At 73.6% G+C, this 55,503-nt stretch carries 51 protein-coding genes (1 of these 51 cut by a window edge); 26 read left to right on the top strand and 25 right to left on the bottom strand.

What is annotated here, in order from left to right; translation table 11 throughout:
* Positions 1 to 694 carry the 3' portion of a GDP-L-fucose synthase family protein gene (locus tag ACH4SL_RS33625; protein ID WP_398453008.1) on the top strand. Its footprint begins 356 nt before the window's first position, so the window shows 694 of its 1,050 coding nt (coding positions 357–1,050); the start codon falls outside the window, past its left edge; its stop codon occupies positions 692 to 694.
* On the opposite strand, the gene ACH4SL_RS33620 is transcribed toward ACH4SL_RS33625, so the two are convergent.
* Positions 691 to 2,070 carry a sugar transferase gene (locus tag ACH4SL_RS33620; RefSeq protein WP_398453006.1) on the bottom strand — a complete coding sequence of 460 codons (1,380 nt, stop codon included), beginning with the start codon at positions 2,068 to 2,070 and terminating at the stop codon, positions 691 to 693. The genes ACH4SL_RS33625 and ACH4SL_RS33620 overlap by 4 nt on opposite strands.
* A gap of 484 nt (positions 2,071 to 2,554) precedes the next feature.
* Between ACH4SL_RS33620 and ACH4SL_RS33615 the strand changes: the two genes are divergently transcribed.
* Positions 2,555 to 3,547: a small ribosomal subunit Rsm22 family protein gene (locus ACH4SL_RS33615; protein WP_398453003.1), complete on the top strand. Its 993-nt coding sequence runs from the start codon at positions 2,555 to 2,557 to the stop codon at positions 3,545 to 3,547.
* Positions 3,548 to 3,658: 111 nt separating this feature from the next.
* On the opposite strand, the gene corA is transcribed toward ACH4SL_RS33615, so the two are convergent.
* Genes corA through ACH4SL_RS33600 form a run of 3 tightly spaced genes read right to left on the bottom strand, consistent with a single transcriptional unit; the run spans position 3,659 to position 6,590 of the window.
* Positions 3,659 to 4,774 carry a magnesium/cobalt transporter CorA gene (gene corA / locus ACH4SL_RS33610; protein ID WP_398453000.1) on the bottom strand — a complete coding sequence of 372 codons (1,116 nt, stop codon included), beginning with the start codon at positions 4,772 to 4,774 and terminating at the stop codon, positions 3,659 to 3,661.
* Complete coding sequence (locus tag ACH4SL_RS33605; protein ID WP_398452997.1) at positions 4,771 to 6,327, bottom strand: phytoene desaturase family protein; 1,557 nt, start codon at positions 6,325 to 6,327, stop codon at positions 4,771 to 4,773. Before ACH4SL_RS33605 ends, corA begins: the two co-directional genes overlap by 4 nt.
* A gap of 50 nt (positions 6,328 to 6,377) precedes the next feature.
* Positions 6,378 to 6,590, bottom strand: a complete 213-nt coding sequence (locus tag ACH4SL_RS33600) for a hypothetical protein (protein WP_398453184.1) — start codon at positions 6,588 to 6,590, stop codon at positions 6,378 to 6,380.
* 88 nt (positions 6,591 to 6,678) lie between these two features.
* On the opposite strand from ACH4SL_RS33600, the gene map reads away from it, so the two are divergent.
* Positions 6,679 to 7,548 carry a type I methionyl aminopeptidase gene (gene map / locus ACH4SL_RS33595; protein WP_398452995.1) on the top strand — a complete coding sequence of 290 codons (870 nt, stop codon included), beginning with the start codon at positions 6,679 to 6,681 and terminating at the stop codon, positions 7,546 to 7,548.
* Positions 7,549 to 7,645: 97 nt separating this feature from the next.
* Entirely contained in the window at positions 7,646 to 8,614 is a 969-nt protein-coding gene (locus tag ACH4SL_RS33590) for a hypothetical protein (RefSeq protein ID WP_398452993.1), read from the top strand.
* A 40-nt stretch (positions 8,615 to 8,654) separates the two neighbouring features.
* Here the strand turns inward: ACH4SL_RS33590 and ACH4SL_RS33585 are convergent, their stop codons facing one another.
* A complete protein-coding gene (locus ACH4SL_RS33585) occupies positions 8,655 to 9,362 on the bottom strand; it encodes a bifunctional DNA primase/polymerase (RefSeq protein ID WP_398452990.1) in 708 nt (235 codons plus the stop codon).
* Positions 9,363 to 9,595: 233 nt separating this feature from the next.
* Here ACH4SL_RS33585 and ACH4SL_RS33580 point away from each other — a divergent pair, with 233 nt between their 5' ends.
* Complete coding sequence (locus ACH4SL_RS33580; RefSeq protein WP_398452987.1) at positions 9,596 to 10,282, top strand: heme oxygenase (biliverdin-producing); 687 nt, start codon at positions 9,596 to 9,598, stop codon at positions 10,280 to 10,282.
* A gap of 188 nt (positions 10,283 to 10,470) precedes the next feature.
* On the opposite strand, the gene ACH4SL_RS33575 is transcribed toward ACH4SL_RS33580, so the two are convergent.
* Positions 10,471 to 11,916: an HtaA domain-containing protein gene (locus ACH4SL_RS33575; RefSeq protein ID WP_398452985.1), complete on the bottom strand. Its 1,446-nt coding sequence runs from the start codon at positions 11,914 to 11,916 to the stop codon at positions 10,471 to 10,473.
* Positions 11,917 to 12,032: 116 nt separating this feature from the next.
* Complete coding sequence (locus tag ACH4SL_RS33570) at positions 12,033 to 13,502, bottom strand: HtaA domain-containing protein (RefSeq protein WP_398452982.1); 1,470 nt, start codon at positions 13,500 to 13,502, stop codon at positions 12,033 to 12,035.
* A 295-nt stretch (positions 13,503 to 13,797) separates the two neighbouring features.
* Here ACH4SL_RS33570 and ACH4SL_RS33565 point away from each other — a divergent pair, with 295 nt between their 5' ends.
* The 6 genes from ACH4SL_RS33565 (at position 13,798) to ACH4SL_RS33540 (ending at position 19,566) form a co-directional block, all read left to right on the top strand.
* Positions 13,798 to 14,769 carry a hemin ABC transporter substrate-binding protein gene (locus ACH4SL_RS33565; protein ID WP_398453182.1) on the top strand — a complete coding sequence of 324 codons (972 nt, stop codon included), beginning with the start codon at positions 13,798 to 13,800 and terminating at the stop codon, positions 14,767 to 14,769.
* Positions 14,770 to 14,912: 143 nt separating this feature from the next.
* A complete protein-coding gene (locus ACH4SL_RS33560; protein ID WP_398452979.1) occupies positions 14,913 to 16,049 on the top strand; it encodes a FecCD family ABC transporter permease in 1,137 nt (378 codons plus the stop codon).
* Positions 16,046 to 16,882, top strand: coding sequence for a heme ABC transporter ATP-binding protein (locus ACH4SL_RS33555; RefSeq protein WP_398452977.1), 837 nt, complete (start codon positions 16,046 to 16,048; stop codon positions 16,880 to 16,882). The genes ACH4SL_RS33560 and ACH4SL_RS33555 overlap by 4 nt, the downstream gene beginning before the upstream one ends.
* 285 nt (positions 16,883 to 17,167) lie before the next feature.
* The gene (gene ddaH / locus ACH4SL_RS33550; RefSeq protein ID WP_398452974.1) at positions 17,168 to 18,001 is read left to right on the top strand and encodes a dimethylargininase; all 834 of its coding nucleotides are present in this window, start codon (positions 17,168 to 17,170) and stop codon (positions 17,999 to 18,001) included.
* Between the two features lie 147 nt (positions 18,002 to 18,148).
* Positions 18,149 to 18,874 (top strand): NADPH-dependent F420 reductase, encoded by a 726-nt coding sequence (npdG, locus tag ACH4SL_RS33545; protein ID WP_398452972.1) that lies wholly within the window; start codon positions 18,149 to 18,151, stop codon positions 18,872 to 18,874.
* 185 nt (positions 18,875 to 19,059) lie between these two features.
* Entirely contained in the window at positions 19,060 to 19,566 is a 507-nt protein-coding gene (locus tag ACH4SL_RS33540) for a hypothetical protein (protein WP_398452970.1), read from the top strand.
* Between the two features lie 20 nt (positions 19,567 to 19,586).
* Here the strand turns inward: ACH4SL_RS33540 and ACH4SL_RS33535 are convergent, their stop codons facing one another.
* Together ACH4SL_RS33535 and ACH4SL_RS33530 are read right to left on the bottom strand one after the other, a co-directional pair.
* On the bottom strand, positions 19,587 to 20,126 hold the full coding sequence (locus ACH4SL_RS33535) for a MarR family winged helix-turn-helix transcriptional regulator (protein ID WP_398452968.1): 540 nt from the start codon (positions 20,124 to 20,126) through the stop codon (positions 19,587 to 19,589).
* A complete protein-coding gene (locus tag ACH4SL_RS33530) occupies positions 20,123 to 21,796 on the bottom strand; it encodes an FUSC family protein (RefSeq protein WP_398452966.1) in 1,674 nt (557 codons plus the stop codon). Before ACH4SL_RS33530 ends, ACH4SL_RS33535 begins: the two co-directional genes overlap by 4 nt.
* Before the next feature lie 121 nt (positions 21,797 to 21,917).
* Here ACH4SL_RS33530 and ACH4SL_RS33525 point away from each other — a divergent pair, with 121 nt between their 5' ends.
* On the top strand, positions 21,918 to 22,106 hold the full coding sequence (locus ACH4SL_RS33525; protein ID WP_398452963.1) for a hypothetical protein: 189 nt from the start codon (positions 21,918 to 21,920) through the stop codon (positions 22,104 to 22,106).
* 12 nt (positions 22,107 to 22,118) lie between these two features.
* Here the strand turns inward: ACH4SL_RS33525 and ACH4SL_RS33520 are convergent, their stop codons facing one another.
* On the bottom strand, positions 22,119 to 22,904 hold the full coding sequence (locus tag ACH4SL_RS33520) for a site-2 protease family protein (RefSeq protein WP_398452960.1): 786 nt from the start codon (positions 22,902 to 22,904) through the stop codon (positions 22,119 to 22,121).
* A gap of 353 nt (positions 22,905 to 23,257) precedes the next feature.
* Here ACH4SL_RS33520 and ACH4SL_RS33515 point away from each other — a divergent pair, with 353 nt between their 5' ends.
* Positions 23,258 to 26,671: a BTAD domain-containing putative transcriptional regulator gene (locus tag ACH4SL_RS33515; RefSeq protein WP_398452957.1), complete on the top strand. Its 3,414-nt coding sequence runs from the start codon at positions 23,258 to 23,260 to the stop codon at positions 26,669 to 26,671.
* Between the two features lie 21 nt (positions 26,672 to 26,692).
* Here the strand turns inward: ACH4SL_RS33515 and ACH4SL_RS33510 are convergent, their stop codons facing one another.
* The 6 genes from ACH4SL_RS33510 to ACH4SL_RS33485 form a co-directional block, all read right to left on the bottom strand.
* Complete coding sequence (locus ACH4SL_RS33510) at positions 26,693 to 27,529, bottom strand: ABC transporter permease (protein ID WP_398452954.1); 837 nt, start codon at positions 27,527 to 27,529, stop codon at positions 26,693 to 26,695.
* Entirely contained in the window at positions 27,526 to 28,584 is a 1,059-nt protein-coding gene (locus ACH4SL_RS33505) for an ATP-binding cassette domain-containing protein (RefSeq protein ID WP_398452951.1), read from the bottom strand. Before ACH4SL_RS33505 ends, ACH4SL_RS33510 begins: the two co-directional genes overlap by 4 nt.
* 142 nt (positions 28,585 to 28,726) lie before the next feature.
* Positions 28,727 to 29,422 (bottom strand): zf-HC2 domain-containing protein, encoded by a 696-nt coding sequence (locus ACH4SL_RS33500; protein WP_398452948.1) that lies wholly within the window; start codon positions 29,420 to 29,422, stop codon positions 28,727 to 28,729.
* Entirely contained in the window at positions 29,419 to 29,970 is a 552-nt protein-coding gene (locus ACH4SL_RS33495; RefSeq protein WP_398452945.1) for a sigma-70 family RNA polymerase sigma factor, read from the bottom strand. Before ACH4SL_RS33495 ends, ACH4SL_RS33500 begins: the two co-directional genes overlap by 4 nt.
* Before the next feature lie 255 nt (positions 29,971 to 30,225).
* Complete coding sequence (gene panB, locus ACH4SL_RS33490) at positions 30,226 to 31,098, bottom strand: 3-methyl-2-oxobutanoate hydroxymethyltransferase (RefSeq protein ID WP_398452942.1); 873 nt, start codon at positions 31,096 to 31,098, stop codon at positions 30,226 to 30,228.
* A gap of 150 nt (positions 31,099 to 31,248) precedes the next feature.
* Entirely contained in the window at positions 31,249 to 31,881 is a 633-nt protein-coding gene (locus ACH4SL_RS33485; RefSeq protein WP_398452940.1) for a TetR family transcriptional regulator, read from the bottom strand.
* 82 nt (positions 31,882 to 31,963) lie between these two features.
* On the opposite strand from ACH4SL_RS33485, the gene ACH4SL_RS33480 reads away from it, so the two are divergent.
* Positions 31,964 to 32,899 (top strand): oxidoreductase, encoded by a 936-nt coding sequence (locus ACH4SL_RS33480; RefSeq protein WP_398452937.1) that lies wholly within the window; start codon positions 31,964 to 31,966, stop codon positions 32,897 to 32,899.
* A gap of 128 nt (positions 32,900 to 33,027) precedes the next feature.
* On the opposite strand, the gene ACH4SL_RS33475 is transcribed toward ACH4SL_RS33480, so the two are convergent.
* Positions 33,028 to 33,765, bottom strand: coding sequence for a TetR/AcrR family transcriptional regulator (locus tag ACH4SL_RS33475; RefSeq protein ID WP_398452935.1), 738 nt, complete (start codon positions 33,763 to 33,765; stop codon positions 33,028 to 33,030).
* Positions 33,762 to 35,360 (bottom strand): MFS transporter, encoded by a 1,599-nt coding sequence (locus tag ACH4SL_RS33470; protein ID WP_398452932.1) that lies wholly within the window; start codon positions 35,358 to 35,360, stop codon positions 33,762 to 33,764. The genes ACH4SL_RS33475 and ACH4SL_RS33470 overlap by 4 nt, the downstream gene beginning before the upstream one ends.
* 218 nt (positions 35,361 to 35,578) lie before the next feature.
* Here ACH4SL_RS33470 and ACH4SL_RS33465 point away from each other — a divergent pair, with 218 nt between their 5' ends.
* Both ACH4SL_RS33465 and ACH4SL_RS33460 read left to right on the top strand, forming a co-directional pair.
* On the top strand, positions 35,579 to 36,364 hold the full coding sequence (locus ACH4SL_RS33465; RefSeq protein ID WP_398452930.1) for a hypothetical protein: 786 nt from the start codon (positions 35,579 to 35,581) through the stop codon (positions 36,362 to 36,364).
* A gap of 568 nt (positions 36,365 to 36,932) precedes the next feature.
* Positions 36,933 to 37,475, top strand: a complete 543-nt coding sequence (locus tag ACH4SL_RS33460) for a hypothetical protein (protein WP_398452928.1) — start codon at positions 36,933 to 36,935, stop codon at positions 37,473 to 37,475.
* On the opposite strand, the gene ACH4SL_RS33455 is transcribed toward ACH4SL_RS33460, so the two are convergent.
* Both ACH4SL_RS33455 and ACH4SL_RS33450 read right to left on the bottom strand, forming a co-directional pair.
* On the bottom strand, positions 37,442 to 38,116 hold the full coding sequence (locus ACH4SL_RS33455) for an SAM-dependent methyltransferase (RefSeq protein WP_398452925.1): 675 nt from the start codon (positions 38,114 to 38,116) through the stop codon (positions 37,442 to 37,444). The two genes, ACH4SL_RS33460 and ACH4SL_RS33455, sit on opposite strands and share 34 nt — an antisense overlap.
* Positions 38,117 to 38,177: 61 nt before the next feature.
* Positions 38,178 to 38,903, bottom strand: a complete 726-nt coding sequence (locus ACH4SL_RS33450) for an ATP-binding protein (protein ID WP_398452923.1) — start codon at positions 38,901 to 38,903, stop codon at positions 38,178 to 38,180.
* Between the two features lie 189 nt (positions 38,904 to 39,092).
* Between ACH4SL_RS33450 and ACH4SL_RS33445 the strand changes: the two genes are divergently transcribed.
* The 6 genes from ACH4SL_RS33445 (at position 39,093) to ACH4SL_RS33420 (ending at position 45,902) form a co-directional block, all read left to right on the top strand.
* Positions 39,093 to 40,010 carry a helix-turn-helix domain-containing protein gene (locus ACH4SL_RS33445; RefSeq protein WP_398452921.1) on the top strand — a complete coding sequence of 306 codons (918 nt, stop codon included), beginning with the start codon at positions 39,093 to 39,095 and terminating at the stop codon, positions 40,008 to 40,010.
* 15 nt (positions 40,011 to 40,025) lie between these two features.
* Positions 40,026 to 40,235 (top strand): DUF397 domain-containing protein, encoded by a 210-nt coding sequence (locus tag ACH4SL_RS33440; protein ID WP_398452919.1) that lies wholly within the window; start codon positions 40,026 to 40,028, stop codon positions 40,233 to 40,235.
* 117 nt (positions 40,236 to 40,352) lie between these two features.
* Positions 40,353 to 41,561: a methyltransferase, FxLD system gene (gene fxlM, locus ACH4SL_RS33435; RefSeq protein WP_398452917.1), complete on the top strand. Its 1,209-nt coding sequence runs from the start codon at positions 40,353 to 40,355 to the stop codon at positions 41,559 to 41,561.
* A 60-nt stretch (positions 41,562 to 41,621) separates the two neighbouring features.
* Positions 41,622 to 41,777, top strand: coding sequence for a hypothetical protein (locus ACH4SL_RS33430; RefSeq protein WP_398452915.1), 156 nt, complete (start codon positions 41,622 to 41,624; stop codon positions 41,775 to 41,777).
* Between the two features lie 79 nt (positions 41,778 to 41,856).
* Positions 41,857 to 44,670, top strand: coding sequence for a lantibiotic dehydratase (locus ACH4SL_RS33425; RefSeq protein WP_398452913.1), 2,814 nt, complete (start codon positions 41,857 to 41,859; stop codon positions 44,668 to 44,670).
* Positions 44,667 to 45,902, top strand: coding sequence for a lanthionine synthetase LanC family protein (locus tag ACH4SL_RS33420; protein WP_398452911.1), 1,236 nt, complete (start codon positions 44,667 to 44,669; stop codon positions 45,900 to 45,902). The genes ACH4SL_RS33425 and ACH4SL_RS33420 overlap by 4 nt, the downstream gene beginning before the upstream one ends.
* Positions 45,903 to 45,985: 83 nt before the next feature.
* On the opposite strand, the gene ACH4SL_RS33415 is transcribed toward ACH4SL_RS33420, so the two are convergent.
* Both ACH4SL_RS33415 and ACH4SL_RS33410 read right to left on the bottom strand, forming a co-directional pair.
* The gene (locus ACH4SL_RS33415) at positions 45,986 to 46,534 is read right to left on the bottom strand and encodes a GNAT family N-acetyltransferase (protein WP_398452908.1); all 549 of its coding nucleotides are present in this window, start codon (positions 46,532 to 46,534) and stop codon (positions 45,986 to 45,988) included.
* 27 nt (positions 46,535 to 46,561) lie between these two features.
* Complete coding sequence (locus tag ACH4SL_RS33410) at positions 46,562 to 47,452, bottom strand: LysR substrate-binding domain-containing protein (protein ID WP_398452904.1); 891 nt, start codon at positions 47,450 to 47,452, stop codon at positions 46,562 to 46,564.
* A 178-nt stretch (positions 47,453 to 47,630) separates the two neighbouring features.
* Between ACH4SL_RS33410 and ACH4SL_RS33405 the strand changes: the two genes are divergently transcribed.
* The gene (locus ACH4SL_RS33405) at positions 47,631 to 48,404 is read left to right on the top strand and encodes an SDR family oxidoreductase (RefSeq protein WP_398452902.1); all 774 of its coding nucleotides are present in this window, start codon (positions 47,631 to 47,633) and stop codon (positions 48,402 to 48,404) included.
* Between the two features lie 34 nt (positions 48,405 to 48,438).
* On the opposite strand, the gene ACH4SL_RS33400 is transcribed toward ACH4SL_RS33405, so the two are convergent.
* A complete protein-coding gene (locus ACH4SL_RS33400; protein WP_398452900.1) occupies positions 48,439 to 49,506 on the bottom strand; it encodes an endonuclease/exonuclease/phosphatase family protein in 1,068 nt (355 codons plus the stop codon).
* Positions 49,507 to 49,577: 71 nt separating this feature from the next.
* Here ACH4SL_RS33400 and ACH4SL_RS33395 point away from each other — a divergent pair, with 71 nt between their 5' ends.
* The gene (locus ACH4SL_RS33395) at positions 49,578 to 51,227 is read left to right on the top strand and encodes a hypothetical protein (protein ID WP_398452898.1); all 1,650 of its coding nucleotides are present in this window, start codon (positions 49,578 to 49,580) and stop codon (positions 51,225 to 51,227) included.
* A gap of 17 nt (positions 51,228 to 51,244) precedes the next feature.
* Here the strand turns inward: ACH4SL_RS33395 and ACH4SL_RS33390 are convergent, their stop codons facing one another.
* On the bottom strand, positions 51,245 to 51,751 hold the full coding sequence (locus ACH4SL_RS33390; protein ID WP_398452895.1) for a carboxymuconolactone decarboxylase family protein: 507 nt from the start codon (positions 51,749 to 51,751) through the stop codon (positions 51,245 to 51,247).
* Between the two features lie 14 nt (positions 51,752 to 51,765).
* Here ACH4SL_RS33390 and ACH4SL_RS33385 point away from each other — a divergent pair, with 14 nt between their 5' ends.
* Positions 51,766 to 52,293, top strand: coding sequence for a MarR family winged helix-turn-helix transcriptional regulator (locus tag ACH4SL_RS33385; RefSeq protein ID WP_398452892.1), 528 nt, complete (start codon positions 51,766 to 51,768; stop codon positions 52,291 to 52,293).
* A 279-nt stretch (positions 52,294 to 52,572) separates the two neighbouring features.
* The gene (locus tag ACH4SL_RS33380; RefSeq protein ID WP_398453180.1) at positions 52,573 to 53,511 is read left to right on the top strand and encodes an endonuclease/exonuclease/phosphatase family protein; all 939 of its coding nucleotides are present in this window, start codon (positions 52,573 to 52,575) and stop codon (positions 53,509 to 53,511) included.
* A 24-nt stretch (positions 53,512 to 53,535) separates the two neighbouring features.
* Here the strand turns inward: ACH4SL_RS33380 and ACH4SL_RS33375 are convergent, their stop codons facing one another.
* A complete protein-coding gene (locus ACH4SL_RS33375; protein WP_398452890.1) occupies positions 53,536 to 55,290 on the bottom strand; it encodes an NAD+ synthase in 1,755 nt (584 codons plus the stop codon).
* Positions 55,291 to 55,503 lie beyond the last annotated feature (213 nt).

The raw sequence follows: 55,503 nt of genomic DNA, 5'->3' as shown, positions 1-55,503 counted from the left end.
CGGAGTGCCCCGGCTGCTCTTCCTCGGCTCCTCCTGCATCTACCCGCGCCTGGCCCCGCAGCCCATCCGCGAGGACGCGCTGCTGACCGGCCCGCTGGAGCCCACCAACGAGGCCTACGCGCTCGCGAAGATCGCCGGCATCGTCCAGGTGCAGTCCTACCGGCGGCAGTACGGCGCCGCGTACGTCTCCGCGATGCCGACCAACCTCTACGGGCCCGGCGACAACTTCGACCTGGAGACCTCGCACGTCCTGCCCGCGCTGATCCGCCGCTTCCACGAGGCCGCCCGCGACGGCGCCCCCGAGGTGACGCTGTGGGGCAGCGGCACCCCGCGCCGCGAATTCCTGCACGTCGACGACCTCGCCGCGGCCTGCACCCTGCTGCTGCGCACGTACGACGCCGACGAACCGGTCAACGTCGGCTGCGGGGAGGACCTGCCCATCCGCGAACTCGCCGAGACCGTACGGGACGTCGTCGGCTACCGCGGCCGGATCGGCTGGGACACCGCCAGGCCGGACGGCACCCCGCGCAAACTCCTCGACGTCTCCCGGCTGTTCGCCCTCGGCTGGCGCCCGGGGATCGCGCTGCGCGAGGGCGTCGCGGCCGTCTACGCGCAGTGGCGGGCCGAGGCAGCCGCGCAGGCCCCCGGGTCTGTGCCGGACCCGGGGGCCGGAGGCGTGGCGGCCGCCCACTAGTACGCCCCGCGTCCGTCGACCACGGCCCGCAGCGTGCGGGTCATGACCTCCAGGTCGCCCGCCAGCGACCAGTTGTCGACGTACCGCAGGTCCAGCGCGAGCGACTCGTCCCACGACAGGTCCGAGCGCCCGCTGACCTGCCACAGCCCGGTGATGCCCGGCTTGACCGCGAGCCGCCGCAGCGCCACCTCGTCGTAGCGCGCCACCTCGTCCGGCAGCGGCGGGCGCGGCCCGACGAGGGACATCTCACCGCGTAACACGTTGAGCAGCTGCGGCAGTTCGTCCAGCGAGCAGCGCCGCAGGAAGCGGCCCACGGCCGTGACCCGCGGGTCGTGCCGCATCTTGAACATCAGCCCGTCGTGCTCGTTGGCACCACTGCGCTCCAGTTCCGCCCGGCGGTCCTCGGCGTCGACCACCATCGTGCGGAACTTCCACATCGTGAACCGCGCCCGGTGCTGCCCGCAGCGCACCTGCCGGTAGAAGGCCGGGCCCCGCGACGTCACCTTGACCAGCGCCGCCAGCACGCAGAACAGCGGCGCCAGCACCAGCAGCCCGAGCGCGGCGCCCGCGCGGTCCAGCGCCGACTTCAGCCGCACCTGCGCCCCGTGCCGTACCGGCGGCGCGATGTGCAGCAGCACCAGGCCCGCCGGGTCGTCCAGCCGCACCCGGCGCACCTGCACGTCCACCAGGCCCGGCGCCAGCGCCACCGGCAGCCCCGCGTCGTGGAGGGACCACGACAGGCGGCGTAATCGCTCCGCCGACAGCCGCGGCCCCGGCGCCGTCAGCACCAGCTGCGCCCGGGTCTCGCGCGCCGCCCGCAGGACCGCCTGCGCGTCCTGCCCCGGCTCGGCGGGCTCCAGCACGCCGAGCCGCCCCGCGACGGGCGCGCCGCACGCCAGCCGCCTGCTGCCCACCGGCACCACGCCGACGACGGCGTACGCGTGCCCGGTGCGGGCCGCCAGATGCGCCACCGCGTGGTCCACCGCGCCCGGCTCGCCCACGACCAGCACCGGGCGCACCGCGCGCGCCCCGCTCCGTACGGCGACCAGCCGCTGGTAGGTCACCCGGCGGCACAGCGCCGTGAGCACCGGCGCCCACACGAGCCCGGCGAGCGCCGCCGTGGGCCCGGTCGCGGCGCCGCACACCGCCCGCAGCACCGTCAGCACCCCGAGCAGCAGCAGCCAGTCCACGACCACCTGCGGCCCGTCCCGGGTCTCGCCGAACGTGTCCGGCGCGTACCGCCGCCGCAGCGCCCGCACCACGGGCCACGCGAGCGCCGCCGCGAGGCCCCACACGGTCGCGTGCGGCGCGCCCGAGGCGTGCAGCGCCAGGGCCGTGGGTAATCCGGCGCCGACCGCATCCACGGCGAGGTTCACCGCGTACCACCCGGCCTTGCCGCCGCTTCCGCGCTGCGCTCCCTGCCAGGCCGCGGCAGCCGCCGTACGCCCGGCGGACGCCGCGGCGCGCGCGGCACCCGCACCGCTGCCCGGCCGCCGCGCGTACGACGGCGGCGCCGGCGCGCCGAACGCGCCCGGGAGCGCCGGCTGCGCTCCCCATACGGGCGGACTGTCCGTCCGCCCCGTTCTTCGCTCACTTGCAACGGGCATGACTGGTATGGCCGACTGTGACTCGACACGCCGCATGTACCCCCCAGGCACCTCGCGACTCGACGTCTTCCACTTCCCCTTGTGGTGTCCCGCCGTGCTCCCAGGAACGCTAGGCCAAGCGGCGGCCCTTCCGCTGTGGTTTACGCATATTCGAGCCGATGTTTTGGGCGAGTTAACACGCCTATGGCGTCCCGGTGGCCACGCAGTGTAAGGGGCGCGTGACAAGGGTGAACGCCCCTTACAGTTGGGGCTTGTGCCTACCGTGCCCCTCCCCGACGACCTGCGCGCCGCGCTCGCCGACCGGTTGCGGTCCACCGCCCCGACCAGCGCGTCCGCCCAGGTCGAGCGGCTGATGGACAGCTACCGCGGCCCGACGCCCACCGCCGCGCCCGTCCTGCGCGACGCGGCGGACGTCGCCGCATATGCCGCCTACCGGATGCCGGCCACCTACGCCGCCGTCCGCACCGCTCTCGACGCGTTCCGCTTGCAGTCCGCCGACTGGGCCCCGCGCACCCATCTCGACCTCGGCGGCGGCACCGGGGCAGCGACCTGGGCGGTGGCCGACGCCTGGCCCGACGCCGGCCACACCACCACTGTCCTGGACTGGTCCCAGCCCGCCCTCGACCTCGGCGCCGACCTCGCGAGCGCCGCCCGCACCCCCGCCGTCCGCACCGCCGCCTGGCAGCGCCGCCCCCTCGGCGCCGCGTCCGGCCTCCCGGCCGCCGACCTCGTGACCGTCTCCTACGTCCTCGGCGAACTCACCCCCGCGGACCGCGCGTCCCTCGTCGACGCAGCGCTCACCGCGGCGCAGGGCGCGGTCGTCGTCGTCGAACCCGGCACCCCCGAGGGGTACGCCCGCGTCCTCGCCGCCCGCGACCGCCTCGTCGCCGCGGGTCTGCACGTCCTCGCCCCCTGCCCGCACGACGGCCCCTGCCCGGTCACCGGCACGGACTGGTGCCACTTCGCGGCGCGCGTGCAGCGCACCGCGCTGCACCGCCAGGTCAAGGGCGCGACCCTGCCCTACGAGGACGAGAAGTTCAGCTACGTCGCCGCCGCGCGCTTCCCGGCGCGGCCCGCGGGCGCGCGGGTGGTGCGCCACCCGCAGATCCGCAAGGGCCTGGTCATGCTGGACCTCTGCGTCACCCCTCCGGGGCTGGAGAAGGAGACGGTGAGCAAGCGCCACGGCGCCCTCTACCGCGCGGCGCGCGACACGGAATGGGGCGACGCCTGGCCGCCTCCGGCGTAGGGCCCGCTGCGGAGGGGTGGTCGCTGCCGTCGCCGGACCGTCCGCCGATGGGTGGTTGCCCGCGCAGTTCCCCGCGCCCGTTCGGGGCGGAGCCGCCGCGTATCCGCCGGGTCACAGCCAGCCGATGCGGCGGAAGGCGCGGAAGACGATCGCGGACAGGGTGACCGTCACGCCGAGCATCAGCGGGTAGCCGAAGGTCCAGCGCAGCTCGGGCATGTGGTCGAAGTTCATGCCGTAGAAGCCCGCGATCATCGTGGGGATCGCGAGGATGGCGGCGCCGGCGGAGATGCGGCGCATGTCGACGTTCTGCTGGACGGCGAGCTGGCTGAGGTTGGCGGCCAGCAGGCCGTCGACGAGTTCGCTGTTGGCGACGAGGCGCTCGCGGACGTGGGAGAGGTGGTCGGAGACGTCGCGGAAGTAGCGGCGCAGCTCGGTGCTGAGGAGGCCGTCCGCGCCCTCGGTGAGGCGTTCCAGCGGGCGGGCCAGCGGGAAGACGGCGTGCTTGAACTCGATCATCTCGCGCTTGAGCTGGTAGATGCGCTCGGCGTCGTCGACGCGGGTGGAGGAGAAGACGTCCGTCTCCAGGGCCTCGACGTCCAGCTCGACCGCGTCCGCGACGTCGAGGTAGTCGTCGGTGACCTGGTCGGTGATGGCGTGCAGGACGGCCGCGGGGCCGTGCGCGAGCATGTCGGGGCGGGCCTCCAGGGCGTGGCGGACGCGGGAGAGGCCGGGGGCGCTGCCGTGGCGGACGACGACCACGAAGTCCGGGCCGAGGAAGATCATCACCTCGCCGGTGTCGACGACCTCGCTGGTGGCGGTGAGCTTCTCGTGCTCGACGAAGACGATGGTCTTGAGGACGAGGAAGAGCGTGTCGCCGTACCGCTCCAGCTTGGGCCGCTGGTGGGCCTGCACCGCGTCCTCGACGGCCAGCGGGTGCAGCCCGAAGACCTCCGCGATCTCCGCGATGTGCTCGGCCTCCGGCTCGTGCAGGCCTATCCAGGCGAAGCCGCCGCGCTTGCGGGCCTCGTCCAGCGCCTGCTGGGGCGGCAGCGAGGCCGCGCGGCAGCCGTCCTCGTACACCGCGCAGTCCACCACGACGTCCGCGGTGCAGCGGCGCTGCTCGGGGACGTCGTCGGCGTTCTCCAGGGTGTGCCAGCGCCCGCCGTGCCGCCACTGCCGGCCCGTCCTGTGCCGGGCCGGTGCCGCCTCGGACCTGTGCTGCTTCATCGTGCCTTCTCCATGACCGCCATCGCCGCGTTGTGCCCGGGGACTCCGCTGACCCCGCCGCCGCGGACCGCGCCCGCGCCGCAAAGGTAGAGGTTGGCATACCCGGTGCCCACGCCCCATCGCCCGGTGGCGTCCGTCACGTCGCCGCCCGCCTCGCCGTCGGCGTACGGCCAGGACAGGTCGCGGTGGAAGATGTGCCCGCCGGGCAGGCCCACCTCGCGCTCCAGGTCCACCGGCGACTTCGCCTCGATGCAGGGGCGGCCCTCCGGGTCGTGCGCTAGGCAGTCCGCGAGCGGCTCGGCCAGGACGGCGTCGAGCTGCGCGAGGGTGGCCCGCAGCAGCTCCGCCTTCACGCCCGCCGGGTCCTCGGCGAAGAGCCGCGCGGGGGTGTGCAGGCCGAAGAGCGTCAGGGTGTGCATGCCCTGCCCGGCGATTTCCGGGGCGAGGATCGACGGGTCGGTCAGGCTGTGGCAGTAGATCTCGGACGGCGGCGCGTCCGGCACCCGCCCGCCGGCCGCCTGCTCGTACGCGCTCTGCAGCGCGCGGTAGCCCTCGGCGACGTGGAAGGTGCCGGCGAAGGCGTCCCGCGGGTCCACCGCGGTGTCCCGCAGCCGCGGCAGCCGCCGCAGCAGCATGTTGACCTTGAGCTGGGCCCCCTCCGGGGCGGGCGCGGGCGGCTCCTCGCCGAGCAGCGCGGCCAAGGTGTGCGGGGCGGCGTTGACCAGCACGTCACGGGCCTGGACGGTGCCGCCGTCCGCGAAGGTCACCTCCGCCCGCACCCCGTCCGTCTCGATACGGGTGACCTCCGTGCCGGTGCGGAATTGCGCGCCCGCGGCCCGCGCCGCCGCCGCGAGGGCGTCGGTGAAGGCGCCCATGCCGCCGACCGGCACGTCCCAGTCACCCGTGCCGCCGCCGATGACGTGGTAAAGGAAGCAGCGGTTCTGCTTCAGCGACGGGTCGTGCGCGTGGCTGAACGTCCCGATCAGGGCGTCGGTCAGCACCACGCCCCGCACCGTGTCGTCGGCGAACGCCGCCTCCACCGTCTCGCCGAGCGGCCGCTCGAACAGCGCGCCCCACGCCGCGCGGTCCCCGACCCGCCGCTCCAGCTCCGCCCGCGTCGGCAGCGGCTGCGTCAGCGTCGGGAAGACCGCCTCCGCGACGCGCCGCGTCATCCCGTAGAAGGCCTCCCACGCGCCGTACTCCCGCTCCGACCCCGTGAGCCGCGCGAAGCCCTCCCGGGTCCGCGCCGGGTCCTCCGCGTTCACCAGCAGCCCGCCGGAGCCGCCGTACGGGGTGTACGAGGAGATCCGGCGCCGCCGGACGTGGAAGTCCAGCCCCAGATCCCGGACGATCTTCCGCGGCAGCAGGCTGACCAGGTAGGAGTAGCGCGACAGCCGCGCGTCCACCCCCGCGAAGACCCGGCTCGACACGGCCGCGCCTCCCATGTGGTCCAGCCGCTCCACGACCAGCACGCTGCGCCCGGCGAGGGCAAGGTACGCCGCGGCGGTGAGCCCGTTGTGCCCCCCGCCGACCACGACGACGTCGTATTCCATCCCAGCACCCTAGGCCCACGCCGGGGCCGGGGCGCCTTTCGCCGCGGGGGTCAGGACTTGTCGGACCACCGCGGATCGGTGTCCCACTCCAGGTTGCGCTCGGCCGCCTGCTGCATCGCCGACTCCGCCGCCTCCCGCGAGGGGTACGGGCCGAAGCGGTTCTTCGAGGGGCACTGCGGTCCCTCCTCCGCCTGCTTGTGGTCCAGGCAGTAGAACCACTCGCCCGGCTTGCCGGCCGGCTTCTTCGTCCGGAAGACCGCCATCGGCCTCTCCTCCTTCTTCTGCCACGGGGACCACCTACCCAGCACGCCGACGCGCAGCCCCGTCATGCGCGCCGATACACTCCCCAGCATGTCTGGTCAGCAGTCTCAGCCGTCGCCGCTCGTCCCCGGCAAGCTCTCGCCCACCCGGCAGGTGCCCGCGTCGATTCCGCGCCCGGAGTACGTGGGGAAGCCGGGGCCCACCCCGTACACCGGGCCCGAGGTGCAGGACGACGAGACGGTCGAGCGGATGCGGACCGCCTCGCGGATCGCGGCCCGGGCGATGGAGGCCGCGGCGAAGGCGGTCGCCCCGGGGGTGACGACGGACGAGCTGGACGCGATCGCCCACGCGTACATGACCGGACACGGTGCGTACCCCTCCGACCTCGGCTACCGCGGCTTCCCGAAGTCCGTGTGCACCTCCGTCAACGAGGTCATCTGCCACGGCATCCCGGACTCGACCGTGCTGCGCGACGGCGACATCGTGAACCTCGACGTAACCGCGTTCATCGGCGGTGTGCACGGCGACTGCAACGCCACCTACCTCGTCGGCGAGGTCGACGAGGAGTCCCGGCTCCTCGTCGAGCGCACGCACCAGGCGCTCGCCCGCGCGATCAAGGCGGTGCGTCCCGGGCGGCAGATCAACGTGATCGGGCGGGTCATCGAGTCGTACGCCAAGCGCTTCGGCTACGGGGTGGTGCGGGACTTCACCGGGCACGGCATCAACACGTCCTTCCACTCCGGGCTGATCATCCCGCACTACGACGACCCGCGCGCGACGACCGTGATCAAGCCGGGCATGACGTTCACGATCGAGCCGATGCTGACGCTGGGCACGCACGAGTACGAGATCTGGGACGACGGCTGGACGGTCGTGACCAAGGACCGCAGGCGCACCGCGCAGTTCGAGCACACCCTGGTCGTCACGGCCGAGGGCGCGGAGATCCTGACCCTGCCGTGAGAGCGGCATCCGGCCGGTAATGTGGCGGCGAATCCGCGCGTCATCGCACGGGAGTTCAGCCAGCAGCTCACCCGTACGAGTTGAGGAGCCACGCGCCATGAACCGCCGCAGGGGGGGCCTCGGGGCCGCCGTCACCGCGCTCGCCCTGTTGCCGCTGGCCGGGTGCATGACGGTGCACGGCGAGCGCGAGAGCATACCGTCGGTGCAGCAGAAGAAGGCCGCCGCGGTGCTGGCGAACTTCCTGACGGTCAACAACCGGGCCAACAAGGCGAATTCGCCGCAGGACATCCGCACCGTGGAATCCGGGGTGCTGGGCGCGACGGACGAGGCGGGGCTGCGCGCCCGGCACACCAACCACCCGCAGGGCAACGCGGGTTACCAGCCGCTGGCCTTCTCCGACGCCCGCTACCTCATACCGAAGCAGGTGGGCTGGCCCAAATACTTCGTCGCCGACGTGGCCACCAACCGCGGCAAGGACAGCCGCTGGCTGCTGGTCTTCCGGCACGCGGGACCCGACCAGCCGTGGAAGGCGGTCTACGTGGCGGCCGTCCCCGCCGCCCATATGCCCGACTTCGCGAAGGACAAGGACGGCTACGCCGTCGACCTGGGCCTGGGCGGCACGGATCTGCTCGTCCAGCCGGGGCAGTTGAGCCAGACGTACGCCGCCTACCTCGAAAAGGGCGAGGGCGCCGGCACCTTCGCCGAGGGCCGCTCCACCACGCAGGTGCGCGCGGACCGCGCCGCGCTGGGCAAGACCGCCAACTCGGTCACGCAGTACGCCGACCAGCCCGCGAGCGGCGGCGACTTCACGCCGGTCGCGCTGCGGACGGCGGACGGCGGCGCGGTGGTCTTCTTCGCCACCCGCCACCAGTCGCGCGCGACCTTCCGGGCGGGCTACAAGCTCTCGCTCGACGAGGACACCAAGGCGCTCATGACCGGCACCCCGAAGACGTCGATCACCCGGTCGACGGTCGCCGACGAGCTGGTCACCGTGCCCGGGGCGGGCGGCGGCAAGGTGACCTTCCTCAGCCGCGTGGTGGGCCTGGTCTCCGCGAAGGGCGAGTGACGCCCCCGGGGGTGTTCGGCGCGGTGTTCAGCCGGGGCGTTCAGCGCAGCCAGGTCGCCGGCTCGCGCTCCGGCTCGTACGAGAACTGCGCGCACGCGTCCGCGAGGACGTCCAGGACCGGCAGCGGGTCGGGGAGCGGCAGGTCGAGGCCGTGCCCGGTGAGCCATTCGACGGTCTCGCCGGACGGCAGCCGGGAGGGCGGCAGCAGGACGTAGCTGCCGCGGGAGTGCCAGCGGATGCCGGGATGCTCGTCGCGGGTCTCGGGGTGGCAGTCCAGCTCGCAGGGCCACCACTCGTCCTCGTCGGCGGGATTGCCGCGGGTCGCGGTGAAGAACAGCAGCCGGTCGCCGGCGAGGGCGACCGGGCCGAGCGTGGCGCCGTCGGCGATCAGCCGCTCGATGGCGAGCCGGCCGGCCTCGGCGGGGACGTCCAGGACGTCGTGGCCGACACCGGTGGCGGTGACGAAGTTGGCCAGCGGGTCCCGCCCGAGCCAGCGCTCCAGGGTGTCCGGATCGGTGCTGGCCTGCGTCTGCCACGCCGGGGAGACCGGGTGGACGGCGGGGATGGGACAGCCGATGCGCTCGCACGAGCAGCCGTAGTTCGCGGGGTGGGCGGCGGGCGCGACGGGGAACCCGGCGGCGGTGGCGGCCCTGACCAGCGGGTCCCGGCGAAGGTCGGGCACATCGGCCCCAGCGGCGCCCTCCGCGCGGCGGCGCACCCACCCGGCCAACCTGCCTTTGCCTGCCATCGAGCTCCTTCCCTCGCCCCCGTCCCGCAGTGTCCACGGTACGCGGCTGGTGGAGGACATCCTCCCTCCTGCCGGGAATGAACACCCACCCGGGGTCGCCGTGTTCCCGCCACTTCCACCGGCGATTTTTTCCGACATGACGTCGGCAACCCATTGACTTAGGTATACCTAAGTTGTGATGATCTGACTGCCGGACGGCGCTCGGGCCCCCGGCAGGACACCGGAGGTCTCCCATGTCAGCGCCCTTGTCCGCGCTCACCCCGCCCGCACCGGCGCAGCCCTTCTCCGCCGTCATCCGCGACGCCAGCCGCGCCCAGCACACCGAGGCGGAGAACTCCCGCTTCATGGCCGACCTGCTCGGCGGCCACCTCGGCGTCACCGCCTACGCCCGCCTCGCCGAGGAGCTGCTGCACATCTACCGGGCCCTGGAGGAAGGCGCCGACGTCCTCGCCGGCGACCCGGTCGCCGGGCCCTTCCTGCGGCCCGAGCTGCGCCGCGTCCCCGCCCTGGAACGTGATCTCCACCACCTCCTCGGCCCCGGCCGGAGCGGGCGCAGCGCCCCGCTGCCCGCCACCGCCCGCTACGCCGCCCGCATCACCCAGCTCGCGGCCGAATGGCCCGCGGGCTACGTCGCGCACCACTACACCCGCTACCTCGGCGACCTCTCCGGCGGCCAGGTCATCCGCGGTATCGCCGAGAAGACGTGGAATCTGCCCCACAAGGGCGACGGCGTCCGCTTCTACGTCTTCGAGGACATCGCCAACCCGGCCGCCTTCAAGCGCGAATACCGCGAGCTGCTGGACGCGCTCGCGATCGACGAGGCCGAGCGCGGCCGCGTCGTCGAGGAGTGCCGGGAGGCCTTCCGGCTCAACAGCGAGCTGTTCGCGGCGCTGGGCGAGGAATTCCCGCGCGCCGCGTGAGGCGCCGTGCGGGGTCCGTCCCCTGAGCAGCCCCCCCGCGAGGGGAGCGGCGGGACGCCGGGCGGCCGATGGTGGTCCGCCCGGCGTCCCGCGTACGTCGTCACGTCGGTACGTCCGTGGTGCTCGTGGAAGCGGGCGCCCGCCCCGGTGCAGAGGGGGCGGGCGCCCGCTTCCCGTCGTGGGGGCGGTCAGGCGCGGCGGCGGGCCGCCGTCACGGTGAAGGCCGCGCCCGCGAGGACCAGCGCGCCCGCGGCCCCGACGAGCGCGCCGGTGGGCACGCCCGCGCCCGTCTCGGCGAGCTGCGCGCCCGTGCCGCCGACGCTGCCCGCGCCGTCCGTGCCCGTACCGCCGGACGTGCCGGCGCCGCCCGAGGTGCCGCCGGACGTGCCGCCGGTGGTCGGGGCGGCGGTGGGCAGGCCCGCGTCGTCGCTCAGCGAGACCGCGAGGGTGACCGGGTCGAGGGCGGCGCCCTTCTCGTAGAAGCCGCTGAAGACCTTCGCGCCGTCCGCCGTGAGCGTCGCCTTCGCGGCGGCGACCGTCACCACGCCGTCCTTCGCGGCGGGCGCGACCCCGCCGAGGTCGGCGATGGCCAGGTCGTCGTAGTCGGTGACCTTCCCGCTGGCCAGGTCCTTGGACGCGACGTCCGCGGTGAGGGTGCCGGTGGCGCCCTCGGTGTGCACCTTCAGGTCCGAGAGCTTCAGGTCCAGCGCGTACGTGCCCTGCTGGAGGTGGCCGAGGAAGCGGACGCCGCCCGAGAAGGACGCGTTCAGCTCCGTGCCGGCCGCGTCCCACGTGCCCGTGCCCTTCGGGAAGCGGTAGCCGGCCGCGGTGGCGGTCGCGCCGCCCGTCAGCTCGACCTTGCCGGCCGCGATCGGGCCCGTCACGTAGGTGCGGAAGGACTCCTTGACGCCCCAGTCGAGATTGCCGTCGACCACGGCGGCCGGACCGCCGGGGGACGCCGGGGTGGTGGGCGGCGTGGTCGCGGGGGTCGTCGGCGGCGTGGTGGGCGGGGTGCTGGGCGCGTCGGCCTTCACCGCGAGGTCGGCCGGGTCAAGCGCGGTGCCCGCCACGTACATCCCGTTGAAGGCCTGCGCGCCCGCCGCCGTCAGGGCCGCCGGTATCCCGTCGAAGGTCATCGCGCCGTCCGCGCCGCTGCCCGGCCGCACCCCGGAAAGGTCGAGCGTGGCGAATTCCACGTCGTCCGCGGTGCTGCCGCCCGCCGTCACGTCGGCGGTGAGGGTGCCGGAGGTGCCCTGCGTGGCCACCTTGAGGTCGCCGAGCGTGATGTCGAAGCCGTGGGCGGTCGACGCGAACTCGACACTGCCCTTGAAGGTCACCGTCACCGCGTGCGTCGCGGTGTCGTACGAGCCGGTGCCGGCGGTGAAGCGGAAGGTGCCGTCGCTGTTGGCGGTGGCGCCGTCCGCGGTGGTGATGGTGCCCTGGGCGGCACCGGTGACGTACGAGCGGAAGGACTGCTTCACGCCCCAGTCGAAGGTGCCGCCGCTGAGCGGCAGCGACCCGCCCCCGGCGGCGGACGCGAGCGCGGGCATGCCCAGCGCGGCGGCGCCGGCGGCCAGCACGACGGCCGTCGCGAGCGCGGTTCTGCGGGAGCGGGTACGGATGCGGGCGGTCATGGCGGATCTCTCCTCGAAGAGCGTGAAGGGGAACGTGGTGGCCGCGCGTCGGCGCGCGGCGGGACGGGGGCGACGCCGAAAGCGCGCCGCCCGCGGAGGTTTGGGGGCCGGGGGCGTCAGCCGCCGTCACCGGCGGGGGAGTTGGGGGCCGACGGGTCGGTGTCGTCGGGGTCGGCTGCCGTACGGCGGCGGCGTGCGGTGCGGACGAGCAGTGCGGCTGCGAGGGCGGCGACGGCCGCCACCGCGGCGGCGACGCCCGCGATCAGGCCCGCCGACGTACCGCCCCCGCCTCCGTCCCCGCCGGAGGAGGCGACCGGCTGCGGCGAACGGGACGGCGGGGGAGTGGTGGTGGCCGCGGGCGCGGTGGTGGGGGCGTCCGAGCCGATGTCGGGCAGCGCGGGGAGCGCCACGCCCGGGTCGAGGGCGACGGACAGGGTGACGGGGTCCATCGCCGTCCCCGCCGCGTAGAGCCCGCCGAAAGCCGCCGCCCCCTGCGCGGTGAGCGTCGCCGCGGCCTCGTCCACCGTGACGAGCCCGCCCTTCACCACCGGTGCCGCGGGGAAGGTCACGAAGGGCTGCCCGTTCGCGTACAGCGTGCCCTTGCCGCCCGCGACGGTGACCCGTACCTGATGCAGCGTCAAGTCCAGTCCGTACGCGCCGTCCTGGCCGCGCATCCCCAGGAAGCGGACGCTGCCGGAGAAGGACGCGTCCAGCGTGTGCCGTGCCGCGTCGTACGTGCCCTTGCCCGAGCCGAAGCGGAAGAGGGCCCCGCCCTCCTTCGCCCCGCCCGCGAGTTGCCAGCTGCCCTGGGCGATGTCGCCGGTGACGTACTCCCGGAAGGTGCGGCGCACGCCCCAGTCGACGGCGCCGTCCGCGATGCTGCCCGGCGCCCGCGAAGTCGCCTTCGCGGTGGGCGACTTGGACGGGGCGGTCGTGGCTTGCTTCGGGTGCAGGTCGACCGACAGCGTGACGGGATCCAGCGCGGTGCCCGCCGTGTAGTACCCGGCGAACGCGCGGGCCCCCTGCGTGGTGAGCGTCGCGGGCACCCCCGTGAGCGCGAGCCGCGGCCCGGTCACCCCCCGGGTGTCGACCCCGCCGAGCGCGAGGCTCGCGAGCGGCACCTGCCGGGACACCGTGACCTTGCCGGAGTCCTTGTCCTTGCTGCTCATGTCGGCGTAGAGGGTGCCGCTGCGCCCCGAAATCCGCACCGAGGGGCGGGAGATGGTGAGGTCCAGCTGGTAGACCCCGTTGCTCTGCTTGTGCCCGACGAAATGCACCCCGCCGGAGAAGCCCGCGTTCAGCGCGCCGGACGCGGGATCGTACGACCCCTGCGCGGAAGGGAAGCGGAACTGCTCGCTCCCGACGGTGTCCGCGCTCCCGGTCAGGCTCCAACTCCCGTGCGCGATGGGCCCGGTGACGTAGCTCTGGAAGGACGCCTTGATCCCCCAGTCGAGCCGCCCGCCGCTCACGGTCACCCCACCGGCGGCCTGAGCGGCGGGTGTTGCCCCGAGCACGGCGGCGGCAGCCGCCACGACCGCGGCGAAGGCGCCCGCGATACGGACGCGGGCATGGCGAAGTGACGGCATCAGGCCCCCTCTGGGCTGTGATTTTAGGTAAGGCTAACCTAAGCTACCGAGCGGGCTGCGGGAACCACCCGCCACCACTCCAGGAGCGAAAGGGGCCGCCTCCGTGCACAGGCCGGACACGTACAGGCGTCATGCGCGACGCCGCGCCACGGCGGAGGATTCCCGGGCGCGGACGGGACGCCGCCCCCGCCCCGACGCCGCCGACCCCCCACGGCCGGCGGGCCCTTCGCGGACGGCAACCCCCCTCCCGTCCGGCACGGCAAGGGCCCGGCGCCGGACGTACGCGGCACTCGCCCTGGCCACCGCCGCGCTCCTCGCCCTCACCGCGTGCGGCGGGAAGGACACCGCCTCGGCCCCCTCCACCGCCTCCTCCGCCGCGCCCGCGGACACCATCGAGCCCCTGCCCGGCGCGGCGCCGACCCCCGCCCTCCCCGCCACCGTGACCTCGGCGGACGGCCACCGCGTCACCGTCGCCTCCGACGACCGGATCGTGCCGCTCACCGGCGGCCTCTCCGAGATCGTCTTCACGCTCGGCCTCGGCTCGCACGTCGTCGCCCGCGACATCACCGCGACCTTCCCGCAGGCGGCGAAGCTCCCGCTGGTCACCCGCGCGCACGACGTCTCCGCGGAGGGCGTCCTCTCCCTCCACCCCACCCTCGTCCTCGCCGAGGAGTCCACCGGCCCCGCCGAGGCGATCGCGCAGATCCGCCAGGCGGGCATCCCCCTGGTGGTCCTCCCCGCCGCGACCTCCCTCGCGGACGTCGGCCCGCGCATCACCACCGTCGCCGCCGCACTCGGCGTCCCGGCCGCGGGCAAGGCCCTGCACGACCGCACCGAGCAGCGCATCACCGCCGTCCGCGACTCCCTCCCCGCGGGCACCACCAAGCCGCGGGTCGCCTTCCTCTACCTGCGCGGCACCGCCTCCGTCTACCTGATCGGCGGCCGCGGCTCGGGCGCCGACTCCCTCATCGACGCGGCCGGCGGCATCGACGCGGGCGTCGCCTCCGGCCTGACCAAGGACTTCACCCCGATCACCAGCGAGGCCCTCGTCAAAGCCGCCCCCGACGTGATCCTGGTGATGACCAAGGGCCTCGAATCCGTCGGCGGCGTCCCCGGCCTGGAAAAGGTCCCCGGCGTCGCCCAGACGCCCGCCGGCCTCGACCACCGCGTGGTCGCGATCGACGACGGCACCCTCCTCAACTTCGGCCCCCGCACCGACGCGGTCCTGCGCGAACTCGCCGCCGGCATCCACGAGAAGACGTCATGACCCCCACCCCACCCCCCACCGGGCGGAATGCCGCCATGGAACACGAGGGGGACGATCCGGGGGTGCCCCCGGAGGAATGCGCATCGACTCCGTCAACGGATACGGAGGTGGCCAGACGCGCATTCCGAGGAGGTACCCCCGGAGTGGCCCCCGACTCCGGCCGGCACAGCTGGCGAGGGGCGCGAGGAACTGCGCGAGCAACCCCCCACCGGCAGAAGGTCGCGGGCACCACCGCAAGCCCCACCCCGAAGCGCACCCCCCGAACCACCCTCCTCACGCTCGCCCTCGCCGCAGCCCTCCTCGCCGTCTGCCTGCTCTCCGCCGGCATCGGCGCCTACCACATCCCCCCCGCCGACGTCCTCGCCTCCACCGCCCACCGCGCAGGTGTGGGCGGCCACCGCCTCGACCGCGTCGCCGAATCCGTCCTGTGGGACGTCCGCCTGCCCCGCATCGTCCTCGCGCTGCTCGTCGGCGGCTCGCTCGGCTGCGCGGGAGCGCTCATGCAGGGCGTGTTCGGCAACCCGCTCGCCGAGCCCGGCGTGATCGGCATCTCGTCGGGCGCCGCGGTCGGCGCCGTCGGCTCGATCGCGCTCGGCCTGACCTTCGCGGGGACGTGGACGGTGACGGTGTGCGCGTTCGCGGCCGGGCTCGCGACCGTCCTGCTCGTGTACGGACTGTCGCGTTCCGGCGGCCGTACGGAGGTGGTCACGCTCGTCCTGACCGGCATCGCCGTGAACGCGTTCGCGGGCGCCCTCATCGGCCTGTTCGTGTTCTACGCCGACAACTCCCAGCTCACGCAGATCACTTTCTGGCAGCTCGGCTCCCTCGCGCAGGCCACCTGGCCCAAGGTGTGGGCCGTACTGCCCTGCGCGGCAGCCGGCTTCGCGGTCGCGCCCTTCTTCGCCCGCCGTCTGGACCTGCTGGCGCTGGGCGAGCGGCAGGCGGGCCACCTCGGCGTGGACGTCGAACGCCTGCGGATGACGCTCGTGCTGGTGGTGGCGCTGCTCACGGCGGCGGCGGTGGCCGTCGCCGGGATCGTGGCGTTCGTCGGGCTCGTCGTGCCGCACCTGCTGCGGATGGCGGCGGGCCCCGGCCACCGCTTCCTGGTCCCGGGCAGCGCGCTGGGCGGCGCGCTGGTGCTGGTGGCCGCGGATCTCGGGGCGCGCACCCTCGCGGCGCCGGCCGAACTGCCGCTGGGGGTGCTGACGGCGCTCGTCGGCAGCCCCTTCTTCTTCTGGCTGCTGCGCAGGACCCGTGCGCGGCAAGGAGGTTGGGCGTGAGCTTCCTCAACTCCGCGTGGCGCCGCGACCGTACGGAGCCGACCCCGTCGCCCCGCGCGGGCGAGGTGCTGGCCTCGGCCCGGGAGCTGCGGGTACGCCTCGGGACCCGGACCGTACTGGACGGGGTCGACCTCGACGTGACCGCGGGCGAGGTGCTCGCGCTCGTCGGGCCGAACGGCGCGGGCAAGTCGACGCTGCTGGCCGCGCTCGCGGGCGACCTGCCCGCGGCCGGCGGCGCGGTGCGGATCGGCGGGGCGCCGGTCGCCGCGTGGGGGCCGCGCCAACTCGCCCGGCGCCGCACGGTGCTGCCCCAATCCGCGCCGCTGGCCTTCCCGTTCACCGCGGGGGAGGTCGTACGGATGGGCCGCGCGCCCTGGGCGGGCACGCCGCTGGCCGCGCAGGACGACACGGCGGTGGCCGAGGCGATGGCCGCGACGGAGGCGGTGGGTTTCGCGGACCGCCCCTTCCCGGCGCTCTCCGGGGGCGAGCGCGCGCGGGTCGCGCTGGCCCGGGTCCTCGCGCAGCGCGCGGCGCTGCTGCTGCTGGACGAGCCGACCGCCGCGCTGGACCTCCACCACCAGGAGCTGGTGCTGCGCGTCTGCCGCGAGCAGGCTGCCGCCGGGCGGGGGGTGGTCGTCGTCCTCCACGACCTCGGCCTCGCGGCCGCGCACGCCGACCGGGTCGCCGTCCTCGCGGCGGGCCGTGTCACGGCCTGCGGCCCGCCCCCCGACGTCCTGACCTCCCCCCTCCTGACCGAGGTCTACGCCCACCCGGTGGAAGTCATCCCCCACCCCCGCACGGGCGCCCCGCTGATCCTGCCCCTGCGCGCATGAGCCGCCCTTCCCGCGGGCGCGGGGCGCCCCCCAGGGGCGCGGGGAACTGCGCGCTCAGCCCTCCACCGGCCGGTGGTCCGGGAACGACAGCAACTGCCCCCTTGGGCCGGTGACTACCCGCGCCCCGGTGGGGGCTGAGCGCGCAGTTCCCCGCGCCCCTGACGTACCCGGCGCGGTAGCGCAAACGCTCGCCCGGCGCGGCGAACGAGCGCACAATCCTGCCAGGGGTGCGGGCCCGACCGGCCCGGCCCCGTACCAGGGAACTCACACCCCGAGGAGCCCGCATTGCGCATACCCACGCCCCGTCGCTACCTGATGTGCCCACCCGCGCATTTCAGGGTCGCGTACTCCATCAACCCGTGGATGGACCCCCGCAAGCCCGTCGACCCCGCGCTCGCCCTCTTCCAGTGGGAGGACCTGCGCGACCGCTACCGTGGCCTCGGCCACACCGTCGAGATACTCGAACCGGTGCCCGGCCTGCCGGACATGGTCTTCGCCGCGAACGGCGCGACCGTCGTCGACGGGCGCGTGCTGGGCGCGCGATTCGCGAACCCCGAGCGCGCGGGCGAGGCGCCCGCGCACCTCGCGTGGTTCCGCGAGCGCGCCGCGGGCTTCGCCGACGTACGCGAGCCCGAGCACGTCAACGAGGCGGAGGGCGACTTCGCCGTCACCTCCGGCTGGCTGCTCGCCGGCCAGGGCTTCCGCAGCAGCCCGCTCGCGCACGACGAGGCGCAGGAGTTCTTCGGGCGGCCGGTGATCAGCCTGGAGCTGACCGACCCGCGCTACTACCACCTCGACACCGCGCTCGCCGTCCTCGACGACACCGCCGACGAGATCATGTACTACCCCGGCGCCTTCTCGCCCGGCTCGCGGGCCGTCCTCGCCCGGCTCTTCCCGGACGCCCTCCTCGCCACCGCGGAGGACGCCGCCGTTTTCGGCCTCAACGCGGTGAGCGACGGCCGCAACGTCGTCCTCCCGCGCGAGGCGGCCGGGCTCGCCGCGGCCCTGCGCGACCGCGGGTACGAGCCGCTGGCCGTCGACATGAGCGAATTCCACAAGGCCGGCGGCAGCGTGAAGTGCTGCACGATGGAGCTGCGCCCGGCGCCCGTACGGACCTGAACGGCGCCCGTACCAGCTGAACAGCCCCGCACCGGCCTGAACGGCCCCCCCCGTACAGGCCTGAAAGCCTTACCCGCGCCGCCGTTCGGGCGGCCCGGTGGCCCCCGGAACGCCCGTCGCCGGGGGCCACCTGGCAGGATCGCGCTCATGACTAACGCTGACGACAGCAACACCGCCGCCGCTGCCCGGCCCAAGGCCCCCGCGAAGGACCCCTGGGCGCTGCCCGACGTCTCGGGCCTGGTCGTCGGAGTGCTCGGCGGCACCGGTGACCAGGGCCGCGGCCTCGCCTACCGGCTCGGCAGGGCCGGCCAGCGGGTGATCGTCGGCTCGCGCAGCGCGGACCGCGCGCGGGTCGCCGCCGACGAACTCGGCCACGGCGTCGAGGGCGCGGAGAACGCGGAGTGCGCGCGGCGCAGCGACATCGTGATCGTGGCGGTGCCGTGGGAGGGCCACGCCAAGACGCTGGAGGAGCTGCGCGCCGACCTCGCGGGCAAGCTCGTGGTCGACTGCGTCAACCCGCTCGGCTTCGACAAGCAGGGCGCGTACGCGCTCGTGCCGGACGAGGGCAGCGCGGCCCAGCAGGCGGCGGCCCTGCTCCCCGACTCCCGTGTCACCGCGGCCTTCCACCACCTGTCCGCGGTGCTGCTCCAGAACCCGGAGGTGGAATCCATCGACACGGACGTCATGGTCCTCGGCGACTCCCGCGCCGACACGGACACGGTCCAGGCCCTTGCCGCCCGCATCCCCGGCATGCGCGGAGTCTTCGCGGGCCGCCTGCGCAACGCCCACCAGGTCGAGTCCCTGGTGGCCAACCTGATCTCCACCAACCGCCGCTACAAGGCCCACGCGGGCCTGCGCCTGACGGACGTCTGACGGTCACTTCGCGGACTTCCGACGGACGTCCCACCTCCGTTTCCGCCACCGGCATTTCGGGACGGAATCGGGCGAACTCACCCTGGCGGCAGGCGAGTTGCCCACATAAGCTCGTCGGTGCAACGACCGGTCCGGGGGGACCCGGATCGGTGCCGTCAGCAACGACGAGCAGGGGGGAACAACCTATGAGTCACGTTTTCCGGCGCGCCGCCGCCGTCATGGCCTTGGGCCTGAGCATGGTCGTGGGCGCCGCGGGCTACTCGCAGGCGTCACCGGCGTCCGCCCGGCATTCCGGGCAGGTTGCCACCGCGAACGCCGCGGTTACGTGCCCGGGTCCCGGGCACCGCTTCAAGGTGTCCGGCGATCCCACCGTCTACCTGACCGGCCCGGGCGGGACGCGGTACTACTTCCCCGACTCCTCCGACTACAACGGGCTGTGGACCAGCTACAGCGGCATCTCCACTGTCAGCACGTCCTGCGTGCTCGGCTTGAGCTACGCGCTGAACAGCCCGATTCTGGTCAAGGTGACCGGCAGCTCCGCCGTCTACATCTACGACTCGTGGAACGGCGGCTACCGCTGGATCACGACGCAGAGCGTCTTCGACAAGTACGGTTTCGCGTCGTCCAAGATCCAGCACTGGTCGTCCATCGACAAGTCGTCGATCCTCACCGGCCTCCCCTGGAGCGGGTGATCCGCACCGGGTGAACCCGGTCAGGCGCGCGGGGGAGCGCCGAGCCGCCCCTCCAGCTGGAGGAGCAGTTCGCTCAGCCGCGCCGCCAGTTCCTCCCGCGCCTGACCGGGTACGCCGTCGAGCACCGCGGCCTCGTACGACAGCTGCTCCGGCAGCAGACCGTCGACGAGGTCGCGGCCGGCGTCGGTGAGGCGGACGAGGGCCACCCGGCGGTCGCGGGTGTCGGGGCGGCGGTCGACGAGGCCGCGCTCGGTGAGGGACTTCAGCCGCTTGGTCACGGCGGCGCCGGACGAGAAGGTCTCCCGGGCCAGCTCGCCCGGTGTCAGCTCGTGGCCGGTGCGGCGCAGCGTGCCGAGGACGTCGAACTCGGGCCGGGTGAGCCCGGCGCGCCGCAGCGGCGCGTCCTCCGCCTGCTGGAGCAGCGCGGCGCAGCGGTTGACGCGCCCGATGATCTCCATGGGCGCGGTGTCGAGGTCGGGCCGCACCGCGTACCACTGCCGGACGACACCGGCCACCGTGTCGTCCGCGGCGCCCCGCGCCGTCCCGTCCGCTGCCGTCATACGTGTACGCCCTCCGCCGTCGGCGGCGCCTGCCGCCGTATCGCCACCGCGAGGGTACGGTGCCCGGCCCGCTCGGCGTGCAGCACCCGCTCCTGCGGGAGGTCCCGCTGCCACCACTCGCCCGCGGCGGTGTCGGCGGCGGTCCGCAGGGCGACGAGCGCGCCGGTGAGGTCGCGGTGCGCGGCGGTGAGGGCGTGCGGGTCGGGCTCGGGCGCGGCGAGCAGCCCGGCGGAGTGCTCGCGGGCGCGGTGGACGGCGGCGAGCGCGTCCTCGATACGGTCGCCGGCCCGCCGGTTGGTGACGGCCACGGCCGCGGCGAAGCCGACGAGCGCCCCCACGACGGTGTCGACCGCCCGGTCGGCCATGAGCGTGCCGGGCTCCTGGTAGCGGACGAAGTCGGTGATGAGCAGCGCCATGGGCGTGACGCACACGCTGCCGAGCCAGTAGTTGCGGGTGATGAGCGCCTCGGCGCCGAAGTTGAGGGCGATGCAGCACAGCACGAGCGAGAGCCGGCTGACGTGGCTGAGCGGTGCGAGGGCGGCGAAGAGGAGGACACCGAGGAGGTTGCCGACGACCCGCTGGACCCCGCGGTTCCAGGTGAGCGTGACGTTCGCCTGGTAGAGCGAGGCGGCGGTGACGAGCGCCCAGTACGGCCGCCCGACCCCGAGCGCGAGCGAGGCGTACCCGGCCAGCGCGCACCCGAGCGCCGTCCGCACGGCGAGCGGCGCGACACCCGCGAGCCGCTCCCGTACGAGGGCGCGCAGCGGCTGCGTCCGGGGCAGCCGGGCAGCGTGCGGGGCGGGCCCGGCGGCATCGGTCGCGGCCGCGCCCGGGAAGGCGCCGTTGCCGCGCAGCGCCGCCGCCCAGGCCCGCAGCAGGGCCGGGTCCGCGTCCGCGGGGGACGCGAGGGCGATCTCCGCGCGGGTCAGCAGCCGGGTGAGCGGGGCGCGGGCGGTGGAGCGGGGGCCGGAGGCGCCGAGTGTCTGCCAGGCCGCGTGCAGGGCGGCGGCCGCGGCGGTACGGGCGGCGCCGTCACCGGACCGCGCGTATCCGGCGGTGGCGCGCAGCGCGTGCGCAGTGGCCCGGCGTTCCGGGCCGTGCGGCCGGACGAGCCCCGGCGCCATGCCGACGGCCCACGACCACAGGCCCGCGAGCGCCGCCAGGCCCACGTGCGCCGGGACCTGCCCCAGCTCCTGCGGGGCGAAGAGGGTGGCCGAGCTGATGAAGGTGAAGATCACATGGCCCGGCGGCCCGATCCGTGTCGCGTCGCACACCGCCTTCTGGCCCGCGGCCAGCAGCGCCCCCACCGTCACCAGCACCACCGCGCTGCCGGTCAGCGACGCCGTCACGAGCGCGGCCGCGAAGCCCGTGAGCATGCCGAGCACGACCCAGCCCAGCACCCGGGCGCGGGCGGCGTACGGCCGGTTGTGCGCGTAGAGGGCGCACAGCGACCCGGCCATCGTGTAAAGGGCCAGGTCGAGCCGCCCGAGCGCGAGCAGCAGCAGGTTGGGCGGCGCGACGGACACGACGACGCTCAGCGCGGGCTTGAACCACGTCTCCGACGGCACGCCGAGCCGCATCGGGCCGGCGAGCGGGAGACGGGTGCGGGTGCGGGTGCGGGTGCGGGTGCGGGTGCGGGTGCGGGTGCGGGGAGCGGGCGTGCGGGGCATGCCTACAAGCTTAACAGGTGTTTTACTCGTAAAGGATATGGCCGGGGCAGGCCACGGCCCGCCGTGGGGGAGAATGGGCGGAACGCCGCCCCGCGCTGCTCAGGACAGGAGCCGTACGCCCATGCCCCGCCTCGCCCTCTACGCCCTCGTGGTGTGCGTGCTCGCCGTAGCCGCCGCCGTCGTGTCCTTCGTGAAGGGCAACTGGCTCGGCATCGTGTGGGTGCTCGTCGCGGGCGTCTCCAGCAACATGTGGTGGTACTACCACCGCAAGGCGCGGCTCACCGCGGCAGCCGCCCCCGAGCGGGGCTGAGCCCCGCCGGGCTCAGTGCTTCCAGAACTGGAAGTAGTAGTGGCCGTTCGCGGCCAGCAACGGCGACACGTGGAACCACTCCAGGACGTGGTAGACGCCGTTGAAGAACTTCTCGTTGACCGCCGGGATGTACAGCACGCCGAAGGTCGCGAGCATCCCGAACGGCGCGAAGGCCTCCGCCTGGCGGCGGATGTTGTACGACAGCCACGGCTCCCAGATGCCGTAGCCGTCCAGGCCCGGCACCGGCAGCAGATTCAGGAAAGCCGCGCTGACCTGCAAGAACGCCAGGAAGCTGAGCGCGTCGCAGAAGATCTGCGGCCAGGTGTCCGCCAGGCCCGTGGTGAAGGGCAGCATCAGCGCGAGGGCGAAGATGATGTTCGCGAGCGGGCCCGCGGCCGAGATCGCGCTGTGCTTCCACCGTCCCCGGATGCGGCCGCGCTCGATGAAGACCGCGCCGCCGGGCAGGCCGATGCCGCCGAGGATCACGAAGATCACCGGCAGCACGATCGACAGCCCGGCGTTGACGTACTTCAGCGGGTTGAGGGTGAGGTAGCCCTTCGACCCGATGCTGATGTCGCCGCTGTGCAGGGCGGTACGGGCGTGGGCGTACTCGTGCAGGCACAGGGAGACGACCCAGCCGGACACGACGAAGAGGAAGATGGCGAAGCCCGGGTCCGAGGCGAAGTCCGTCCACAGGGCCCAGCCGGACACGCCCATGACGGCGGCGATCCCCAGGAACACCGGGCTCACCCACCGGTCCCCGCTCCCGCGGGCCTGACGAATGGGCGTGACGCTCATGAGCGGGCCTTTCCCCTTCCCGGGACCTCGGCGAACCCGGCGTGCGGTGCATTCTCCCATGCCGGGGGCTTTCCCTGCGCCGGTCACGCCCCCTGAGCCGCGCCCCGGGCGGGGGCTCGTGCCCCGCAGGGGCGCGGGGAACTGCGCTCCCCCAGAGCTTCGCCTGGGCGGTACCCCCAGCCACCACGGGGGCGCGGGTAGTCACCGGCCCGAAGGGGCAGTTCGGTTCGTTCCGGACCACCGGCCGGTGGTGGGCTGAGCGCGCAGTTCCCCGCGCCCCTGACGGGGCGCCCCGCGGGGCTGGTGCGGGACTGGAAACACCCGCCCGGCTGGGGATCCGTAAGAATGGGGGAGTGCGATACGGGATCCTCGGGGGCGCCGAGGCGTGGGGGGACGGCGGGGAGGCGAGGGGGCCGCTCGCCGGCGGGCGGCTGCGCGCGCTGCTGACGGCGCTCGCGCTGCGGCCGGGCCGCGTCGTGGCGGCGGACGCGCTGATCGAGGACGTGTGGGACGGCGAGCCGCCCGCCGGGGCGACCGGCGCGCTCCAGGCCCTGGTCGGACGGCTGCGCCGGGCGATCGGGCACGGCGCGGTCGACTCCGTCGAGGGCGGCTACCGCCTCGCCGCGCAGAAGGACGACGTCGACCTCTTCCGTTTCGAGCGCCTCGCGGACGAAGGGTCCCGCGCGCTCGCCGACGGCGACGCCGTCAAGGCCGCGGGCCTGCTCGCGGACGCCCTCGCCCTGTGGCGCGGCCCCGCCCTCGCGGACCTCCCGGACCGGGGCGGCAGCGTTGCCGTGCGGGCCGAGGCGCTGCGGCTGGACGCCCGGCGGCTGCGGCTCGCGGCGGAGGTCCAGCTCGGCCGCGCGGCGGGCGTGCTGCCGGAGCTCGCGGGGCTGGCCGCCGACCACCCGCTGGACGAGCCGCTGCACGCCCTGCACATCCGCGCCCTGCGCGCGGCGGGCCGCACCGCGGACGCGCTCGCGGCGTACGAGGGTGTGCGGCGCGCCCTCGCGGAGCAGCTCGGCGCCGACCCGAGCCCCGAACTACGCGCCCTGCACGCGGAGTTGCTGAACCCCGAGACGGCCCCGCCGGCACCGCGGCCCGCGCCGGAGAAGCGCCGGCCCGCCCGGCAGGGCAACTCCCGCGCCCGGCTCACGAGTTTCGTCGGCCGCGAGGCCGAACTCGGCGCGGTCGCCGACGACTTGTCCCGCGCCCGGCTCGTGACGCTCACCGGCCCCGGCGGCACGGGCAAGACCCGGCTGTCGCAGGAGGCCGGCGACCTCGTCGCCGAGCGCTGGCCGGACGGCGTCTGGTACGCCGAACTCGCCCCGGTCAGCGACCCGCGCAGCCTTCCCGAGGCCGTCGTCAGCTCGCTCGGCCTGCGCGACACCCAGCTGCACGGCCTCACCAGCGAGGCGATAGCGGCGCTGGAGAACAAGACCAAAGATCCGGTGCGCCGCCTCACCGACCTCCTCGCGGGCCGCGAGCTGCTCCTCGTGCTCGACAACTGCGAGCACGTCATCGACGCCGCCGCGACCCTCGCCGAGCGGCTGCTCGCCGACTGCCCGGGGCTGGCCGTCCTCGCCACCAGCCGCGAACCCCTCGGCGTACCGGGGGAGTTGGTGCGCCCGCTGGATCCGCTGCCGGATCCGACCGCGCTGCGGCTGCTCGCCGACCGCGGCGCCGCGGCCCGCCCCGGCTTCTCCGTCGACGACGACCCCCTCGCGTGCGCGGAGCTGTGCCGCAGGCTGGACGGGCTGCCGCTGGCCATCGAGCTGGCCGCGGCCCGGCTGCGCAGCATGTCGCCGCGCGGCCTGGCCGACCGCCTGGACGACCGCTTCCGGCTGCTCACCGGCGGCAGCCGCACCCTGCTGCCGCGCCAGCAGACGCTGCGCGCGGTCGTCGACTGGTCCTGGGATCTGCTCGACCCGGCCGAGCGCACCCTGCTGCGCCGCCTCGCCGTCTTCCGCGGCGGCTGGACCCTGGAGGCCGTCGAGGCCGTCTGCGCCGACCCGGCGCCCGCGAACAGCGCCCACACCTCCGCCCCCGGCGGGCCCGGCGCCCGTATCGACGCCGCCGACGCGGCTCCCCTCCTTGCCTCGCTCGTCGACAAATCCCTCGTCCTCGCCGACTTCACCGGCTCCGGCGAGCGCTACCGGATGCTGGAGACGATCGCCGAGTACGCCGCCGAGCGGCTGGACGAGTCCGGCGAGCGGGACGCCGTCGCCCGCCGACACCTCACCTACTTCCGGGAGTTCGTCCGCACCGCCCACCCGAAGATGCGCAAGGCGGGCCAACTCGTCTGGTTCGAGCGGCTGGAGCGCGAGCACGAGAATCTGCGGGCCGCGCTGCGCCGCGCCGTGGACACCGGCGACGAGGACGAGGCACTCGTGCTCCTGCTGGCCTGCTCCTGGTTCTGGGAGGTCCGCAACTACATCTCGGAGCGCCGCTACTGGCCCGCCCTGGTCGCCGCGATGGGTGAGGACCCGTTCGACACCCCGGCGTATCTGGAACCGGTCGAGCGCGGCCCGCTGGACGACCCGCCGCCGCTCGGCGAGCAGCAGCGCATCGAGGCCCGGCGCTGGGTGCGGGTGGTGCAGATGGCCGCCTCCGAGGGCGACACGGAGTGGTGGACGATGCCGGACGTCGCCCGGCTCGGCGAGCGGATGATCGCCAACTACCCGCCGCACCTCCCGCAGTCCGCCCGCTTCCCGGGCCTGTTGCGCCCGTACGCGGCCTTCTTCACCGGCGACTTCGAGAAGCTGCGCAGCCTGATGGACGAGACGGTCGAGTCCTGCCGTATCCACGGCCAGGACTGGGAGCTGGCCTTCTCGCTCCAGTTGCGGGCCAAGGTCAACAACGACGTCAGCGAGTACGTCGAGGGCTCGATCCGCGACATCGCCGAGAGCCGGCGGATCTTCGAGCGGTTCGGCGACGAGTGGGGCATGGCCGAGACGCTGTCCGCCGAGGCGGAGGCGGCCGGCAACGCGGGGGACTGGGCGCACGCCGTTGAGTGCTGCCGCAAGGGCATCGCGCTCGCCCACAAGATCGGCTCCGAGCAGCATGTCCCGGTCCTCACCGTCCGGTTGGGCGACGCCCTGGTCAACCTCGGCCAGGTCGACGAGGGGATGGCGACCCTGCGGCGGGGCGTCGAGGAGGCGTCGGAGTACGGCGCCGACCACGACGGCGCCCGCTTCTACGGCCGGGTGCTGCTCGCGGGCGCGCTCACCCACGTCGGGAAGCCCGCCGAGGCGCTGGAGCTGATCGAGGAGACGTACCACGACAGCCGGCACACCAGCGGCCAGCCCGGCTTCATCGTCGGCATGCTCGTGGCCATGAAGGGCTACCTGGTCGGCCTGGTGTCGGATCCGCACGGCGGCCTGGACATGATCCGCGACGGCCTCGCGGTGCTCTCCGAGCATCCGATCGCCCATGTGATCACACCGCGGATCGGCATGATCCTCGCCCCCGGTGCGGCCGAACTCCTCTCCCTGCTCGCCGCGTCGGAGCGCGCCCCCGCCCGCCCGGCCCCCGGCGGCCTCGCCGACCGCCGCGCCTGCCGCGCCGCGGCCCTGCTCAACGCCCACCGCCGGCTGCGCCCCAACGCGCTGCCGCCCGCGGAGGCCGAGCAGGTGGCCACCACCACCGAGCGGCTGCTCGTCCTGCTCGGCCCGCAGCGGTACGCCGCCGCGTACGCCGAGGGCGACGGCCTCACGGTGGAGGAGGCCATCGCCCTCATGAGCAACGTGGCGGAGCCGGCCGGCTGAACCGGGCGGCCGCGCGGCCACTCAGGTCTTCTTGCGGAAGCGGGCCACCGCGAGCGGCGCCGTCACCAGGGTGATGCCCGCGGTCCAGGCGAGCGTGATCCACACCGAGTGGGCGACGGCCCCGCCGTTGATCAGGTTGCGGGAGGCGTCGGCGAGCGTGGAGAGCGGGTTGACCTTGGTGAAGCCCTCCAGCCAGCCGGGCATCGTGGTCGGCTTGGCGAAGATCGAGCTGCCGAACTGCAGCGGCATCAGTACGAGCATGGCGACCCCCTGGACTGCCTGCGGCGTCTTCATGGTCAGGCCCAGCAGGATGAAGATCCACATCAGCGAAGCCCCGAACACCGCGGACAGCGCGATCGCCGCCAGCAGGTGCAGCACGTCCGTGCCGACGGTCATCCCCAGCGCGAAGCCCATGCCGAGCAGGATGAGGGTCGCGATCATCATGCGGCCCAGCTCGACGACGATCTTGGCGATCAGGACCGAGGACCGCGCGATCGGCATCGTGCGGAAGCGGTCCATGACCCCCTTCTTGAAGTCGTCGTTGATACCGGTGCCGACCGCCTGGGCGATGTTCATGCCCATCATCGCCATCAGGCCGGGCACCACGTAGTTGACGTACGCGTGCTGGTTGCCCTTGCCGGAGACCGCGCCGCCGAAGACGTACACGAACAGCAGCGTGAAGATGATCGGCATCAGGACGGCGTCGAACATCGACTCCGGGTCCTGCTTGATCTGGAGCAGGTTGCGGCGCGCGAGGGCGCCGATGTGCCGCAGGTTGGCCCGCAGGCCTATCCGGCCCTCGCCCGGCACCGCGGCGGTCTTGGCCGGCCGGTCGAGGGTGGCCGTGGCCGTGGTCATACCGTCACCTTCTTCTTCTCCCCGTTGTCCGCCGTGGCGGCGGTCGCGGTGCCGGTGGGCGCCGCGGTGTCGTCGTGCGTACCGTCGTCGGCCTTCTTGCCGGTGATGGCGAGGAAGACCTCGTCCAGGCTGGGCAGGTGCGTGCCGATGTGCGCGATGCCGTAGCCGCGCGCGGCCAGCAGGCCGACCACGGCCGTCAGTTGCTCGTCGGTGAGGATCGGCACCGACACCTCGCCGTCGGCCGCGGCGGTCTGCACCTCGCCGAGCCCGGCCAGGCCCGCGTCGCGGATGGCCGCGGCCATCGCGTGCAGCTGCACCGGGTCGGACGGGCGGATCACCAGCGTGCGGCCGCCGACCTTCGCCTTCAGTTCCGCCACCCGGCCGTTGGCGATCACCCGGCCGCGGTCGATGACGGTCAGCTCGTTCGCGAGCTGCTCGGCCTCTTCCATGTACTGCGTGGTCAGCAGCACCGTCGCGCCCTCGGCGACCATGCGCTGGACCTCTTCCCACACCTCGTTGCGGGTGCGCGGGTCCAGACCGGTCGTCGGCTCGTCCAGGTAGAGCACCTGCGGGCGGCCTATCATGCTCGCCGCCAGGTCCAGGCGGCGGCGCATACCGCCGGAGTAGTGCATCGCGGGGCGCTTGGCGGCCTCGGTCAGCGAGAACCGCTCCAGCAGCTCGTCGGCCCGCGCCTTGGCCTCCCGGCTCGACAGGTCGAGCAGCCGCCCGATCATGTAGAGGTTCTCCCGGCCGGACAGCTTCTCGTCCACCGAGGCGTACTGCCCCGTGAGGCCGATCACCCGGCGCAGCTGCCGGGGCTGCCGCAGCACGTCGTAGCCGACCACCGTGGCCGTGCCCGCGTCCTGCCGCAGCAGCGTGGACAGCACCCGCACCAGCGTGGTCTTGCCGGCCCCGTTCGGCCCGAGGACCCCGAGGACGGTGCCCTGCCTCACGTCAAGGTCGACGCCGTCGAGTGCCTTGGTCTGGCCGAAGTGTTTGACCAGCCCCCGCACCTCGACGGCGGACTCGTTGTTCCTGCTCGGTCGCGTCGTCATGTCCACCACTGTGCCGGGCGCCTCCGACACGGCGCCGACACGGCGCCGACACGCCCTGTCGGTGCCGCCGACACGTACCGACACGCCGTGTCGGTACGCCCGCCGCGCGCCGCTGACCTGCGGGAACGACCGGGTGGCGGTGTCAGGCGGGGACGCTGACGAGCAGGTCGCCGCGCTCGGTGCGGATCTCGAAGTGCGTGATGTCGCCCGGGTGCAGCCCCGCGGCGCCGTGCACGGTGAGCGGGGTCGGCTGGGTGTCGGTGCCGTAGCCGTCCGCGGGGACGGACCAGGTGGCCACGGTCTGCTGGTCGCCGTCCAGCGCGTAGACGAGCAGCCGGCAGGTCAGCGGGCCGCGTACGCCCGTCAGCCGCAGGTCGATCATGCTGCCCCAGCCCTTGTCCGTCACGCCGACGACCGCCGAGACGCCCGTCGCCGGGTCCGAGCCGGTGTGCTGCTGGGTGCCGAAGCCGCCCGCCTCCGCGGACGGGCTGCCGCTGCCCCCGTTCTGCACGGACAGCACGGCGATCACCGGGCCGCCCACGACCAGCACCGCCGCCGCGGCCACCGCGACCGCCAGCCGCCGCCGCCGCGACCTGCGCGCGCCCGTGACCTGCGCGAGGAGCCGGTCCAGCAGCGCGTCGCCGCTCGGCGGCCCGGCGAGGCCGGCCCCGTCCGTGCCGTCGATGCGCAGCTCCGCGAGTACCGGGACGACCCCGCCGAGCTGGTCCAGCTCGTCCCCGCACAGGTCGCACTCCGCCAGGTGCTCCTCGAAGCGGGCCATCTCGTCGTCGTCGAGGGCGCCGAGCAGGTAGGCGCCCACGTCCATGTGCGGGTTCACGACGTCGTCACCCCCCTCTCCTCCAGCGCGTTGCGCAGCGCGCGCAGCGCGTAGAACACCCGCGAGCGTACGGTGCCCGGCGGCAGCCCGAGCTCCGCGGCGGCCTCATTGACGGTACGGCCCCGGAAGTACGTTTCGACGAGGGCCTCGCGATGTGCCTCGGACAGGTCCTGCAAGGCGTCGGAAATGGTCATCAGGCGCAGCGAGCGCTCCAGCTCGTCGCTCGCGGGCACCTGCTCCAGGGCGGCGGGGGAGGTCTCCGGCGGGCGCGCCTGGCGGCTGCGGTGGCCGTCGATGACCAGCCGCCGGGCGACGGTCACCAGCCACGGCCGCAGCGAGCGGGCCGCGGGGTCCAGCTTGGCGGCGCTCTTCCAGGCCCGCAGCAGGGTCTCCTGCACGATGTCCTCGGCGAGGAAGCGGTCACCGGCCACGAGCCGCAGGACGTACGCGTACAGCGCGCCGGCGTGCTCGCGGTACAGCGCCCGCATCAGCTCCTCCTCCGGGGCGGCGCCGGGCGGCCCCGAAGGTCCGTGGGGTGGTCCTTCCACGGGCGCATCCTGCCCTACCCGGCCCGCGCGGTCGAGATCGCCTCCCACGGCGAGCGCACCGCGACGCGGAGTGAGGTTCATGGCAGGGGTCCCGTCCGTCCCGTCGGTGCCGGTGGGCGCCCCTGGACGGAGCGCTCACCGGCACATACGGACGCGCGGCGGGAATGTCTCAAAAGAGCCCGTGCGGATGTCGCGCCAAGGGCTTTTCCGGACGTTCCGCGCGGATCAGTGGAACGCCGATCAGTGGAACGCGGATCAGTGGAAGGTGTGCTCCTCGGCGGGGAAGGCCCCGCCGACGACCTCCTCGGCGTACGCCCGGGCCGCGTCGCCCAGCGAGCGCCGCAGGTCCAGGTACTGCTTGGTGAAGCGCGGCACCTTGCCGCCGGTGAGGCCGGCCATGTCCGTCCACACCAGCACCTGCGCGTCCGTGTCCGGCCCGGCGCCGATGCCGACGACGGGGATGTGCAGCGAGCGGGTGACCTCCGCGGCGACCTCGGCGGGCACCAGCTCCAGCACCACGGCGAAGGCGCCCGCGTCCTGCGCGGCCTTCGCGTCCCGGATGAGCTGCTGGGCCGCCTCCTCGCCGCGGCCCTGCACCCGGTGCCCCAGCGTGTTGACCGACTGCGGCGTCAGGCCCAGATGCGCCATGACGGGGATGCCGGACTCCACGATCATCCCGGTGGCCGCGAGCGAACGCTCCCCGCCCTCCAGCTTGACCGCCCCGACCCCGGCCTCCTTGACCAGCCGCGTCGCGCTCCGCAGCGCCTGTACGGGCCCTTCCTGGTAGGACCCGAACGTCAGGTCCCCGACGACCAGCGCGCGGCTCGTACCGCGCACGACGGCCGCGGCCAGCATCGTCATCTCGTCCAGCGTGACCGGCACGGTGCTCTCGTAGCCGAGGTGGCAGTTCCCCATCGAATCCCCGACGAGCAGCACCGGGATCCCGGCCTCGTCGAAGACCGACGCGGTCATCGCGTCGTACGCGGTGAGCATCGGCCACCGCTCCCCGCGCTCCTTGGCGAGCGCCAGATCACGCACGGTGACCCGGCGGTTGCGGCTCCCGCCGTACAGCGCCTTGGGATTGTCGAGCCCCTTGCCCTGCTCCTGGGCAGCAGAAAGTGACGTCATTCTCGACGGCTCCTTCACGTCATCTCGAGGCACCCTGACGGTGTCCCCGGACCACCCCCCATGCTGGCACGCTGCGCGCCCGCGGCAAAGGGGGCTCCCCGTCCCGGCTCGCTCCCGCACGGCGCCGGGCCCGTACGGGGCGGCCGCGGCTCAGGACCGGGCGCCGTCCACGACGCCGTCCACGACGCCGTCCAGCGCCGGGGCGAGGACGGCGAAGGCCCGGCCGGTCAGCTCCACCGGGTCCACGGCGTCGTCGTCGCTCCACCGCTGGAGGACGGTGCCGAAGGCCGTCAGCGCCATCCCCGCGGCCAGCTCCGGATACAGCTCCGCCGCCGGGTCCATGCCGAGGCGCCGGGCCATCTCCGCCGCCAGCTCGCCGCGCCACTGCGCCTGGCGCTCCAGGAAGCAGGCGAGCAGCGGCGGTGTGCGCAGCACCAGCCGCACCACGCTCAGCGCCCGGTCCGCGTGCCCCGCGCAGGCGTCGACGGACGATTGCACCGCGTGCCGCAGGGCGACGGACGGCGGCTCCTGCGGCGGGCGGGCGGCCAGCTCGTCGCGCATGCCGGCACCCATCTCCGCGAGGAAGCGGACGACGACGTCCTCCTTCGAGGAGAAGTAGCGGAAGAACGTCCGCTTGGACACGCCCGCCGCCGCGGTGATCTCGTCCACCGTCACCGCGTCGAACCCCTCGCGCACGAGCAGCTCCAGCGCGGCCTGGGTCAGTGCGTCCGCGACCAGCGCGCGCTTGCGCTCGGCCAGGGTCCCAGCGGGTCGGGAAGTCATCCACCCATCGTAGGCGCCGTGCCGTCTTCGCCTCCGAATGCCACGCTTGACACTTGGTGCCACCCGCGTCACGATGAGCCGCATGACGCGTGAGAGCCGCTGGGGAGCCGACCGGATGCCGGACCAGGACGGACGGGTGTGCGTCGTCACGGGAGCCGGCAGCGGCCTCGGGCTGGCGACCACCAGGGCGCTGGCCCGCAGGGGGGCCCGGGTGGTGCTGGCCGTCCGCGACGAGGAGAAGGGCCGCCGGGCCGTCGCGCAGCTGACGTCCGAGGGGGTCGGGGGCCGCTTGGAGTTACGCCCGCTGGACCTCACGGACCTGGCATCGGTGCACGCCTTCGCCGACGGGCTGACGTCCGACGGGGTGCACCCCGACGTGCTCGTCAACAACGCGGGCCTCATGGCGCCGCCCCGCACGCTCACCGCCTGGGGCCAGGAGGTGCAGTTCGCCGCCAACCACCTCGGCCACTTCGCCCTCACCGGCCTGCTGCTCGGCCTCATGGCCGACAGCGACGACCCCCGCGTGGTCACGGTCACCTCCGCCAACCACCGCCGGGCGCGGATCTTCTTCGACGATCTGACGGGCGAGCGCGCGTACGCGCCCATGGGCTACTACAACCAGTCCAAGCTCGCCAACGCCCTGTTCGGCTGGGAGCTGCACCGCAGGCTCGGCGCGGCCGGCAGCCGCGTCCGCAGCGTGCTCGCGCACCCCGGCTACACCGCCACCGGACTCCAGACCGCCGCGCCCGTCGGCCGGGTGAGGTTCGTCTTCGGCCGGCTGCTGCTGCCGCTCGCACAGGCGCCCGAGCAGGGCGCGCTGCCGCAGCTCTACGCGGCCACCGCGCCCCAGGCGCGCGGCGGCGAGCTCTACGGACCCGACGGCGCGGGCGAGTTGCGCGGCGCCCCGCACCGGGTGGAACTGGCCCCCCGCGCCACCGACCCGGCGGCCGCCGCCCGGCTGTGGCAGCTCTCCGAACAGCTGACCGGAGTGACCTTCGCGCTGCCCGCCGTGCTCTGACGCGTGTGCCGGGCGGCCTCGGGCGCCGGTGCGAGGCGCGTCCCTCACGGTCGGAACAACAGCGCGTCACATGTGAGAGCGCGCGGCGCCGAAGACCCCTGGCCGACGACTGCCCGTCCCGGCCGTCCTCAGCCTGGATCCGGACACCCCGGCGGGGGCTCGGCCGCGGGGATCGGGGGCGCGATGCCGTGCAGGATCAGGTCGACCACCCGGTCGGAGAGGTCCGCGTCGAGGGCGGCGCCCTCGCGGAAGGCGCCGCGGGTCATCATCGTCCCGGCGACGAAGTCGACGAGCAGATCCAGGTCGGAGCCCAGCTCCGGGCGGACCGCTCCGATGGCGATGCCGTGCTCCAGCACGCGGCGCAGCGCCGCCCGCCGCTTGGCGATGACCGTGTCGTGGTACTTCCGCCACAGCACCGGGTTGTTCTGCATCTGCCCGAGCATGCTCCTGAGCATCGCCGAGTCGCGCTTGGCGAGCCCGCGCCGCCGCATGGACTCGACGGCCACGTACAGGTCGTCGCGGAAGCTCGCGCCGCGGAAGCCCAGCGGGCCGGTGAGGTCGCGGTCCGCGGGGACGTCGATCTCGGCGAGGACGTCCAGCAGCAGCGCGTCCTTGCCGGGCCAGCGCCGGTAGACCGTGGCCTTGCCGACGCCCGCCTCGCGGGCGATGCCCTCTATCGAGAGGTCGGCGAGGGCGGCCCCGTCGCCGATGAGCCGCAGCACGGTCTCGACGACCTTCCGCCCGACGGCGGCGTCCCGCGGCCGCCCGCGCGGCGCGGCACCGGCCGCGGGGCCCTCGGCGCCTACCCCCGCCGCACGGTGCGCGGCCCGCGCGGCGGTTGGGCCTGGGCCCGCGCCTTCGCTCACCGTTCGGCACCGGCCTTCGCCAGCTCCTCCGTGCCGCCACCGCCGGCCGCCGCGGGCACGGCGGGCGGCTTCGGGGGCAGGAAGACCAGGACGACGAGCGCGCCGAAGAGGGCGACGAGGCCGGAGGCGACCGCGGTGACGTGCATGGCGTGGATGAAGGCGTCGTGCGCGGGCTGGACGAGCCCGGCCCCCTTCGCTCCCATGTGGTCGGCCGCGCCGAGCGTCGCCTCGACGGATTCACCCGCGGAGTGCCGCTGCGCGGGCGGCAGGCCACCGAGGTGGCTGTCGATGCCGTGCCGGTAGACCGTGGACATGAGCGAGCCGAGGACGGCGACCCCGAGCGCGCCGCCGACCTGCCGGAAGACGTTGTTGACGGCGGAGCCGGAGCCCGCCTTCTCGCGCGGCAGCGAGGACATGATCATGACGGTGGCGGGCGGCATGACGTGCGCCATGGCCGTACCCATCACGAAGAACAGCACTTCGAGCACCCAGATCGGGGTGTCCGCGTCCATCAGCAGGAAGCCGATGAAGGCGAACCCGGTGAAGGCCATGCCGACCGCGCACACCGCGCGGGCGCCGAACTTGTCGACCAGCAGCCGCGCGCGCGGCGCGAAGACCATCTGTGCGGCGGCGAGCGGGAGCAGCAGCAGGCCGGACTGCAGGGCGCTGTAGCCGCGCACGGACTGGGTGTAGAAGACGACGAAGAAGGTCACGCCCATGAGGGCGAAGAAGATCAGCCCGATGGCGGTGACGGACGCGGAGAACTGCCGCTTGGTGAAGTACGAGATGTCCAGGGCCGGGTGCTCGACACGGCGCTCGTAGAGGACGAACGCGACGAGGATCAGCAGGCCGCCGAGCGAGGTGAGCCACACCTCGGGATCGGTGAAGTCGCCGAGCTGGCCGCCCTTGATGATGCCGTAGATCAGCAGGACGAGACCGGCCATGGAGAGGATCACGCCGACCGGGTCGACCTTGCCGGGCCGCGGGTCCTTGGAGTCGGGGACGAGCAGGAACATCGCTATCAGGCCCGCGATGACGATCGGCACGTTGACCAGGAAGACCGAGCCCCACCAGAAGTGCTGGAGCAGCAGCCCGCCGGTGATCGGCCCGATCGCGATGGCCAGACCCACGACCCCGGCCCATATGCCGATGGCCTTGGGCTGCTCCTCGCGCTCGAAGACGTTCATGATGATCGCGAGGGTGGCGGGCATGATGAAGGCGCCGCCGAAGCCCATCACCCCGCGGTAGGCGATGAGTTCACCGGCGGACCCGGCGGTCGCCGACAGCGCGGACCCGGCCCCGAAGACGAGCATGCCGAAGAGCAGCACCTTCTTGCGCCCGATGCGGTCGCCCAGCAGCCCCGCGGTGAACAGCAGCCCGGCGAAGACCAGCGTGTAGGAGTTGATGGCCCATTCGAGCTGGCTCTGCTTGGCGCCGAGACCGGTGGGCTTGGGCTGGGCGATGGTCTTCATCGCCACGTTGAGGATCGAGTTGTCCAGCACGACGACGAGCAGGCTGAACAGCAGTACGACGAGGATCGCCCAGCGGCGGCGGTGTATCGCCTCGGGCACGGCGGGAGTTGCGTTGGCGGCCATACCGACCAGCGTAAGTCGCTTTACGATACGGCCCCGTCCCGTATCGCAAATTCCCGGCAAAACGTGGGTGTCCACGGGTGGTTGGGGCGCCGCCCGGGTAATCTGCGCGCACGCGGCGCCGGGGTGGCGTGCGCGGCGCCGGGGTGGCGTGCGGTGCGGCGGTGGGCGTGCGGTGCGGCGGTGGGCGTGCGGCGCAACGGCGGGGGAAGGCGGTCGGCATGGACTCAGCCCGTGTGCCGCCGCGACCGTCGGACCCGCCCCGCGTCCCCCCGCGGCGGAGGCCGGGACGCCGCGCCGCGCTGCTCGCGGGGGCGTCGGCGGTCGCGCTCGCGGTGGTGCTCGCCCTCACACTGGACGGCGGTCACGGTGGGCACGGCGGCGGCTTCGGGGACGCGCCGGGGCGCGGCGCCTTCCGGGCCGCCGACGTCGGCACGGTCGTCCTCGACGGGGTGTCGGGCACCGTGCGGGTGACGGCGGACAACGACGCCCGGGAGGTGACCGGTAGCTTCCACCGCTCCGACGGCCACCCGTCCGCCCTGCGCGGCAGTACGTCGGACGGCGGCGTCCTCACCCTGAACTGCCCCGACGACGAGGGCCGTCCGCAACCCTGCGCAGGCGCCCTGACGCTGGTGCTGCCCGCGCACACCGGCCTGCGGATCCGCCAGACCTCGGGCGAGGCCGACATCGTCGGCCTCGCGGGCGACGTGGACCTCGACGCCTCCTCGATCCGCCTCACCACCCGCGACCTGCGCCCCGCGCACGCGGCCGTCACCGTCGTGTCGGGCAGCGCGGACCTCGGCTTCTCCGCGGCCCCCGCCGACCTCGACGTCCACGCGACCTCCGCGTCCGTCGCCGTACGCCTGCCGACGACCGACGGCGGCTACGCGGTCACGACGGCCGGGGCGTCCGCGGACGTCCAGGTCGGCGTGACCCAGCGCCCCGCCGCCACCCACCGGGTGGCGCTGACGGTGACCTCGGGGTCCCTGTCCGTGCAGAACGCCTGACGGCCGGTTGCCGTTCGGGCCCACGGTGCTGCGGCGGACGGGCTGTCCGCGCTCGGAACGTACGCGACACCCGGCTGCGGGTTGCTCACCCACGACGCCCGTGCGTCCTCTGCCGAACCGCGCTTCTCCAACGGCAAGTTGTCGTAGCCGGACGCGGCCTTCGACGCCGTAGCCTTTGTCCCGACGACCTCGCTTGCCGGCTCCAGCGCGCTGTGCTGGACGTACTGAGCCACTGAGCAGGACCTGCTGAGCCGCGCTCCCGGCCCCGTACCTCGTGGTGACCGGGAGCGCGCCACGACCGCGCGATGCGGCGGCCCGGGCCCCGGTCCGGTCCGCCGCATTGCCCCGACCCACGAACCCGGGACCCATGAGGCACTTACGCATCGCATCCGCCGCACCAGTCGCGCTCCTGCTGCTCACCCTTGCCGCGGGCTGCGGCTCTTCGCACGACTCCGGGAAGCCCGGGGGCACGACGTCCGCGACCGCGGGGAGTGACCGTCCCTCGGTTGCGGCTTCCGCGCCCGCCGGCGCCACCACTTCCCCCGCGGCGCGGCCGGCCGCTGCCCCGGTGCCGATCAGCGCGTGGCCGAAGACGGTCTCGCCGGTCACCGACGCACCGCCCAACTTCCAGCACCAGGCCATCCACCCCGGCTACTCCGGGGACGACCACGTACGCGCCATCGCCAGGAAGTGGCACATCACGATGCCGAAGAAGAGCGCCCCGTCGTTCTCCGGCGCCTCGAAGCAGAAGATCCTCTCCAGCGAGGGGGTCGCGCACCCGGCGGCGCACGTCGCGCTGACCCTCGACGTGGTGTGGGACAGTAAGGGCGATCTCCTCCTCCTGGTGTGCATGGCCACCGCGCACGCCCCCCAGTCGCGGGAATTCCTGCACTCCTGCACCGACCCGGACTTCCCCGGTGCCAAGCCCACGGACACCGCCGCGTGGCTTGACGCGATGGAGCCCCAACTGGACCGGGCCCGCAAGAAGACCCGCGGCGTGGTCGTCAGCCCCATGCACGTCACGGGCCCGACCGGCACGTACATGAACGAGTACACCGACACCACGTACGGCGACTCCTACGCCGTTGAGACCTTCGGCGTGGTCTCCTGAACTCCGCGCAGGACGTCGTAGCCGACGAAGGTGAAGAGGGAGGCGCCGGGCGTCAGCGGGCGGGGGGCGGTGGTGGAGCGGTGGACGCCGACGCCGTAGCCCGCGTCGGGGGCCGACACCCACTGCCGGGTGAAGCCGCGCTCCTCGAACCACCCGCAGATCCGCGGGAAGACATCGGGCTCCTGGCGGTGCCGGGTCCAGATGACGGCGCCGCCGTCGCGTACCAGTTCGCCGCAGTGGTCGACGGTGCGCTCGATGTCGGCGTCCGAGATGTTGCCGAACAGGCCGCAGACCAGGGCGATGTCGGCCGGTACGGAACCGGCGTAGTGCGCGGTGTCGGCGGCGTCCCCGGCGATCGCCTCGAAGTGCGCCAGCCCCGCGGCCGCGGCCGCGGCACGGGCGTCCCGCACATTGCGCGGGTCCAGTTCTACGAGCCGTACGTGGGCGTCCGCCGCCCGCGGATGCCCGGTGAGGGCCCCGACGACGTCGTGGCCCTGCCCGCCGCACAGGCTCACGACGCGTATCGGACCGGGCGGCATCCGGTCCAACTCCTCGCGGAATCTGACCTGTACGGTCTCCAGCCGGCGGGGGTAGCCGGAGCCGGGCCGGTCGTACCTCTCGTGCCACGCGTGCCAGTCCATGCACGGCACTGTAGGGAGCGCAGTAGCGGCACCGCGCGCCGATTTCCGCGGGCCGGGCCCGTCAGGGCTCCAACTGCCAGGTGTGGGCGCCCGGGTGGGTGGCGAACTCGCAGCACGGCACCCCGGCGGAGGGGCAGACGTCGGGGCAGTCCGGCAGCACGAGCACGGCGGCGGGCGCGTGGCCCCGTACCCATGAGGCCCACAACGCGCTGGCCGGTTCGGGGAGTTCGAGCACGAGGGCGTGGTGGTCGCCGGTGCTGTGCGCCTCCAGCGTGCAGCGCAGCTCCCGCTCCACGTCCTCGGGCCCACCCGGCGCGAAGTACCGTGCGGCGTCCGCGAGATGACCGGGCAGCGCGACCCGCTCCCCGCACGCCCGCGCCCTTGCGCCCGTCGCCCGCAGCTCGACCCACACGTCCTTCCCGTCCCCGGTCGGCGCGGCCCCCCACGCGTCCGCGACTCCCGCGACGACCAACAGCCCCCGCCCGCCCTCCTCCGTAGCGTCCGGCACCCCCACCACGGGCAGCTTCCCACTCCCGTCGCTGACGGTGACCCGCACGCCCCGGCTGCGCCGCTCCAGCGTGAGCACGCACGTGCTGGAGTCCGTGTGCTTCCCGACGTTCGAGAGCAGTTCCGACGCGCACAACGCCGCCGCGTCGGCCAGCTCCCCGTACCCCCACAGCCGCACATACGCCCCGACGTCCCGCCGCACCCCGGCAACCACCTCCGCCCTGACCTCTACGACTTGCCGGTGGCACTGCCCGGGAAGCGGTTGAGCTGTCGCTGTCATGGCCTCTCCCTGCCGCCCGGCCGCGGGCGCGCGTCGTCCGTCTCGGACGCTGCGTCATCGGACGCGCATCCTCCGTTACGGAACAAGGCTGCACTCAACTAGGCTGGATTCGCAACCTGTTCACGCACAACGTTGTGAATTTCCGTTGTGTGGTTCACCAGTTCGATGTTGACGCGTGATGGAGGTGTGGTGTACGACACAGGTACGCGCATTGTGATGACTAAGGGGGCCGCATTGGCAAAACATCCGCATCCGACTGTGCGGCGCCGCAAGGTCGGTAGCGAACTCAAGCGCCTGCGCCTGGCGGCCGGGGTCACGATGGAAGAAGCTGCCGAACGCATCGGCGGCGACAAGCCGAAGATCTCCCGCCAGGAGAACGGTCGCCAGGGCGTCACCAAGCTGGAGGCAGAAGCCCTGCTTGAGCTCTACCACGTCGAGGATCTGCGCCTCCGGACGGCACTGATCACCATGGCCCGTGAGAGCCGCCGCAAGGGCTGGTGGGCGCAGCACGGTGATCTGCTTGCTGAGTCGCTGCAGGAGCAGATCAGCATCGAGTCCGATGCGGCCCGGATACTCCTGTTCCAGCCCCTGACGATCCCGGGGCTTCTCCAGACCCGCGAGTACGCCGAGGAGTCGATCCGCTCGGTCGAGAAGAGCCGCGGTGCATCCGCGGAACAGATCGCGACCTACGTCTCCGTCCGTATGGACCGGCAGGAGATTCTGCGCGGCGAGTCAGCACCGCAGGTGGTGTGCCTCCTGGACGAAGCTGTGCTGCACCGGTCGATGGGCGGCCCGGCAGTGATGGCGGCGCAATTGCAGCGGCTGATCGACGTCAACCATCCGCCCCAGCTGTCGATCCAGGTCATTCCGTTCGAGCAGGGCTGGCACGCGGGCCTGGACGGCGCGTTCAGTATCTTCTCGTACCCCGACCCGATGGACCTCGACGTGGTTTCCCTCGGGTATCTCGACGGAGCCCTCTACCTGGAGGAGAACGGCCCGGTCGAGCGCTACCGGATGGCCTTTGACCAACTCCGGAGTTCCGCCCTATCGTCACAGCAATCCATGGCTCTGATCGCTCGCGTAGCAAGGAGCCAGTACGCAAGTTAGAGGGCGGGACCCCGGATGATGTTGCACGACCTCCCTGAGGGCAGCTGGTACAAGTCCTCGTACAGCAGCGACACAGGGGGGAACTGCATCGAGACCCAGCCCGCCCCGCAGGGGCTCGTCGCCGTCCGGGACAGCAAGACCCCCGCCCTCGGCGCCCACGCGTTCGCCGCCACGGAGTGGCAGCACTTCGTCAACGCCGTGCGCAACGGCGAGTTCGACCTCTAGAGGCACCGGCAGGGACCGGCGCTCCAGGGGTCGCCCAGAACGCCGCCCCGCGCAGGGGCGGGCCCAGCGCCCAATCCCCAAGAGGTGTTCGTGCTCACTCCCGATACGCCCGGCGACGTGACCGCAGAGCTGAACGCGCAGCTGGTCAAGGAACTACGCGCCGGCGGCTGGCTGCGCACCCAGCGCGTCGTCACCGCGTTGGAGACCGTGCGCCGCGGCTGGTTCGTGCCGCCGGAGTTCTCCCGCGAGGAGGCATACGGCAACGAGGTCGTCTTCATCAGCCGGGACGGGGACGGCACCGCCCTGAGTTCGGTGTCCGCCCCGTGGCTGGTCGCCGGAATGCTGGAGCGCCTGGTGCCGCGCGAAGGCGATCGCGTGCTGGAGATCGGTTCCGGCGGATGGAACGCGGCTCTGCTGCGACATCTGGTGGGGCCGGACGGGCGTGTCACCAGCGTGGACATCGACCCCGCGGTGGTCGCTCGGGCGCGCCGCGGGCTGGCGGGGACGGACTGGCAGGACGTGCGTGTGATCGAGGGCGACGGACGTGCCGGGTTTCCCGGTGACGCGCCCTACGACAGGCTCGTCGTGACCGTGCAGGCGTCGGCGATCGCGCCCGCGTGGCTCGACCAGCTCGCGCCGGACGGCCGCATGGTCGTCCCGTTGCGCGTACGCGGCATGGGGCGGCTCCTGACGTTCACGGCGGAGGGCGGTCACTGGCGCGGCGGCGGCTGGGAGCAGTGCGGCTTCGTGCGGATGCGCGGTGAAGGAGCCGACCAGGGCGGGGGCCGTACGTTCCGTCTCGGCGAGCGTGCCCGGCTCAGGGTGCACGACAGCCCGCTGCCCGATCAGGCGGCGCTCGCGGTGGCCGCGTCCGGATCCCGGCATGAGTCGTGGAGCGGGGTGACGGTCGGCGTCACCGAACGCACCCGCCCGCTGGTGGACCTCTGGCTCGCCACCTGGCTGGACCGCTTCGGGCGCCTGCACGCGGATGAGGCGACTGCCGGGGCCGCGGGACCCCTTCTGCCACTCCCCGGCGGCAGCTCCGCGACTTGGGACGGCGCGAATCTCGCGTACGTGACGATGCGGGCCGCCGACGCCACGGGCACCCGCTACGAGTACGGCGTCGCGTGGCACGGATCCGACCCGCAGATCGTGGAAAAGGTCGTCGAACTGCTGCGGACATGGGACCGCGAACAGCGCGGAGGGCCGGGCCCCGCCCTGATGCTCTACCGCGAAGCGGATGCGTCGCCGTCGCCACCCGGCCGCGCGCTGCCCGGCACCGGACCCCGCCTGGTGCTCACCTGGCAGGCGCAGGCTCGACCCTGATCCCCCGGACGCAGCACGCGTCCGGGTTGCGCACCACCGATTCCGAGAGGAGGTGAGCACATGGACACACTCGACGTCTTCGCGCTGGATCCTCGGCAGGAGAGCATGGCAGCGATCCAGGCATTCGATACCGAGGGCGACGGCGACACCACCGGTGACGGCTGTGGGGAGTCCCCGCCGCAGGGTCCCACCACCGGCTGTCTGATCCCGGACTGACATCCGGTCGGCTCGAGCCGGTGCCGGACTCGCCCGCCCACGCGGCACCTCCGGCACCGGCCACTTGGAGGAGGCGTTCATGCGGACTGTCTTCACGGCCCGCCCAGTGGCCATGGCCCGTGTTCCCCTCACGCCTGCCATGGGTGTGCCCTCGCCCGGCCTGCTCGCCGAGGGCGTTTTCCTGGCGTCACGCTCCTTGGACAACGCGGCCCCGTCACCGCGCGCGGCATCTGCTCTGGCCGCTTACTCCCTGCGCGCAGGGGCGCGCACCACGCCGAACAGCGTGTGGTGCGCCGTCGGCACAGCCGTTCTCGACGGAACGGCGTCCACGACCGTAACCGTGGCAGAGGATCCTCGCGCCCTGACCTTGCCCTCTCCGGCATGGCTGCTGGCGGTGGCTGACCACTGCCTGCCTGCTGCGCTGACACGTCTCACGGTCACGGCGAACAATCTCGCCGTCCGCAGAGGGGACCGCTGGGAGGTCGCTCATACGGGTGAAGGCGGAGGCGCGGTGCTCGGCTCCGTCGCCGCTACGGAACTGTCCGACTGGCTGCTGGCCGAGTGCGCGGCGCCCGTCGCCGTACGGCAGTTGCTCGCCGCGATCGTGGACCGATATCCCGGCGCCGAGGACGCGAAGGCCCGCAGGGCCGTCACCGATCTGGTCCGCACGGGGCTCCTGCTGACAGACCTGCTGCCCGAGGACCTGCGTATCGACCCGTTGCACCACCTCGTCCAGCGGCTCGGTCCCGGGCGCCCCGCACGGGCTCTGCTGACCGAACTCCGTCGTTTGCTGAACGAGGCCGACCGCCATGCACCCGGAGCGACAGGGCGCCTCGCACTGCTGCGGCGCGCACGGGACCTTGCAGACGGCCTGTGCGTCACCGACCGGCCGTTCACCGTTGACACCGTGATGGACTCCGAGGTCCACATGCCCAGCGCCCTCGGCACACGCGCCGCCGAAGCAGCCTCCGTGCTCTGGCGGATCGGGCACCGGGCGGGTCCCCTCGCGGAGTGGACACGGCGCTTCACCGCAACGTACGGGCGACACCGGCGAGTCCCCCTCCTGGAGGCGATCGACCCTGCGACCGGGATCGGCGCCCCCGCTGGCCAGGACGCCGTCGGCGCCTTCAGCGACCTCGACGACCGGCGCTGCCGTCATCTGGCGGCCCTCTTCACCGCGGCGCTCGCCTGCGGCCGACCCGAAGTCGCCCTCACAGAAGACGACGTCCGGTGCCTGGAGGCACCGGAGGGCCCGGCACCGCCGCCCACGGCGGAGATCCACGTACGCCCCGTGCGGCGACCGGACGGGAGCACGGCGCTTGTCGTCGGACCGCACGCAGCGCAGGACGCCGGTTCCGCCGCCGCCAGGCTCGGTCACCTCCTGCCCGGTCTGTTAGCGGCCGCACCTCCCGGCGGATCCGGCGAGGCCGTCCCCGCGGAGATCGTCTGCCGCCCGCTGACCGCCCGCGCTGCCGCCCTCACTACGGCCGGTGGCACCCTCACGCACCGGATACCTGTGGGCGTCGCCCCTCGCGACGGCGACCTGCGCCTCGCCGATCTGACCGTCGCTTCCCACGGCACGGAGCTGGTCCTGTGGTCCGAGCAACTGGGCGCACCCGTACGGCCGGTGCTCCTCAGTCGGATCACCCGTGAACTACTCCCGCCCCCGGCGCAGTTGCTCCATCTGCTCGGCCATACCGGGGAGCGTCCCTGGCACCCCTTCACCTGGACGCCGGTGTTTCCGTACGCGGCCTACACCCCGCGCGTGACCTATCGCGGCACCGTCCTCGCCCCACAGCGCTGGGCCCTCCCCGACGACCTGATGGCGTCGACGCGCAACCGCTCCCTCTGGGCCGTGAGACTCGACAAATGGCTCGATCACGTCCGGCCTTCCGTTCCCCGCCTGGTGCTGACCGAGCAGTCCGACCGCCATCTGTTGGTCGACCTGGCCGATCCCGCGCACGCGGAGATTCTGCGACGCACCGTTGCAGCAGGCGCCCGCACTGTCGCCGAAGCCATCGGACACGCTCCGTCTGCCGCCCCCGCAACGGGGCCACGCGGCCCGCATCTGCTCGAACTCGTCGTGCAGCTCGACCGGCGGCCGAAGCACGCCGCGGTTGCGGCGCCGGACCCGCGTACCACTGTTCGTCCCCGTCGGCGTGACCTGGCCGGACCCCCGGACGGCTGGACATCCGCCGCGCTGGCCGTCCCCGCACCGCAGCAGAACAGCGCCTTGCTGCGCCTTCCGGACCTGCCCGGCGTCCGCCTCACGTACTGGCTGCGTTACCGGACCGCTGCCCTCGGTCCGCATCTCCGTGTCCGGGCATTCGCTGTCACTCGCGACGACCGCACGGCAGTGGAGGAGGCACTCACCGGCTGGGCCGAACTCCTGGCCGACCAGAACCTGAGTGACGGTCTGCTCCACTTCGAGCCCTACGTCCGCGAGACACAACGCTACGGCGGTCCCGACAGCATCGAGAGCGCGGAGCGCTTCTTCTCCTGCGACAGCGCTCTCGCCCGCGCCGCACTCCACCGCGACGAGCCCGACCGCCTGATCATCGCCGCGCGCACCATCACGATCGTCGCCGCGACGCTCTCACCGAACCGGGCACAGACTGCCGTCCGGGCGCAGCGCCTGGGCTCTTCGGAGCGGTACCAGCGCGACAGGCTGCGGCCACAGGCTCGCAAGTCCTGCGGGATCCCGGTCTCCGCCCGCGTCGAACGTGAATGGCGGGCAGCCCTGGCAGAGTTGGCCGGCCGGCTACCTCCTCATGTCTCGCCAGGTGTTGCCTCCGACCTGGTCCACATGCACTGCAACCGTCTCCTCGGCGCCGACGCCAGCCTGGAAAGGACCGCCCGCTCCCTGGCCGCCGATCTCCTGCACGCGTCATGAGCGGCGCAGTCCAAGGACACATCGAGGATGTCATCTGCTCCCTGTCGGACCCGGAGCGCGTCGCTCACTCTGCCGGTCCCGCGAGGGCCGCCACGCTCAACGACGGCGTCTGCGGAGCCGCGCTGGTCCTGGCGGTGCTCTCCGCCACCGACCCGGCGCTCGCGCGGCTGGCCTCTCGCCACTGGGACGTCGGTACCCGCCTTCTCCGGCGCAGCGGTCCGGACGGGATCTACCGAGGCCCCGGGGCCCTCGCGGCGTCCCTCGTCCTCGGTAACCCTCACCTGGCCGCTTCCCACCGTCGGAATGCGGACACGCAGCAGGCCGTACGGTGGCTGTCCGCCCGCGCCGCCGGACTCGCCCGGCATCAGCACGAGCGGCGCCTCCAGGGAAGGCAGGGCACTCCGTGGGCCGTCTACGACGCGATCAAGGGGCTGGCCGGGATCGGAAGAATCCTGCTGGTCGCGGACCAGACCGGACACCGCGAAATCGCCGAGCCGGGGCTGCGGGCGGCTCTGACCACGCTGAGCACGATGATCAACACGTCCTCCGCTTCTCGTCCCGGCTGGTGGCTCAGCCGCGATGAACACCCCGCTGCCCGAGCCATACCCGTTCCGGACTCCGGAGCGGCGACCACCGGTCTGGCCCATGGCATCGCCGGCCCCCTCGCGCTCCTCGCCATTGCAGCCGCCCACGGCCACACCGTCCCTGGGCAGCACCGCGCCATCGGACGAGCAGCACACTGGCTTCTCAACTGGCGTGCCGACGACGGCACCTGGCCGGCGCACATTTCCGGCGGAACTTTCCGACAGCCGGCTGTCCCCGCTTCGTCATCGCCTTCACGACGCGATGCCTGGTGCTACGGCAGCGCGGGCATCGGGAACGCGCTTCTGCACGCCGGTTCCGCAACGCACGACGAAGCCGTCACCGCCGTGGGACGTGCCGCCCTGAATTCCCTGGCCGACAGGCCTTTCACACAGTGGGACACCACGGGACCGGGAATCTGCCACGGAAGCGCCGGTGTGCTCCTGGCCGCCTCTGCGCACCACCACTGGCGGCTTGCCCGCCGAGCCCGCCGAGCCACCGTGGCTCAGCTTGCCGAGCCCCCACACCACACCTCCGCCGCGAACTCCGGACTTCTCACGGGTGCGGCGGGCGTTGCGCTGGCACTCAGCGGGTGCGAGTCGCGGCACACCCGAGCCCTTGAGTGGACGGCGTTGCTCCTGCTGAGCTGAGTGCGGGTGGCGACGTGCCCGGTCGCGCAACTGAGAGCCTCCTCCGGTCCGACGCCACGACGCGTCACAGGTAGACGGAAGGCTCAGACCGCCGGGAGGGACGGGTCCGGCTCCCAGGGGGCGGGGGCGGTGATCGACCAGCGTTCGTGGTCGCGCCAGGCGCCGTTGATGTAGAGGTAGTCGGGGGAGACGCCCTCGAAGCGGAAGCCGAGGCGCTGGACGAGGGCCAGGGAGGGCTTGTTCGCGGGCTGGATGTTCGCCTCCAGGCGGTGGAGGCGGAGGTCGGTGAAGGCGTGGTGCAGGACGAGGGCCAGGCCCTCGGTCATGTAGCCGCGGCCCGCGGAGGGGGCGAAGGCCGCGTAGCCGAGGGAGGCGCCCTGGTAGCGGCCGCGGATGATCGAGTTGACGTTGACCGTGCCCGCGGCGGCGCCCGTCTCGCGGACGCGGATCAGGTAGCCGCGGTTGGTGCCGTCGTCGAAGCGGTGCATCCAGGTCCGGAAGGCCTCCGCCGTCTTCGGCAGCTGCATGTACGGCCCGTACAGCTCGGCGCTGGCCGCCACGAGCGCGCAGAATTCGTCCTGGTCGGCAAGGGTGAGCGGGGCGAGTTCCACCCGCGGCGGCGTCGTGAGCATGGGCCCCACGCTAGGGCATGCCCGCCGTCAGCCGGGGGCGGGAGTCCCTTCGGCGGCCGCCGCGACGAGGGCGGGGATCAGGGGGTTCGGGTTGTCCGTGAGCCAGGCGAAGACCCAGCGGCAGGGGGCGGCGTCCCGCACGGGGAGGTAGACGAGGCTGGGCCAGGGGTAGAAGCGGCCTGCCTCGGCCGAGGTGGCGGCGACGGCCCGGCCGGAGCTGACCGTCTTGAGCAGGTCCTCCCAGCCGGTCACCTCGGGGCCGCGCGGGACGGGCCGGCCGGCGGGGGTGCGGGAGGGCAGGAAGACCTCCGCCATGGCGGAGGGGATGGGGGAGCGGTGGCTGATGAAGGTCAGGTCGCCGTAGTCCTCCAGGCACAGCGACCCGCGCGTCGCGTACGGGTGGCCGGCGGACAGGACCACGGCGATCGGCGACGTGTGCGTGACGGGCCCGGTGGTGACGCCCGGCTCGTCCACCGGCAGCCACACGTGCGCCACGTCGATCTCGCCCGCGCGCAGCCCGGCGAGCGGGTCGACGGGGTTGACGTCGTGGTGCACGAACCGGGCGGCCGGGTGCCCGGCGCGGAAGCGCGCGACGATCGCGCGGATCATCCAGTCCTGCGGGCCCATGGTGCCGAGCCGCAGTGTCCCGGCGGTCTCGCCGACCGACGCGGTGACCTCCTCGATCCCGTCCAGGATCTGCCGGTAGGCCGGTCCCAGGGCCGCGGCGAGCCGCTCACCGGCCGGGGTGAGCCGCACCGTGCGTGAGGTGCGCGCGAAGAGCGGGGCGCCGATGCGGCGTTCCTGCTTCTTGATGGCGTGGCTGACCCGCGACGGTGTGATGTGCAGCCGCTCCGCCGTACGCCCGAAGTGCAGCTCCTCCGCGAGCGTCAGGAAGATCTCGATGTCCCGCAACTCCATGCCTCGACCCCCCTCCGAGACCGTGAACCTAGCGGCCGTCGCCGCGTTGACACAACGCGCAACGATGACCTCTGGAGCAACACACCCTTGCGAAGTCGGCCGTTGATGACCGCCGGGCGCCCGGCCAGGCTGAGTTCGGGGCCGGACGGCCCCTCCGACCGAAGGGCGACGACACACGATGAAGGTTCTCGACGGCAGGACCGCGCTGGTGACCGGCGCGTCACGGGGTATCGGGCGGGCGATCGCGGAGCGGCTGGCGGCCGACGGCGCGCTCGTCGCCGTCCACTACGGGAGCAGCGAGGCCGCGGCGAAGGAGACGGTGCACGCGATCGAGGCGGCCGGCGGCCGGGCGTTCGCCGTACGGGCGGCGCTGGGCGAGCCCGGTGACGCCGACACGCTGGTCGACGCGACCGCGGCCGGGCTGGTGGAGCGCACCGGCTCGCACCGGCTGGACGTCCTGGTCAACAACGCCGGGACGACCTGGGAGGGCGACGCCGGGTCCACGGAGGCCTTCGACCGGCTCTTCGCGGTCAACGTCCGCGCCCCGTACTTCGTCATCCAGCGGGCACTGCCGCTGATGACCGAGGGCGGCCGGATCGTCAACATCGGCTCCGGCGTGACACACATCGCCGTCCCCGGCGAGCTGGCGTACGCGATGACCAAGGCCGCGCTGGCCACGCTGGGCCGCAACCTGGCGAACGAGGTCGGCGCGCGCGGCATCACCGTCAACACGGTGGAGCCCGGCACCACGCTCACCGACCGCACGGCCTGGCTCGCCCACCCCGAGGTGGCGGCCAAGGTCACCGCGGCCCAGGCGATCGAGCGGGTCGGCACCCCCGCCGACATCGCGGCGGTGGTCGCCTTCCTGGCCTCCCCGGACGGGGGCTGGGTCACGGCCAACACCGTCGACGCCAGCGGCGGCACCTACCTCGGCCCCAAGCAGCTCGCCTGACAGGGCCGCCCCGGCTCCGTACGGCCGGTGCGGGTCAGCCCGTCGTGACGGACACCGTGCCGACCATGGGCAGATGGTCGGACCAGCCCGACAGCGCGGCGTCGCTCAGCACCTGGCAGGAGGCGAAGGCGCTCTTGGTGAACAGGTAGTCGTACTTGCGGTCGGTGCGGGTCGAGCCGTTCCACATCGTGCCCGTGCCCTTGCGGGCCGTGCCCGTCGGGCCCTGCTCGCACTCGCGGTAGGCCGCGTAGAGCGGGGCGAGGATGCCGCTGTCGGCGCCGCTGGAGGGGTCGTCCGGGGGGCGGGTGTTGAAGTCGCCGCCGAAGACGGTGTCGTGGCCGTCGCCGACGATCTCGTGGAGGCGCTGGACCTGCGCGGCGCGGTAGGAGAAGCCGGGCCGCGGGTCGTGGTCCTCGCCCTGGGGGGTGAGGTGGCTGGTGCAGAAGCGGACCGGGGTGCCGGTGGTGCGGCGTACGCACAGCGCCTTGAGGAAGAGCCCGCCGTCGGGGGATTCGAGGTCGAACTCCTCGCGCGAGCCGTACGTGCCCTTCACCGCGATCGCGACGCCCTGCACACCGATCAGCGCGTCCCCGCGGCAGCGGAAGTCGGAGGTGGCGGACGGGTTGGCGTAGCGCGGCGGGTAGGTGATGGTGCCGCCCGGGCTCGGCAGCGAGGTGCCGAACCGGGCTTCGGCGGGCTGGGTGTACGGCACGAAGGCCACGCTCCAGCCGCTGCCGAGTTTCTCGCCGAGCCAGGTCACCTCGCTCTTCGTGGCGGTCTTGGCGCTGTCGTACGACGCGTCGTTCTCCGCGTCGTTGCCGCAGACCTCCTGGAGGAAGACGGCGTCGGCGGAGCGGCTCACCGCGAGGCTCGCGACCTCGGCCGCCAGCTCCTCCGGCTTGTTGCGCGACGGGCAACTGCCGCTCTCCCCGCAGATGTTCCACGTCAGCACGTGCACGGTGCTGGTCGTGGCCGCCGCGTCCACGCGGTGCGGCACGTCGGAGGAGTGCCCGGACACCGCGGAGTGCACCGCCGAGCCTGTCCAGACCAGCGCTGCCGCGGCCAACACGCCCGCCACCGCACCGAATTGACGTCGCCTCACCGTTACCTCCCCGTCCCCCACAGGCCGCGCACAGTTTAGAGTAAGGGCGAACAGGTGATCGAGGGGGACGCATGTCAGGACGGTCGGCGAAGGCAACCCGCAGGCGCCGCCTGGTGACGGCCCTGGTCGTCGCGCTGGCGACCGGCGCGGTCGTGGCCCCCGGTCCCTCCGCGGGCGCCACCGGCGCCGCGCACACCCGCGCCACGGACATCAACGGCGACGGCGCCGGCGACGTCGTGGTGGCCTCCTCCGCCCGGATGACCCGCTGGTCCGACCCCGCCGTGGGCGCGGCCGACCTGGGCGGCTCCGTCTACCTGCTGCCCGGCGGCGCCCCCGGCGCGCGGCCGGCCCCCGTCGTGGTGAACCAGGACAGCAGCGCGTCGGTCCCCGGCAGCTCCGAACTCGGCGACACCTTCGGCCAGTCCGTCGCCACCGGCGATTTCGACGGCGACGGGAAGGCGGACGTCGCCTTCGGCAATCCGCACGAGGCCGTCGGCACCGTCCCGGACACCGGCGCGGTGACCGTCCAGTACGGCCGGAGCGCCGCGCCCTACCTGGGCGCCGGGACGGGCGGGCTCACCTGGATCGACCAGAACGCCGACGGTGTCCCCGGCGACAACGAGCCCGAGGACCGCTTCGGCACCAGCCTGGTCACCGGCTACTTCAACGACGACGGCTACGCCGACCTCGCGATCGGCGCGCCCGGCGAGGCCATCGGCACGGCCTTCGAGGCGGGCCGCGTCACCGTCCTGTACGGCGGCCCCACCGGCCTGACCGCCACCGGGGCGCAGGAGTTCGACGGCACGGTGGCCGGCGCCGCCGAGCCCTTCGACCACTTCGGCGCCTCGCTCGCCGCGGCCGACCTGCGCGGCGACGGCCACGACGACCTGGCCGTGCTCGCCTCCGGCGAGGCCATCGGCGGCGTGGACGGCGCCTGGGGCGCCGCGGTCGTGCTGACCGGCACCGCGAGCGGGCTGTCCGCCGCCTCCCCGGCGGTGGTCAACGTCCAGACCACCGGGACGTCCGGCCACATCCGCACCCTGGTCGCCGGCCGCTTCACCGGCACCGGCTACGCCGACCTCGCCCTCTTCGCCGACCAGCAGCGCGGGGCCGCACCCGGCTCGGGCACGGTCGTGGTGGCCCCCGGCGGCACGACCGGCGTCGGCACCGTAGCCGTCGTGCCCCTTCCCGCCCCGGCGGTGACCGCGTACGCCCTGTGGGGCGGGTCCCTGGCCGCGGGCGACGTCAACGGCGACGGGCGCGACGAGCTGGCCGTCGGGGCGCTGCGCGGCGCGGGCGACAAGGGCAGCGTCACCGTCTTCACCGGCGACCCGGCCGGCCTCGCCGCCCGCCCCAGCGCCACCTTCACCGAGGACTCGCCCCCGCTCGCCGCCACCGGCAAGCCCGGCGAGGGCTTCGGCTACGCCGTCTCCCTCCAGGACCACACGGGCGACGGCCACGCCGAACTCCTCGTGAGTGCCCCCTGGGAGGACGCCACCGCCCCCGCGGCGCGGACCTCCACGACGGGCTCCGTCCTCTTCGAACTGAGCCTGACCATCCCCGCGTCCGGCCCCCCGGCGCTGACCTCCGCCCTCACCACCGCCCGCCAGGCCCCCTCCGCCTTCGGCCCCGGCGGTGTCGGCCTGGCCGGCGGCGTCACCGCCCTGACGGAGAACGGCGTCGAGCCCTCGCCGTGGCTGGACCGGCTGCCGTACAACTAGCGGTGCGCGTACGGGAGTCAGACGGCCCCGGTCAGGCGGTTCGCCAGCGTCGTGAGGGTGTACACGCCGATGCCCAGGACGACTTCGAGGGCGTTGCGCTCGGTGTAGCCGTGCGCGAGCAGGGAATTGAGCGTGGCGTCCTCCACCGCGCCCGCCGTCGCCATGGTGGCGAGGGTGAAGGTGCGCAGCGCTTCGAGGCGCGGGTCGGGGAGGGGGCGCGCCTCGCGGAGGGCGGCGATCACCTCGGGGGGTGCGGGGAGCTTGCGCAGCCGCGCGGTGTGGATGCCGATGCAGATGTGGCACTGGTTGCGGACGGAGACCGCCATGGCGACGGTCTCCTGGGAGAGCGCGTCCAGCGTGCCGCTCTCGAAGCCCGCGCTCAGCGCCAGGAAGCCGTTCAGCAGCTCGGGGGAGTGGGCGAGCCGGCCGACCGCGTCGGGCAGCACGCCGAATTCCTCCTTGACCGCCCGCATCGCCGGCTGCGACTCCGGCGGGGCGCTTTCGAGGGTGTGTGCGGCGAACATGGGAGCCCCCTAAAATGGACAACATGGTTGACGATGAGACGATGGTAAACCAGGTTGTCCATACAGGGAAGTGGGAGGAGCGCCCGCGGCCCGGGTACGAGCTGCCGCTGCTGCTTCTCGCGGGCTTCCGCACGCTCATCGACGAGGTCCACGCCGAGCTGGCCGCCCAGGGGCATCCGGACCTGCGCCCCGCGCACGCCTTCGCCCTCCAGGCCGTCGGGCCCGACGGAGCCGGGGCGAGCGACATCGCCCGCACGCTCGGGATCTCCAAGCAGGCGGCCGGCAAGACCGTCGACAGGCTCGTCTCCCTCGGCTACGCCGTCCGCGCGGACGACCCCTCGGACGCCCGCCGCAAGCTCGTCCGCATCAGCCCCGCCGGCTACGACGTCCTCGCCCGCTCGGCCGCGGTCTTCGACCGGCTCCGGTCGGAATGGGCCGCCACTCTCGGTGAGGACGCGGTCCGCACGATGGAGGACGGCCTGCGCGCGGTCGCGGCGCCGGGCGCGTTCCGGCTCGACGCCGCCGCCTGGATCGGCTCCTGAACCGCCCGCGCCGCAGAACGGGAAAACGTTCGGGATTCGTCACAAGCCGCCCGGGTGCGGAACCCGCGGGACGGGTGGGGCCGTCGGTTCACATGCCGATCGCCTAAGGTCGGCACAGCACCCGGCATGGCTGAGCACGGTGAGGCGAGGTTCCGAATGACGCAGGCGCAGAGCGGCACGGACGCCACCGCGGGGGACGAGGAGGTGCGGCCCGCGGCGGGGGAGAGCCGGGTGCGGGCTGCGGCGCGGGGGTTCGTGCGGTGGTGGCGCCCGACCGGGATGTGGCGGCGCGGCATCGTCACCGCCGTGGTGTGCGTACTGCTCACCGGCGTGCTGTTCTTCCACTCCGACATCCCCAACCGGATCGGCAACCTCGGCAGCCTGACCGAGACGTTCCTGCCGTGGGCCGGCCTGCTGCTCCCGGTGCTGCTGGTGGTCGCGGTGCTGCGCCGGTCGACGACCGCGCTGATCGCGCTCGTGCTGCCGGCGCTCGTGTGGACCAACCTCTTCGGCGGGCTGCTTCTCGACAAGTCCCGCTCCGGTGGCGACTTCACGGTGCTGACGCACAACGTCAACGCCGACAACCCCGACCCCGACGGCACCGCGCGGGACGTCGCCGCGGCCGGGGCGGACGTCATCGCGCTGGAGGAGCTGCCCGAGAGCCAGGCCAAGCGCTACGCGAGCGACCTCGCGGCGGCGTACCCGTACCACTCGGTGCAGGGCACAGTCGGGCTGTGGAGCAAGTACCCGCTCAGCGGGGTGCGTCCGGTGGACATCCGGATGGGCTGGACGCGGGCGATGCGCGCGGCCGTCAGCACGCCGGACGGGCCGGTCGCGGTGTACGTGGCCCATCTGCCGTCCGTACGCGTCAAGTTCGACGCCGGCTTCACCGCCGGGCAGCGCGACCGGGCGGCGGACGCGCTCGGCCAGGCCATCATCGCCGAGCCGCTGGAGAGCGTGGTGCTGCTCGGCGACCTCAACGGCACGATGAACGACCGCGCCCTCGCCTCGGTGACCTCCCAGATGCGCTCCACGCAGGGCGCCGCGGGCAACGGCATGGGCTTCAGCTGGCCGGCGAGCTGGCCGATGGCGCGCATCGACCAGATCATGGTCAAGGGCGCCGAACCGCGCTCGTCCTGGACGCTGCCGAAGACGGGCAGCGACCACCTCCCGATCGCCGCCCGCCTCCAACTGCCCGCGGACAACAAGGACAACTAGGCCCTCTGGCGCCCTCAGCCGCCCTCAGTCGCCCTCGCGCCAGCGGTCGGTGATCGGCAGCCGGCGGTCCTTGCCGAAGCCCTTCGCGGAGATCTTCGTGCCCGGCGGATACTGCCGGCGCTTGTACTCGGCGGTGTCCGTGAGCTTCAGGACGCGCGTGACCAGCTCCGGGTCGAAGCCCGCCGCGACGATCGCCGCGTAGCCCTGGTCGCCGTCGACGTACATCCCCAGGACGCGGTCCAGGACGTCGTAGTCCGGCAGCGAGTCCGTGTCGACCTGGCCGGGGCGCAGTTCGGCGCTCGGCGGCTTGCTGATCGAGTTCTCCGGGATCGGCGGTGTCTCGCCCTTCGCGGCGGCGGCCGCGTTGCGCCAGCGGGCGAGCCGGAAGACGGTCGTCTTGTAGACGTCCTTGATCGGCCCGTACGCGCCGACCGAGTCGCCGTAGAGCGTCGAATAGCCCACCGCCAGCTCGCTCTTGTTGCCCGGCGCGAGCACGATGTGGCCCTCCTGGTTGGAGATCGCCATCAGCGTCACACCGCGCAGCCGGGATTGCAGGTTCTCCTCCGCGAGCCCGGTGAGCTTCAGCGACTCCATGTACGCGTCGAACATCGGCGCGATGGGGACGGTGCGGAAGTTCAGGCCCGTGCGGCGGGCGAGTTCGGCGGCGTCGCCCCTGGAATGGTCCGAGGAGTAGGCCGACGGCATCGAGACGCCGTACACGTTCTCCGCGCCGACCGCGTCGACCGCCAGCGCCGCGACGAGCGCGGAGTCGATGCCGCCGGACAGGCCGATCAGCACCGAGCGGAAGCCGTTCTTCTCGACGTACGCGCGCAGGCCCGTCACGAGCGCGCCGTAGACCTGGGCGTCGTCGCCGAGCGGCTCGGCGACGGTGCCCGCGAACTGCGCGGAGTACGCGGGGACCGGCTCCGCCGAGAGCGTCACGTGCTGGATCTCCAGCCCGTCGTCGACGACCCCCGAGGCGGGCTCGGGCGCGGCGGCCGGCAGCTCCAGGTCGAGGATCACGCACTCCTCGGTGAACTGCGGGGAGCGCGCGACGACCTCGCCCGCGGCGTCCACCACGATCGTGTCGCCGTCGAAGACCAGCTCGTCCTGCGCGCCGACCATCGCCACGTACGCCGTCGTGCAGCCCGCCTGGCGGGCCCGCTTGCGCACCAGCTCCAGGCGCGTGTCGTCCTTGTCGCGCTCGTACGGCGACGCGTTGATCGACAGCAGCAGCCCGGCCCCGGCGGCGCGCGCGGCCGGGACGCGGCCGCCCTCCTGCCACAGGTCCTCGCAGATCGCGAGCGCGACGTCCACGCCCCGCACCCGGACCACGGGCATCGTGTCGCCGGGCACGAAGTAGCGGAATTCGTCGAAGACGCCGTAGTTGGGCAGGTGGTGCTTGGCGAAGCGCAGCGCGACCCTCCCGCCGTGCAGGACCGCGGCGCAGTTCTGCGGGGCGCCCGCGGGCTGGCCGAAGCGCGGGCGGGCGTTCTCGCTGCGGCCGAGGTAGCCGACGACGACCGGCAGCTCGCCGAGCCCCTCGGCCGCCAGCCGCGCCGCCAGGTCCACGAGCGCGGCCCGGCTCGCCTCGACGAAGGACGACCGCAGGGCCAGGTCCTCCACGGGGTAGCCGGTGAGCATCATCTCCGGGAAGGCCACGAGGTGGGCTCCCTGCCCGGCCGCGTGCCGGGACCAGCGCAGCACGGACTCGGTGTTCCCGGCGATGTCGCCGACGGTGGAGTCGATCTGGTTCAGGGCGAGTCGTAGTTGAGGCACGGGAGCCAGTGTAATCGTCACCTCGACGAAATGCTGTCTGCCGGGTCACATCCGGCCCGTCGCCCCCGATCAGGACGGCCGGCGGCCCCCCGGGGGGGGCCCGGGGGCCCCCGCCCGGGGGGGGGCCCCCCCCCCCGCCCCCCCCCCACCACCCGCACCACAAGGGGGTTGCGCCCCCGGTTCAGGTGCACAAATACCCCCCCGATACGGTAG

Origin of the sequence: Streptomyces sp. NPDC021020, assembly GCF_044333285.1 — a bacterium.
GTDB lineage: Bacteria > Actinomycetota > Actinomycetes > Streptomycetales > Streptomycetaceae > Actinacidiphila.
The sequence above is the reverse complement of the archived record's forward strand: the minus strand, read 5'-3'. Positions and strand labels throughout refer to the sequence as shown.

Bases quoted from the DNA above. Each gene is read 5' to 3' on its own strand.
- corA (WP_398453000.1), bottom strand. From the start codon at position 4,774: ATGAAGCAGCACAGGTCCGAGGCGGCACCGGCCCGGCACAGGACGGGC.
- ACH4SL_RS33605 (WP_398452997.1), bottom strand. From the start codon at position 6,327: ATGGAATACGACGTCGTCGTGGTCGGCGGGGGGCACAACGGGCTCACC.
- ACH4SL_RS33600 (WP_398453184.1), bottom strand. From the start codon at position 6,590: ATGGCGGTCTTCCGGACGAAGAAGCCGGCCGGCAAGCCGGGCGAGTGG.
- map (WP_398452995.1), top strand. From the start codon at position 6,679: ATGTCTGGTCAGCAGTCTCAGCCGTCGCCGCTCGTCCCCGGCAAGCTC.
- ACH4SL_RS33590 (WP_398452993.1), top strand. From the start codon at position 7,646: ATGAACCGCCGCAGGGGGGGCCTCGGGGCCGCCGTCACCGCGCTCGCC.
- ACH4SL_RS33585 (WP_398452990.1), bottom strand. From the start codon at position 9,362: ATGGCAGGCAAAGGCAGGTTGGCCGGGTGGGTGCGCCGCCGCGCGGAG.
- ACH4SL_RS33580 (WP_398452987.1), top strand. From the start codon at position 9,596: ATGTCAGCGCCCTTGTCCGCGCTCACCCCGCCCGCACCGGCGCAGCCC.
- ACH4SL_RS33575 (WP_398452985.1), bottom strand. From the start codon at position 11,916: ATGACCGCCCGCATCCGTACCCGCTCCCGCAGAACCGCGCTCGCGACG.
- ACH4SL_RS33570 (WP_398452982.1), bottom strand. From the start codon at position 13,502: ATGCCGTCACTTCGCCATGCCCGCGTCCGTATCGCGGGCGCCTTCGCC.
- npdG (WP_398452972.1), top strand. From the start codon at position 18,149: ATGACTAACGCTGACGACAGCAACACCGCCGCCGCTGCCCGGCCCAAG.
- ACH4SL_RS33540 (WP_398452970.1), top strand. From the start codon at position 19,060: ATGAGTCACGTTTTCCGGCGCGCCGCCGCCGTCATGGCCTTGGGCCTG.
- ACH4SL_RS33535 (WP_398452968.1), bottom strand. From the start codon at position 20,126: ATGACGGCAGCGGACGGGACGGCGCGGGGCGCCGCGGACGACACGGTG.
- ACH4SL_RS33530 (WP_398452966.1), bottom strand. From the start codon at position 21,796: ATGCCCCGCACGCCCGCTCCCCGCACCCGCACCCGCACCCGCACCCGC.
- ACH4SL_RS33525 (WP_398452963.1), top strand. From the start codon at position 21,918: ATGCCCCGCCTCGCCCTCTACGCCCTCGTGGTGTGCGTGCTCGCCGTA.
- ACH4SL_RS33520 (WP_398452960.1), bottom strand. From the start codon at position 22,904: ATGAGCGTCACGCCCATTCGTCAGGCCCGCGGGAGCGGGGACCGGTGG.
- ACH4SL_RS33510 (WP_398452954.1), bottom strand. From the start codon at position 27,529: ATGACCACGGCCACGGCCACCCTCGACCGGCCGGCCAAGACCGCCGCG.
- ACH4SL_RS33505 (WP_398452951.1), bottom strand. From the start codon at position 28,584: ATGACGACGCGACCGAGCAGGAACAACGAGTCCGCCGTCGAGGTGCGG.
- panB (WP_398452942.1), bottom strand. From the start codon at position 31,098: ATGACGTCACTTTCTGCTGCCCAGGAGCAGGGCAAGGGGCTCGACAAT.
- ACH4SL_RS33485 (WP_398452940.1), bottom strand. From the start codon at position 31,881: ATGACTTCCCGACCCGCTGGGACCCTGGCCGAGCGCAAGCGCGCGCTG.
- ACH4SL_RS33480 (WP_398452937.1), top strand. From the start codon at position 31,964: ATGACGCGTGAGAGCCGCTGGGGAGCCGACCGGATGCCGGACCAGGAC.
- ACH4SL_RS33470 (WP_398452932.1), bottom strand. From the start codon at position 35,360: ATGGCCGCCAACGCAACTCCCGCCGTGCCCGAGGCGATACACCGCCGC.
- ACH4SL_RS33465 (WP_398452930.1), top strand. From the start codon at position 35,579: ATGGACTCAGCCCGTGTGCCGCCGCGACCGTCGGACCCGCCCCGCGTC.
- ACH4SL_RS33455 (WP_398452925.1), bottom strand. From the start codon at position 38,116: ATGGACTGGCACGCGTGGCACGAGAGGTACGACCGGCCCGGCTCCGGC.
- ACH4SL_RS33450 (WP_398452923.1), bottom strand. From the start codon at position 38,903: ATGACAGCGACAGCTCAACCGCTTCCCGGGCAGTGCCACCGGCAAGTC.
- ACH4SL_RS33440 (WP_398452919.1), top strand. From the start codon at position 40,026: ATGATGTTGCACGACCTCCCTGAGGGCAGCTGGTACAAGTCCTCGTAC.
- ACH4SL_RS33430 (WP_398452915.1), top strand. From the start codon at position 41,622: ATGGACACACTCGACGTCTTCGCGCTGGATCCTCGGCAGGAGAGCATG.
- ACH4SL_RS33425 (WP_398452913.1), top strand. From the start codon at position 41,857: ATGCGGACTGTCTTCACGGCCCGCCCAGTGGCCATGGCCCGTGTTCCC.
- ACH4SL_RS33420 (WP_398452911.1), top strand. From the start codon at position 44,667: ATGAGCGGCGCAGTCCAAGGACACATCGAGGATGTCATCTGCTCCCTG.
- ACH4SL_RS33415 (WP_398452908.1), bottom strand. From the start codon at position 46,534: ATGCTCACGACGCCGCCGCGGGTGGAACTCGCCCCGCTCACCCTTGCC.
- ACH4SL_RS33410 (WP_398452904.1), bottom strand. From the start codon at position 47,452: ATGGAGTTGCGGGACATCGAGATCTTCCTGACGCTCGCGGAGGAGCTG.
- ACH4SL_RS33405 (WP_398452902.1), top strand. From the start codon at position 47,631: ATGAAGGTTCTCGACGGCAGGACCGCGCTGGTGACCGGCGCGTCACGG.
- ACH4SL_RS33395 (WP_398452898.1), top strand. From the start codon at position 49,578: ATGTCAGGACGGTCGGCGAAGGCAACCCGCAGGCGCCGCCTGGTGACG.
- ACH4SL_RS33390 (WP_398452895.1), bottom strand. From the start codon at position 51,751: ATGTTCGCCGCACACACCCTCGAAAGCGCCCCGCCGGAGTCGCAGCCG.
- ACH4SL_RS33385 (WP_398452892.1), top strand. From the start codon at position 51,766: ATGGACAACATGGTTGACGATGAGACGATGGTAAACCAGGTTGTCCAT.
- ACH4SL_RS33380 (WP_398453180.1), top strand. From the start codon at position 52,573: ATGTGGCGGCGCGGCATCGTCACCGCCGTGGTGTGCGTACTGCTCACC.